The 54842-nt window shown below is 69.3% G+C and carries 63 protein-coding genes (1 of these 63 running past the window's edge); 7 read left to right on the forward strand and 56 right to left on the reverse strand.

The annotated features are described in order from the left end of the window. Positions 1-80: 80 nt before the first annotated feature. Genes QOL99_RS00005 through QOL99_RS00020 form a run of 4 tightly spaced genes read right to left on the reverse strand, consistent with a single transcriptional unit; the run spans position 81 to position 3707 of the window. Positions 81-392, reverse strand: coding sequence for a DUF3006 domain-containing protein (locus QOL99_RS00005; protein WP_104990833.1), 312 nt, complete (start codon positions 390-392; stop codon positions 81-83). Positions 393-414: 22 nt separating this feature from the next. Beyond that, the gene (locus tag QOL99_RS00010; RefSeq protein ID WP_285520571.1) at positions 415-651 is read right to left on the reverse strand and encodes a hypothetical protein; all 237 of its coding nucleotides are present in this window, start codon (positions 649-651) and stop codon (positions 415-417) included. Positions 652-708: 57 nt separating this feature from the next. Continuing rightward, positions 709-3486, reverse strand: a complete 2778-nt coding sequence (locus QOL99_RS00015) for a class I SAM-dependent DNA methyltransferase (RefSeq protein ID WP_285520572.1) — start codon at positions 3484-3486, stop codon at positions 709-711. Beyond that, complete coding sequence (locus QOL99_RS00020) at positions 3483-3707, reverse strand: XRE family transcriptional regulator (protein WP_285520573.1); 225 nt, start codon at positions 3705-3707, stop codon at positions 3483-3485. Before QOL99_RS00020 ends, QOL99_RS00015 begins: the two co-directional genes overlap by 4 nt. A gap of 113 nt (positions 3708-3820) precedes the next feature. On the opposite strand from QOL99_RS00020, the gene QOL99_RS00025 reads away from it, so the two are divergent. Genes QOL99_RS00025 through QOL99_RS00045 form a run of 5 tightly spaced genes read left to right on the forward strand, consistent with a single transcriptional unit; the run spans position 3821 to position 6363 of the window. Further along, the gene (locus QOL99_RS00025; protein WP_285520574.1) at positions 3821-4297 is read left to right on the forward strand and encodes a hypothetical protein; all 477 of its coding nucleotides are present in this window, start codon (positions 3821-3823) and stop codon (positions 4295-4297) included. Next, complete coding sequence (locus QOL99_RS00030) at positions 4294-4629, forward strand: hypothetical protein (protein WP_285520575.1); 336 nt, start codon at positions 4294-4296, stop codon at positions 4627-4629. The genes QOL99_RS00025 and QOL99_RS00030 overlap by 4 nt, the downstream gene beginning before the upstream one ends. Then, positions 4626-5102 (forward strand): BTB/POZ domain-containing protein, encoded by a 477-nt coding sequence (locus QOL99_RS00035; protein WP_285520576.1) that lies wholly within the window; start codon positions 4626-4628, stop codon positions 5100-5102. The genes QOL99_RS00030 and QOL99_RS00035 overlap by 4 nt, the downstream gene beginning before the upstream one ends. After that, the gene (locus tag QOL99_RS00040) at positions 5102-5470 is read left to right on the forward strand and encodes a hypothetical protein (RefSeq protein WP_285520577.1); all 369 of its coding nucleotides are present in this window, start codon (positions 5102-5104) and stop codon (positions 5468-5470) included. The genes QOL99_RS00035 and QOL99_RS00040 overlap by 1 nt, the downstream gene beginning before the upstream one ends. Then, positions 5467-6363: a DUF3560 domain-containing protein gene (locus QOL99_RS00045; RefSeq protein ID WP_285520578.1), complete on the forward strand. Its 897-nt coding sequence runs from the start codon at positions 5467-5469 to the stop codon at positions 6361-6363. Before QOL99_RS00040 ends, QOL99_RS00045 begins: the two co-directional genes overlap by 4 nt. Positions 6364-6417: 54 nt before the next feature. Here the strand turns inward: QOL99_RS00045 and QOL99_RS00050 are convergent, their stop codons facing one another. The 3 genes from QOL99_RS00050 to QOL99_RS00060 all read right to left on the reverse strand — a co-directional run bounded on the left by QOL99_RS00050 (position 6418) and on the right by QOL99_RS00060 (position 8756). After that, on the reverse strand, positions 6418-7122 hold the full coding sequence (locus tag QOL99_RS00050; RefSeq protein ID WP_285520579.1) for a hypothetical protein: 705 nt from the start codon (positions 7120-7122) through the stop codon (positions 6418-6420). Positions 7123-7562: 440 nt separating this feature from the next. Next, complete coding sequence (locus tag QOL99_RS00055) at positions 7563-8105, reverse strand: hypothetical protein (RefSeq protein ID WP_285520580.1); 543 nt, start codon at positions 8103-8105, stop codon at positions 7563-7565. A gap of 117 nt (positions 8106-8222) precedes the next feature. Further along, positions 8223-8756 carry a hypothetical protein gene (locus tag QOL99_RS00060; protein WP_285520581.1) on the reverse strand — a complete coding sequence of 178 codons (534 nt, stop codon included), beginning with the start codon at positions 8754-8756 and terminating at the stop codon, positions 8223-8225. A 109-nt stretch (positions 8757-8865) separates the two neighbouring features. Between QOL99_RS00060 and QOL99_RS00065 the strand changes: the two genes are divergently transcribed. Next, complete coding sequence (locus QOL99_RS00065) at positions 8866-9075, forward strand: helix-turn-helix domain-containing protein (protein ID WP_285520582.1); 210 nt, start codon at positions 8866-8868, stop codon at positions 9073-9075. Between the two features lie 42 nt (positions 9076-9117). Here the strand turns inward: QOL99_RS00065 and QOL99_RS00070 are convergent, their stop codons facing one another. The 7 genes from QOL99_RS00070 to QOL99_RS00100 all read right to left on the reverse strand — a co-directional run bounded on the left by QOL99_RS00070 (position 9118) and on the right by QOL99_RS00100 (position 12410). Next, on the reverse strand, positions 9118-9498 hold the full coding sequence (locus QOL99_RS00070) for a hypothetical protein (protein WP_285520583.1): 381 nt from the start codon (positions 9496-9498) through the stop codon (positions 9118-9120). 29 nt (positions 9499-9527) lie between these two features. Continuing rightward, on the reverse strand, positions 9528-10085 hold the full coding sequence (locus QOL99_RS00075) for a hypothetical protein (protein ID WP_285520584.1): 558 nt from the start codon (positions 10083-10085) through the stop codon (positions 9528-9530). A gap of 2 nt (positions 10086-10087) precedes the next feature. Further along, a complete protein-coding gene (locus QOL99_RS00080; RefSeq protein WP_285520585.1) occupies positions 10088-10885 on the reverse strand; it encodes a M15 family metallopeptidase in 798 nt (265 codons plus the stop codon). Further along, entirely contained in the window at positions 10872-11228 is a 357-nt protein-coding gene (locus QOL99_RS00085; RefSeq protein ID WP_285520586.1) for a hypothetical protein, read from the reverse strand. The genes QOL99_RS00080 and QOL99_RS00085 overlap by 14 nt, the downstream gene beginning before the upstream one ends. After that, on the reverse strand, positions 11215-11610 hold the full coding sequence (locus QOL99_RS00090) for a hypothetical protein (RefSeq protein WP_285520587.1): 396 nt from the start codon (positions 11608-11610) through the stop codon (positions 11215-11217). The genes QOL99_RS00085 and QOL99_RS00090 overlap by 14 nt, the downstream gene beginning before the upstream one ends. Then, complete coding sequence (locus QOL99_RS00095) at positions 11598-12002, reverse strand: hypothetical protein (protein WP_285520588.1); 405 nt, start codon at positions 12000-12002, stop codon at positions 11598-11600. The genes QOL99_RS00090 and QOL99_RS00095 overlap by 13 nt, the downstream gene beginning before the upstream one ends. 63 nt (positions 12003-12065) lie before the next feature. Continuing rightward, the gene (locus QOL99_RS00100; protein WP_285520589.1) at positions 12066-12410 is read right to left on the reverse strand and encodes a hypothetical protein; all 345 of its coding nucleotides are present in this window, start codon (positions 12408-12410) and stop codon (positions 12066-12068) included. An 834-nt stretch (positions 12411-13244) separates the two neighbouring features. Between QOL99_RS00100 and QOL99_RS00105 the strand changes: the two genes are divergently transcribed. Beyond that, entirely contained in the window at positions 13245-14444 is a 1200-nt protein-coding gene (locus QOL99_RS00105; protein ID WP_285520590.1) for an O-antigen ligase family protein, read from the forward strand. Here the strand turns inward: QOL99_RS00105 and QOL99_RS00110 are convergent. The 42 genes from QOL99_RS00110 to QOL99_RS00315 all read right to left on the reverse strand — a co-directional run. Beyond that, a complete protein-coding gene (locus QOL99_RS00110; protein ID WP_285520591.1) occupies positions 14401-17010 on the reverse strand; it encodes a hypothetical protein in 2610 nt (869 codons plus the stop codon). The two genes, QOL99_RS00105 and QOL99_RS00110, sit on opposite strands and share 44 nt — an antisense overlap. Then, on the reverse strand, positions 17007-17432 hold the full coding sequence (locus QOL99_RS00115) for a hypothetical protein (protein WP_285520592.1): 426 nt from the start codon (positions 17430-17432) through the stop codon (positions 17007-17009). Before QOL99_RS00115 ends, QOL99_RS00110 begins: the two co-directional genes overlap by 4 nt. Further along, a complete protein-coding gene (locus QOL99_RS00120; RefSeq protein ID WP_285520593.1) occupies positions 17429-17644 on the reverse strand; it encodes a hypothetical protein in 216 nt (71 codons plus the stop codon). The genes QOL99_RS00115 and QOL99_RS00120 overlap by 4 nt, the downstream gene beginning before the upstream one ends. Positions 17645-17652: 8 nt before the next feature. Beyond that, positions 17653-19881 (reverse strand): hypothetical protein, encoded by a 2229-nt coding sequence (locus tag QOL99_RS00125; protein WP_285520594.1) that lies wholly within the window; start codon positions 19879-19881, stop codon positions 17653-17655. Continuing rightward, positions 19881-20654, reverse strand: coding sequence for a hypothetical protein (locus QOL99_RS00130; RefSeq protein ID WP_285520595.1), 774 nt, complete (start codon positions 20652-20654; stop codon positions 19881-19883). Before QOL99_RS00130 ends, QOL99_RS00125 begins: the two co-directional genes overlap by 1 nt. Further along, entirely contained in the window at positions 20651-22408 is a 1758-nt protein-coding gene (locus tag QOL99_RS00135; protein ID WP_285520596.1) for a hypothetical protein, read from the reverse strand. The genes QOL99_RS00130 and QOL99_RS00135 overlap by 4 nt, the downstream gene beginning before the upstream one ends. Before the next feature lie 20 nt (positions 22409-22428). Continuing rightward, positions 22429-29850 carry a phage tail tape measure protein gene (locus QOL99_RS00140; protein WP_285520597.1) on the reverse strand — a complete coding sequence of 2474 codons (7422 nt, stop codon included), beginning with the start codon at positions 29848-29850 and terminating at the stop codon, positions 22429-22431. A 75-nt stretch (positions 29851-29925) separates the two neighbouring features. Next, positions 29926-30345 (reverse strand): hypothetical protein, encoded by a 420-nt coding sequence (locus QOL99_RS00145; protein WP_285520598.1) that lies wholly within the window; start codon positions 30343-30345, stop codon positions 29926-29928. Positions 30346-30367: 22 nt separating this feature from the next. Next, on the reverse strand, positions 30368-30868 hold the full coding sequence (locus QOL99_RS00150) for a hypothetical protein (protein ID WP_285520599.1): 501 nt from the start codon (positions 30866-30868) through the stop codon (positions 30368-30370). A 53-nt stretch (positions 30869-30921) separates the two neighbouring features. Next, positions 30922-31155, reverse strand: coding sequence for a hypothetical protein (locus QOL99_RS00155; RefSeq protein ID WP_285520600.1), 234 nt, complete (start codon positions 31153-31155; stop codon positions 30922-30924). Positions 31156-31160: 5 nt separating this feature from the next. Then, positions 31161-31667, reverse strand: coding sequence for a hypothetical protein (locus QOL99_RS00160; RefSeq protein WP_285520601.1), 507 nt, complete (start codon positions 31665-31667; stop codon positions 31161-31163). 114 nt (positions 31668-31781) lie between these two features. Continuing rightward, on the reverse strand, positions 31782-32789 hold the full coding sequence (locus QOL99_RS00165; protein WP_285520602.1) for a hypothetical protein: 1008 nt from the start codon (positions 32787-32789) through the stop codon (positions 31782-31784). After that, positions 32786-33079: a hypothetical protein gene (locus QOL99_RS00170; RefSeq protein WP_285520603.1), complete on the reverse strand. Its 294-nt coding sequence runs from the start codon at positions 33077-33079 to the stop codon at positions 32786-32788. The genes QOL99_RS00165 and QOL99_RS00170 overlap by 4 nt, the downstream gene beginning before the upstream one ends. Continuing rightward, entirely contained in the window at positions 33076-33579 is a 504-nt protein-coding gene (locus QOL99_RS00175; RefSeq protein WP_285520604.1) for a hypothetical protein, read from the reverse strand. Before QOL99_RS00175 ends, QOL99_RS00170 begins: the two co-directional genes overlap by 4 nt. After that, entirely contained in the window at positions 33576-34061 is a 486-nt protein-coding gene (locus QOL99_RS00180) for a hypothetical protein (RefSeq protein ID WP_285520605.1), read from the reverse strand. Before QOL99_RS00180 ends, QOL99_RS00175 begins: the two co-directional genes overlap by 4 nt. Beyond that, on the reverse strand, positions 34058-34759 hold the full coding sequence (locus QOL99_RS00185; protein WP_285520606.1) for a hypothetical protein: 702 nt from the start codon (positions 34757-34759) through the stop codon (positions 34058-34060). Before QOL99_RS00185 ends, QOL99_RS00180 begins: the two co-directional genes overlap by 4 nt. Next, a complete protein-coding gene (locus tag QOL99_RS00190) occupies positions 34756-35139 on the reverse strand; it encodes a hypothetical protein (RefSeq protein WP_285520607.1) in 384 nt (127 codons plus the stop codon). Before QOL99_RS00190 ends, QOL99_RS00185 begins: the two co-directional genes overlap by 4 nt. Before the next feature lie 4 nt (positions 35140-35143). Continuing rightward, a complete protein-coding gene (locus QOL99_RS00195) occupies positions 35144-35845 on the reverse strand; it encodes a hypothetical protein (RefSeq protein ID WP_285520608.1) in 702 nt (233 codons plus the stop codon). Between the two features lie 65 nt (positions 35846-35910). After that, positions 35911-37131: a phage major capsid protein gene (locus QOL99_RS00200; protein ID WP_285520609.1), complete on the reverse strand. Its 1221-nt coding sequence runs from the start codon at positions 37129-37131 to the stop codon at positions 35911-35913. Positions 37132-37178: 47 nt separating this feature from the next. Next, positions 37179-37547 carry a hypothetical protein gene (locus QOL99_RS00205; RefSeq protein WP_158679887.1) on the reverse strand — a complete coding sequence of 123 codons (369 nt, stop codon included), beginning with the start codon at positions 37545-37547 and terminating at the stop codon, positions 37179-37181. Positions 37548-37619: 72 nt separating this feature from the next. Next, on the reverse strand, positions 37620-38951 hold the full coding sequence (locus tag QOL99_RS00210; RefSeq protein ID WP_285520610.1) for a hypothetical protein: 1332 nt from the start codon (positions 38949-38951) through the stop codon (positions 37620-37622). Between the two features lie 11 nt (positions 38952-38962). Beyond that, positions 38963-39124, reverse strand: a complete 162-nt coding sequence (locus QOL99_RS00215; protein WP_158679888.1) for a hypothetical protein — start codon at positions 39122-39124, stop codon at positions 38963-38965. A gap of 138 nt (positions 39125-39262) precedes the next feature. Next, entirely contained in the window at positions 39263-40753 is a 1491-nt protein-coding gene (locus QOL99_RS00220) for a hypothetical protein (RefSeq protein WP_285520611.1), read from the reverse strand. A gap of 10 nt (positions 40754-40763) precedes the next feature. Then, entirely contained in the window at positions 40764-42635 is a 1872-nt protein-coding gene (locus QOL99_RS00225) for a hypothetical protein (RefSeq protein WP_285520612.1), read from the reverse strand. Next, complete coding sequence (locus QOL99_RS00230) at positions 42619-43188, reverse strand: hypothetical protein (RefSeq protein WP_285520613.1); 570 nt, start codon at positions 43186-43188, stop codon at positions 42619-42621. The genes QOL99_RS00225 and QOL99_RS00230 overlap by 17 nt, the downstream gene beginning before the upstream one ends. A gap of 242 nt (positions 43189-43430) precedes the next feature. Beyond that, the gene (locus tag QOL99_RS00235; protein WP_285520614.1) at positions 43431-43949 is read right to left on the reverse strand and encodes a ParB N-terminal domain-containing protein; all 519 of its coding nucleotides are present in this window, start codon (positions 43947-43949) and stop codon (positions 43431-43433) included. Continuing rightward, on the reverse strand, positions 43946-45262 hold the full coding sequence (locus QOL99_RS00240; protein ID WP_285520615.1) for a DUF3440 domain-containing protein: 1317 nt from the start codon (positions 45260-45262) through the stop codon (positions 43946-43948). Before QOL99_RS00240 ends, QOL99_RS00235 begins: the two co-directional genes overlap by 4 nt. After that, positions 45259-46038 (reverse strand): adenine nucleotide alpha hydrolase family protein, encoded by a 780-nt coding sequence (locus QOL99_RS00245; protein WP_285520616.1) that lies wholly within the window; start codon positions 46036-46038, stop codon positions 45259-45261. The genes QOL99_RS00240 and QOL99_RS00245 overlap by 4 nt, the downstream gene beginning before the upstream one ends. Continuing rightward, positions 46035-46775 (reverse strand): hypothetical protein, encoded by a 741-nt coding sequence (locus QOL99_RS00250; RefSeq protein ID WP_285520617.1) that lies wholly within the window; start codon positions 46773-46775, stop codon positions 46035-46037. Before QOL99_RS00250 ends, QOL99_RS00245 begins: the two co-directional genes overlap by 4 nt. Continuing rightward, the gene (locus QOL99_RS00255) at positions 46772-47578 is read right to left on the reverse strand and encodes a ParB N-terminal domain-containing protein (RefSeq protein ID WP_285520618.1); all 807 of its coding nucleotides are present in this window, start codon (positions 47576-47578) and stop codon (positions 46772-46774) included. The genes QOL99_RS00250 and QOL99_RS00255 overlap by 4 nt, the downstream gene beginning before the upstream one ends. Positions 47579-47830: 252 nt before the next feature. Further along, positions 47831-48451 carry an SMP-30/gluconolactonase/LRE family protein gene (locus QOL99_RS00260; RefSeq protein WP_285520619.1) on the reverse strand — a complete coding sequence of 207 codons (621 nt, stop codon included), beginning with the start codon at positions 48449-48451 and terminating at the stop codon, positions 47831-47833. A gap of 333 nt (positions 48452-48784) precedes the next feature. Beyond that, entirely contained in the window at positions 48785-50266 is a 1482-nt protein-coding gene (locus QOL99_RS00265; RefSeq protein WP_285520620.1) for a hypothetical protein, read from the reverse strand. Beyond that, complete coding sequence (locus tag QOL99_RS00270) at positions 50263-50670, reverse strand: hypothetical protein (protein WP_285520621.1); 408 nt, start codon at positions 50668-50670, stop codon at positions 50263-50265. The genes QOL99_RS00265 and QOL99_RS00270 overlap by 4 nt, the downstream gene beginning before the upstream one ends. Further along, entirely contained in the window at positions 50667-51158 is a 492-nt protein-coding gene (locus tag QOL99_RS00275; RefSeq protein ID WP_285520622.1) for a VRR-NUC domain-containing protein, read from the reverse strand. Before QOL99_RS00275 ends, QOL99_RS00270 begins: the two co-directional genes overlap by 4 nt. Next, on the reverse strand, positions 51098-51490 hold the full coding sequence (locus tag QOL99_RS00280) for a hypothetical protein (RefSeq protein ID WP_285520623.1): 393 nt from the start codon (positions 51488-51490) through the stop codon (positions 51098-51100). The genes QOL99_RS00275 and QOL99_RS00280 overlap by 61 nt, the downstream gene beginning before the upstream one ends. Then, positions 51487-52254: a hypothetical protein gene (locus tag QOL99_RS00285; RefSeq protein WP_285520624.1), complete on the reverse strand. Its 768-nt coding sequence runs from the start codon at positions 52252-52254 to the stop codon at positions 51487-51489. Before QOL99_RS00285 ends, QOL99_RS00280 begins: the two co-directional genes overlap by 4 nt. Next, positions 52251-52583: a hypothetical protein gene (locus QOL99_RS00290; protein WP_285520625.1), complete on the reverse strand. Its 333-nt coding sequence runs from the start codon at positions 52581-52583 to the stop codon at positions 52251-52253. Before QOL99_RS00290 ends, QOL99_RS00285 begins: the two co-directional genes overlap by 4 nt. Before the next feature lie 16 nt (positions 52584-52599). Continuing rightward, a complete protein-coding gene (locus tag QOL99_RS00295; protein WP_104990888.1) occupies positions 52600-53253 on the reverse strand; it encodes a 3'-5' exonuclease in 654 nt (217 codons plus the stop codon). 2 nt (positions 53254-53255) lie between these two features. After that, entirely contained in the window at positions 53256-53717 is a 462-nt protein-coding gene (locus QOL99_RS00300) for an ASCH domain-containing protein (RefSeq protein WP_285520626.1), read from the reverse strand. Next, positions 53714-54136 (reverse strand): hypothetical protein, encoded by a 423-nt coding sequence (locus QOL99_RS00305; RefSeq protein WP_285520627.1) that lies wholly within the window; start codon positions 54134-54136, stop codon positions 53714-53716. The genes QOL99_RS00300 and QOL99_RS00305 overlap by 4 nt, the downstream gene beginning before the upstream one ends. Beyond that, the gene (locus QOL99_RS00310; protein ID WP_285520628.1) at positions 54133-54636 is read right to left on the reverse strand and encodes a hypothetical protein; all 504 of its coding nucleotides are present in this window, start codon (positions 54634-54636) and stop codon (positions 54133-54135) included. The genes QOL99_RS00305 and QOL99_RS00310 overlap by 4 nt, the downstream gene beginning before the upstream one ends. After that, positions 54636-54842 carry the 3' portion of a hypothetical protein gene (locus QOL99_RS00315; RefSeq protein WP_285520629.1) on the reverse strand. It continues 108 nt past the right edge of the window, so 207 of the gene's 315 nt are visible here — the last part of the coding sequence; its start codon lies off the right edge, out of view — the gene reads right to left on this strand; it ends in the stop codon at positions 54636-54638. Before QOL99_RS00315 ends, QOL99_RS00310 begins: the two co-directional genes overlap by 1 nt.

The raw sequence follows: 54842 nt of genomic DNA on the forward strand, positions 1-54842 counted from the left end.
GCGGATGGTCAGGACGCCGGAAGGCGCGGCCTGGGCCGCCGCCATCCCCAGGGAGAGAGCCGCCAGGGTCAGCAGCCGCCTCACAGGTCGATCTCCCCGGTGGGGGCGGCCCTGTTCATGGCGTCGAGCTGAGACTGTGCGGCCGTCCGGCGCCGGGTCGTTGCCGCGTGGTCAATCTCGATCTCGAGGTCGCCATGCTCGACGTGCAGGCGGACCACGTCCCCCTCCCGCACACCACGCGGCAGGCTGGCGAGGTCCCAGTCCGCAGTCGTGCCGTCAGGCAGTTCAATGCGGGCAACGTTGCCCTCGATGCCGTCCACGGTGATCTGGGTCGGCCCGGCGAGGGTGGGTGGGGTGTCGTCCCGGTCGTGGGAGGAGTGATCTCGGTTCATGCTGCAAAGTAGCGCGATCGGCTCAGGGATACAGCTCAAATCCGCTGGCTTGGAGTGCCTGCTCCAGCGCCCGCTTGGCCAGTTGCAGCTCGGCCGAGCTGCTTGCCTCGAAGTACACCTTGATGGGCCGCCCCGGGCGAGAGCGTGCAACATCCCAGGTCACTCCTGACAGCGCGTCCTGCGACCCGATCTGCTGAAGGGCCGCTTTGACCGCCTTCTCAGGGATGCCCGCGTGGAGAGCCATATCGTCTTTGATCACGCAGCAACTTAGCGCAGTCTGAGCCCCTTCAAGCAGGCGCTCGCCACGGTCCGGACATCACTCGGATGAGACCGGCGCCGTGGCGGCAGATGCTCGCTCCTGGTTCAGCGCCAGTAGTCGGGCCAGGACCTCGTCATCACTCAGGGGCCATGTCCAGCCGTAAGCAGCGGCGACAGCCTGGTCAAGACGTTGATGAGCTTTCAGGAGGGCGTGGGCGGGGTGAGTGGCATCCGGATGCGCCCGCAGCGCCACCACGGCGTTGTAGAGCCCCGTAAGCGTCGCCTTGGGGTCCTGCGCCAGCAGATGGTCCCGGAGCTGCACGACGTAACGCGCGGCCTTCTCCACCTCGGCTTTCACCTCGTCCGTGGCATGGGGGAAGGGGAAGGTCTCGAAGCAGGTGGACGGGGTGTACCGCAGGTCATTGCCCACCCCCATGAAAGTTCCCATTGTCTGAGCCCATGCCCGGTGGAAGCTGGAAGCCAGCACGCCGAGGGTAAAGTCGTCGTCGCGGGCAACGACCACGACTTGGCTGTCTGGCAAGGTGCCTTCGGGCAGCCACACCGGCAGCAGGTGCTTGGCGACGCGGGGGATGCCGATGAAGCGGCGTAGACCCGCCGTCGCAGCCCGCATCTCGGGACGGGAGCGCTGGTGCAACCACCACCTCTCCCTCGAAGCGCGGTCACTGTTTTTCTCCCGCTCGGGCTTCACCTGCTCGACCACGTACTCGAAGGGCGCGACGTACTGGGCGGCTTCCTCCTTGGTCATCTGGCCGAAGTCCACAATCCAGCGCCCGCTGGGACGGCGGGTGAGGTCCATTCCGTTCACCCAGGGCTTGACCACGTCGGCGTTGCTGACCCCGTCGGGGTTGGGCAGGGTGAGCCACTGCCGGGCGACTTCGCCGGGAATGTCGAAGTCCCCGCCCTTCTGGGTGCCGATAAAGCTCAGCCCCGCGTTCTCCGGGAGGGGCACGGCGGCGCTCACGTCCACGCGAGCGCTGAGGTCGGCGTTGATGGTGGGAACGACCTCGCCGTTCAGCCGCTTGACCGACTCGGCGCCGTCATCGAAGGCGAAGAGGCTCACCCGCACCGCAGCTCCATCCTGCGCCCAGGGCTCGTCGGGCCAGGCCACGAAGATGTCTCCGGTCGCCTTGACGCGCTCCAGCACCACCCGGTTCTTGCCCCCCCGGATGCTGTTGGTGGTGACGAACCCGGCCCGCTTCGTGACCCCGGCCTCCACCATCGCCCGAGCCTTTTCCGGCCAGTAGCAGACGAGGTCGCTCTGCCCCGGCAGGCGGTCGCCGTACACGCGGCGCAGGGTGTCGGTGTACCCGCGCCCCAATCCCCCGACCATCTTCTTGTCGCCCAGGAAGGGGGGATTGCCGATGATGAACTCGGCTTCGGGCCACTCGGCTTCGCTGCCGTCCTCGTTGAGCAGGGCGTCCCGGTGCTGGATGGTGTCGAGCCGCTGGAGCACGGGCGTCTCCCACTCCCCGCCGTGCGCGGCTTTCCACTGGAAATGGGCAATCCAGACCGACACGCTTGCCAGCTCATGCGCAAACGGCTCGACCTCAATGCCCAGGAGCTGCCGGGGGTGCACCTTCGGCGGCATCGCGAACGGCCCCGCGCCCAACTCGAAAGCCAGCGAGCGCACCTCGTGCTCCAGGTCGAGGAGCTGCCCCAGCGTCACCACCAGAAAGTTGCCGCTGCCGCAGGCCGGGTCGAGCACCGTCACCCGCGCGAGGCGGTCGTGAAAGCCGCGCACCACCTCCAGCGCCGCAGCCTTCCCGCCCCGCTTGCTGCTGAGCGCATCCGCCTGCGCCTTCACCTCGGTCCACTCCCGGCGCAGGGGCACCATCACCACCGGCTCCACGACGCGCAGAATGTCGCCCACGCCCGTGTAGTGCGCGCCGCGCTTGCTGCGCGTGGCCGCGTCCAGGCTGTTCTCGAACAGCGTGCCGAAAATGGCGGGCTCGACCTCGGCCCAGTCCAGGGTCGCGGCGACCAGCAGCGCGTCGGCATCCTCCCGCGTGATGCCCAAGGCGGCAGAGTCGTCGAACAACCCACCGTTGAAATGCCGGATGTCGGTGCCCCAGAACTCGCCGCCGCCCTGCATGGCGCTGAACAGCTCCTGGAAGTAGCCCTGGGACCGGTCTGGGTACTCGCGGGCACGCTTCAGCAGACGGGTCAGCAGGCCGCGCTCCAGCAGGCCGACGTCCTCGGCAAACATCGCAAAGACGACGCGCATCAGGAAGTGGGCGGCCTGGGTCTGGGGCATGCCACGGGCCGCGAGCGCCTGCGCCACCTCACCCACGCGGGCGGTGGCGTCCTGGGTGACGCGCTCGCGGAGCTGCCGGGGGTCGAGTTTGCCGGGATCACGGAAGCAGGCGCGTAGCGCGGTGAGGGCAGTCAGGTCACCGCCGACCGGCGCGTCGCGCTCGAGGTCGTCGAGGGTGAGGCGGATGACCCTGGGGCTGCTGCCGGTGAAGTTGGTGTGGATCTCGGTGGTGCTCAGGTCGCTGACCAGCAGCAGGGGCGGGTTGCCCAGCTCTCGGGCGTACAGCAGGGCCTGCTGCAGGGCCTTCCCCAGGCTCTTGCCCTTGGCCTTGTACTCGACGACGAAGTGGCCGCGCTTGAACACGTCGGCGTACCCGGTCTCGCCGGTGCCCGCCTTCTTGACGTGCTTCTCGAAGGCGTAGTCGTCGCCAGTCAGGTCGCTCGTGGGAGTTGGCTCGCCGAGCAGAGCGCAGAGGTCACGCCAGTGCTCCTGGTAGGCCGCGCGTTCGCTCAGTCGGGGAGCCAGCTCACGCCATTTGGTGGCGAACTCCTGTGGAGTCACTGCCGCTCCTTGGGTTGAACGATCAGTTCCAAATCGAGTGCGTCCAAGACGTCGAGGAGGCTCTGCGGGATCAGCCCGCGCTTTCGCGTCAGCACTGCGGTCACCGAAGGGGGCTTGATCCCCAGTTTTTGGGCCAGGGCGGCGTGAGTGAATCCCTTGGCCTGACGCGCCGATTCCAGCGCGTTCTTCAAACCCTGTTCGGTCGGCGACAGCAGCTCCATCGGACCAGTGTAGTAGACAATCCGACTATTGACAATAGTAGACATATCGCCTACTATACAGACACCAAAGCGGGAGGGCCTAGGAAACCAAGACCCGCTTTGGAATCCACCGTTTGAAGAGGATCGCCATGCAGGATACCAGCCCCATCAGCGTCACCCGCACCTGGAAGCTCGACCTCTACGCCGACTACGGCGACGGCTCCAGCGCCCGCGTCTTCGTCGCTACCCGCACCGTCACCCTCAGCGGGGGCCGCGACGAGCAGGGCCACGCTCTTCCCATCGTCGCCACGGTGGATGGCGCTGAAGTCCCCACCGAAGAAGCGGTCCAACTCCTGACCTGGGCCAAGCGCGACGGCCGCGCCACTCTGCTGAGCGACGAGCGCTCCATCCCCACCATCGGCAAGGCTCAGGGCTGTGAGCTTCACCGCGAACTGGGCCGCCTGGGCTACCGGAACCACTACAGCGTGGCCGGGGAGGCCCTGGAGCGCCCCGTCGCCAGCCTCGCCACTCTGACCGCGCAGGAAGCCGGGGTCGTCCGCAGCTACGCCTACGGCCAGCTCGGGCTGACCACCGGGAGCGTGGCCGCATGACCCGCCTCACCCCCGAGTTGCTGGAGGCCGCCACCGCCGAACTGGTCAGGGCCACCCGCGAGTACACCCGCAGCGCCCAGATGGAGGCCGATGTGCGCTTCGAGCTGGAGTTCGCCGAGGCCCACACGGTGACGGACGGTGTCGAGGGCCGCAACGAGGCCGAGCGCAAGGCCAGCCTCCGCCTCTCCCTGGCCGAGGAGTACAGCGCCCTCAAGGCGGCGCAGGATGGCCTGCGGGACGCCCGGCGCGACCTCGACGTGGCCCAGGCGATGCTCAACACCCTGCGCTATCAGCTCCGCCTGATGGAAGTCCTGCGGGAGGTGGCCCTGTGATCCCCTCCTTCCGGCTGGGCCGCTCCCAGCGGCACGCGGCGGCGGCTGCCCTCGCCGCCATCCTGCGCCGGGAGGGGGACGAGGCCTCTCCCCTACCCGGCACCCTCCAGCGCCGTCTGGGGGAGGTCCGCGACATGCAGGCCCTCCTGGCTGGCAGCGGCGAGGCGCTCGAAGTCCACCGCGCCCTGCTCGCCGGATGCTGCGCGTATATGGCCGTGCACCTGGACCGCGACGAGCTGAACGACCTCGCCCAGGAACTACGCCGGGAGTACCGCGTGAGCCGGGGCGATGCCTCGGTTCGCCTGCACGCGCCCAGCCCCGCCTCCGCCGCCGTGAAGGCCGCGCCCCTTCTGGGCGTCGAGGCCGAGACGGCGGTGCAGGTGAGCAACGTCCACTGGGAGGTGTTCGTCACCCGCGAGGGCGTCGGCACCTTCGGGTATCAGGACACCCTGATCGTCGAGGCGGTGGCCTGATGCGGCGCCCCGATCTGGAGGCCGCGCGGGCGGAAGCCCTCGCCGCCCTGGGCCGGGGTGCCGAGCGCACCCTGGAGAGGCTGGAGGCAGTTGGGTTGGCCGTCGTGCGGTTGGCCGACCTGCCCGCCTCCGACGCGGGCCGCCGCACCCTCACCGACGTCGAGATCATCATCCCCGAGGACTGGCGGGAGCCGTTCGCCCTGATCGTGGAGGCCGGGAGCGATGTCCTCGAACTCCATGCCCTGATCGCCGCCGTGCCTGCCGTCCGCGAGGCCGTCCAGCTCGGCCGCATCATGGGCCACCGCGTGGACGTGGAGATCGACGAGGCTGAGGGCCTGGTCATGCGGGCCTGGACGGTGGAGCTGTGAACGGCGAGCGCGAGACGCTGGGCACGGCCGTTTACAACCTCGACGACGACACCTTGCGCTGGAGCCCCGGCGCCCGCCTGGACGCCGACGAGTACGCCCGGACCCGCGCGGCTGGGTTCAAGTGGTGGCGCAGCTCGGAGGCGTGGGTGGCGAGGTGGACGACCCGCCGCGAGGACTTCCTGCTGGAGTTTGTGGAGGAGATCGGGCACGAGGCCGACCCCGACGACCCGGATGCCAGAATCACCCGCTTCGCGGGCCGCGCCGCCGCTGCCGAGGGACGGTCTGACGAACGGGCGCGGGCCGCCATGCAGGGCCTGCCCCCGATGGGCGAGCCGATCAAGGTCGGGCACCACTCCGAGGGGCGGCATCGCCGGGCCATTGAGCGCAGTGATCAGAACATGCGTAGGGCGGTCGAGGAGGGCCGCAAGGCGGAGTACTGGCGCGGCAGGGCGGCGGGCGCGGAGCGCCGGGCCAGGCAGAAGAGCGACCCCGGCGTGATCCGGCGCCGGATCGAGAAGCTGGAAGCGGAGCGGCGCGTGATACAGCGGTCGCTCGCAGATCTGGAGGCGCGTCCACCCACTCCGGAGACGCAGGCCTCGTGGGACCGCAGCGTGACCCACTGGCGGCGCTGGGCCGAGCACCTGGACCTGCGGCTGGAGTTCGAGCGGGCACGGCTAGCCAGCCTGAACCCGGAGCCGTTCGCGCCGGTCACGGCATACAAGAAGGGGGATGTGGTGGACACCAAGCGCTACGGGCGCTGCGAGGTGGTGCGCGTGGGGCCGAAGAACGTCAAGGTCCGGCAGATCACGGGGCCGACGAAGGGCTGGGAGTGGGCGGTGCCGCCGCACGAGCTGCGGCCCGTGCCTCCGGAGGAGCCGTCTACCAGCGGTTGACACCCCAAGAGAAAGACCCCGAGTCCGCGGACTCGGGGCCTTCTGCTGTGGCCTTCAGACGGCCTGCGCGACCCACTGCGCCTTGCTCTTGAACCGGGCGCCGCTGACCTTCTCGCGGTAGGCCTCGGCCTCTTGGCCGGTGAGCAGCTCCAGCTGCACCGCCTCGCCGTCGAGCACGAGTTGGCCGGGGTCGCGCCCCACCCGCACCACGATCCAGAATTGCTTCCCGTCGGCGTCCTGGGCGAGCGAGGCGAGCCAGCCCCCGCCCAGGCGCTTCCCGGCCTCGGCCGCTTCCTGCTTGTTGCGGTAGGTGGTGGCCGGGGTCCACGACAGGTGCACCAGGGGGTTGTCGCCCTCGGGGCTGGTGGCCGCCGCCACGGCGCTCAGATCGCCGCCGCAGGGCGGCCCCCACTGGATAACGGCCTTGCCGGACTTCGCGGCCTGGACGGGCGCGGTGGGGGCGGGCTCCTCGACGGCGGGCTCGGCCTCGACTTCCTCGACGACCGCTTCTTCCTCGACCGGCTGGCTGCGCAGCTCGTCGGCGAGTGCCAGGGCCTCGGCGCGTTCCTCGGCTTCGAGACGGGCCAGCTCCTCGGCCTGCGCGATGAAGCCCTTGATCTGGCCGGGCGTCACGCGCTGGCGCTCGCCTGCCGTCACAAGGAAGAAGTCCTTGCTGGTGCGCTCGACCGTGATGCCGTGCTCGGCGGCCTGGGCGATGAGGAGGTCTTTGGCTTCGGCGGTCATGGGGTTCTTCTTCATGGCCTAAGTATGCCAGATGTGGCAGAGTAAGTCAAGCACCCGAAAACGAAAAACACTGTCTGGGACGGTGGGGATCGGTTCAACCCTTCGGTTTGTGGGCGGCAGCGCCCGTGGGCATTCGGCCGGGATGGGGCGCTTCAGGTCGGATAAGCCAAGTTCCCAAAGACTGCCAAGCAGGAAGATGTCCAGCGGCGGCCCACGCCTTGGCTGTGCGGTCGGGAACGTCGTGCAGTTTCGCCCACTCGCTGACGAGAATGGCGGGCCTCTGATCGTTGGGCATGGGGGCTCCTGGGACGCCTGCGGTGGTTCTGGGCGTCCCGCCAAGTCTGCCAGATGGGGCTGAGTTAGTCAAAAGGCGCGTCTTGATTGCGGGGGGGGTGGTGAACAAAAAAAGCCCCCTCCGCCCCAGCCGCGAGGGCCAGGGGGAGGGGGCAATCAGATCAGAGGGGTTGGGCGACTCGACGATTCACCACCGCCCGGTACAGCGTCTCCAGCAGCTCGATGATCCGGCCTTTCACCCGCCCCGCGAACGGCCTCAGGTAAGCGGGCAGCAGCGGCATCACGTAGCGGTCCCACAGCACGCCGTACACCAGCAGCACCAGTGCCCGGGCGTTCGTACTCTCGATGACCGGCAGCGCATGGACGGCCGCCGACACGATGGTCATGACGGTGACGCCGAGCGCTGCCGCCTCGGGGAGCGTGATGCGCCGGTCCCCGTAGGCCGCCCGCGCCTGGGCCACGCCCGCCAGGATCGGCACCAGCAGGGTGTCCAGCAGGCTGGCGAGCTGCTCGTCGGTTGCAGGGGTAGGGGCCGGAGCAGGCGCGGTGGGGAGGGACTGGTGGGTACGGATGCGGGGCTGGACGGGCGGCGCAAGGACGATCTGAGTCCGGGTGCGCTGGCGCTCGACGAGGATGGCGTCACGCAGGCGGGCGCGTTCGCGGGCGGCGGCAGTGGCGGCAGTGATGCGGGGGTCTACGGACATGGGGCACCTCCAGGGTGCGGGAAGGCGAGCCCCCCGCCGTGGGGCAGGGGGCTGGGGCTTACGTCAGGTGTGTCGCAGGGGGTGGCCGATTACTCTCCCGATTCCGGCACGTATCAGTCAGTGCTTGAAGGGGGCGTCGGGCTGCTTCGTGTCCCACAGGCTGAGCGCCCAGCCCTCTGGCGTCGGCGTGCCCTCGTGCTCTTGGGCGAGCTTGAGTGCTTGAGCGCGATCTGCGCTGGCCGCGTCAAAGTCGGGGAACGGCCCAACGTGCGTGTCGGGGCTGGGCATGGCGTAGTTGAAGTACCAGGGGAGCGCGTGCCAGCGGCACCAATACCAACCGGGGCGTGAGGCGGCGACCGCCTCGATATGGATGCCCTCAAAGTGCCGTCTGGCGGCTTCCTCCTGCGCCCGGTCAAGCTCCATGTCGGCGCGGTACACAGCGTCCGAGCACTCGTGGCAGACAGGGGTGCCCTCGCAGGAGGTAGTCGCTGGTTTTCCGCAGAGGTCGCACATGCGAGCCTCGCGGGCCAACTTCTCCCGGCGCGAGTCCTCTGCGGCCTCCGCCATATCGCGTGCGGTCAATTCCCGCACCTCATCCCAGTCCACGCGGTCTTGGAGGCGAGTAGAGGCCTTGTGCTCACGGTCGGTCATAGGTTCCTCCTTTCCAGCATCGTATACCCTTTCGGCCTATGTATCAACCTTTTTGGCCTATACTCGCTTCATGGCCCGTAGACCAGAACGGATGACGTACCCTGTCGGGGTGAATGATGAGATACGCGCTCGCATCCGCGCCGAGATTGCGAAGCAAGGCGTGAGTCAGGCGGAGGCGGCGCGGCAGATGGGGCTAGAACCACAGGAACTCAACCGGGCACTCCAGGGGCGCGGGAAGATCGCCCCAGTGTGGCAAACGATTCTCGACCACTTCGGACTGGAACTGACCGTGCGAGAGAAGCCCGGCCAGAGCGAGTAGCCCTGGCCGATACCTGTCCCGCTACCGGCACGTATCGGGGAGCTACTTGGGCGGAATGATGCTCAGGTCTATGGGCTTGTTCCAGTCGCGGGTGAGCAGCGTCACGCCCACCCGTCCATGTGGCTTCTGTGCCCAGCCTCCCGCGTGAATCAGGCCCTCGTGCTGGCACAGCATTTCCACCAGTTCCTCCGGGCTGCACGCCTCCTCAGTCCACGCCACGGCGATGAGGTCCAGATCACGGTGCAGGCTGCCATGCACGGCCAGCGCGTACCCATGCAGATATGCCCGCTGAATCAGCGGCGCGAGCGGTGGGCTGGGAGGCGTCACCTCGTCAATCCCTCCCTCCCGATCAGAGCGGTGAATGAGGGTGGCGAGGCGCAGGTGGGCATGGCCGATGACCTTCTGCGGTTTGGATTCCGTCATGTGTCTCCTGTGGCCGATTCTGTGTGGCGTCAGCGCACCGGGCCGTCCGTGCCTAGTTGGGTCACGTCGGCCGGGGTCATCGGGCGCAGGTCGTCCATCGGGAAGTCGGGCGGGGGCTCGAAGGGGAAGTCCAGCGGCTGGGCGGTCGTGGGCACCTCCACCGTCACCTGCGGGGGCGGGGTCGTGACGACCACCGGGGCAGGCTGCATCCGCCCCAGGGCCTCGAACAGCGCGGCGAGGGTGGCCTCCTGCGAGGTGGCCTGGGCCTGCACTCCGGCCGTCTGCCTGCGGGTCTTGTACGCGACGTACCCGGACGCGATCACCGCCAGCACCACGCCCAGCGTCATCCCCGCGAACGGGGGCGCGAGGGTCACCCCCGCCGTGGTCGCCAGTCCGCCCAGCAGCAGGGCACCGAGTCCCGCGCCCAGGGCGAGGCTCAGGGCCACCACCGCGAGGTCGCGGGGCACCTTGCCCAGCCGGGCCAGGACCGTCTTCACGAACTCGGTGATGTAGACATGCGCGACCACGTAGGCCGCCAGAAAGAGCAAGCCGGGCACGCCCAGCGCCTGAATCACTTGCAGCTCCACGGTCAGACCTCCCTTTCCGCGAGGCGGCTCTCGGGCACCCGGTAAATCTTGGGCCGCCCGTCTGCCTGCACCAGCAGCCGCCCGTCCGCGCTGACCGGGATGCTGACCACCTCGCCGGGCCGCACGCTGCCGTCCCCGTTCCGCACGGCGGCCCAGATGTAGACCGGGCCTGCGGGCGTGGGGGGAGGGGGTGGGGCAGGCGGGGTGATGGGGACCGGCCCCGCGTCCCGCCACGCGGCCTGCCGCACGCCGGGCAGCGGGTCGGTCCACTGAAAATGCATCCCGTCACTCACATCCCAGCGCCCGCCCCACTCCCAGCCGCAGCGCTCGAACACCTCGACGACCTCGCGGTCGATGCCCATGCGCTCGTGCGGGATGCCGTACCCGTTCCAGGCGGCCTCGACGTCAATGGCGGCGCCGTACGCGTGCACGGACACCGGCCTGCGGGGGTCGTGCAGCATGTGGCGGGGGGCGAACGCGCCGGAGTAGGTGCGCAGGCGGGTGTGCAGGTTCCGGGCGACCAGCTCGGCCCAGGTGGCCCGGAACACGGGCGCGACCAGGCGGTGCAGGCGGATGGTCCGGACCTGCTGGTCCCCGAACGGGGGGAACCCCGGCAGCTCGGCGGTGGGAATCTCCACCAGGTTCTGCCGGGTCCACATGGGGCCGGGGGTGAACCACCCGCGCTGGGTGGGATGGGGCGTGGAATCCAGCAGCGGGTTGCCGTAGGCGGCGATCAGCTCGGCCTGGGTCGCGCCGCCGGGTCGCTGCTTGATGGCGGCGGCGAAGTCAAAGTTGCTCATCAGCACTGTCTCCCAGCCGGTCCAGCAGGTCGCTGGCGCGGCGTTTGATCTGCTCCCAGTCGAAGACCCCGGAGCGAATGTCCCGCAGAAAATCCAGCACGACCTTGTGGTCGAGCCGCAGCGTCTTCATCTCGGACTCGACGCGGGCCAGGCGGTTGTCGGTCGCCTGCTGCTGCTCGCGCAACTCCTTGAGCTGCCCGTCCAGCCGGTCGCGGTCGGCTACCACCCGCAGGTAGGTGGTGTCCTTGCTTTTGCCCAGCAGGGTCCAGGCCCCAATCACCACGCCGCCGATGCCCGAGATGGAGCCGAGAATCTGCCCCACGGTCAGCTCAGGCCCGGCCACGCTCCACCTCCCGCAGGTAGTCGGCGCGGGCGCGGAGGTCGATGGCGGTCCAGACGCAGTGGACGGCAGCGAAGAGGCAGACGAGCGTGAAGGCGTTCCAGCCCAGCGTGAGGTAGGACGCCGCGCCGATGGTCACGTACAGCAGCGAGGCGGTCATCATCCCGAACTGCGCCACGCGGGGGCGGCGGGCGAGCAGCAGCCCCAGCCCGACCGCGAGAAAGATCGCAGGCCACACCCACCCCGGAAGCTGGAAGCCGCCCCAGATTTCGAGCACCCACAGGGTCGGTTTGGCGACCGGGGCGGTGAGGTGCAGGGCGAGGCCGACCATGATCTGCCCGGTCTGCACCTGGGTGCGGTAGCGCCGTTCCATCAGCGGACCCACGGCGCCCCCTGAATCGGGACGCCCACCCAGACGTTCGGGGCCGCCCGGTCCCGCACGTAGGCCGGGGAGAGGACCCAGTAGGTCACCCGGCGGGGATACCCGCCCCCCAGCCGGAAGTACCCGATGGGGGGCAGGACGCCGCCGTGCTTGGTGATGATCCGCGCCAGCCGCCCGGCATTGCGCGGGCAGGCGTCCGGCAGGCGAATCTCGATCAGGTACTGCTTGAGCCAGGATTTATAGCCGGTCCAGCGGGCCTCCACCGCGCACTCGGGTGGGGAGTAGGCGGGGATGGGGGGTGTGGTCGCCAGGGCGAGAGTGTTCGCCCGTGCGGGGGGCGCGAGCGTGCAGAGGGCCGCCCCCAGGAGCAGGGCGGCGCGGAGGGGGTAACGCATGGGACTCCGATCTCCCGGCAGAAAACGCCCGCCCAGGGCGGGAGCCGGGGCGGGGAGCAGGGTCTAGTGGCGGTAGAAGGGCAGCCAGATGCCCTGATCGTCCTTGGCCTCCAGCACAGAGCCGGTGAGGGGCGTGACGCGAATGGACACCTGCCCGGTCATCGTGCTCAGGATTTGTCCGTGTTTGCCACCGAGGTCCGGGCCGTAGGTGGAGTCGGGGCGTGCATGGCGAACATGGGCATCCCCCTGGCCGGGGCGGATGCGGACGATGACCGTGCCGTCTGCCTGCGGCTCAGCCACGGCGTAGGGATGGGGGCCGGGTTGAGCCGCGCCGGGCGTGCGGGGAGCAGCGGGGGGCGTGGGCTGGGTATGCCAGCCGAGGAGTCGGGCGAGCCAATCGGGAATCATGGTGAGCCTCCGGGGGCACCGGCTAGGAGCGTGGCCCACAGCCGCCGAGGGAGCGGTGGGCCAACAGAGAACCCCCGCATGGGGCGGGGGCTGAATCGCTTAGGCGTGTCGCTGCTGACCGATTTTTAGCCTGATAGCGGCACGTATCGGGGAGCGATACGGGGATTCCCGTTTCGGGGGTCTATCGGGATTCCGATGGACGGGGGGCATGAAAAACCGCCCCGGCGAGGGGGGCGGCTGACCGTAGTAGCCCAACGCAGGCACCACAGCCCGGTGTTGCTCGGAACGTTCTCAGGCGTCCACCTAAAGGCTACCCGATGCTGTGTGGGGTCGTGCTATCTCAGACAGGTGCGTGCTCTGTGGGTCGGTATTGGCTCGGCTGTTCTCGTGGCTGTCGTCGTAGCGTTGACGTTGGTATTCCCGACTGCGCTGACGACTCGGACCAAACTGAACGTGACCGTACCGGCTACACACACAGAGAGGTGTGGGCAGGTCAGTCTTCTGCCAGAGCGCCGGGTACCGCCGCGTGAGATCACGCCTGGGACGTGGCAGTTGGCCCGGACCAGTGCTCTTGTCGTGAGATCGTGCGATGCTGGCACGCTTACTTTCAAAAGTTGGTCGGCGGCCCCACAGGCGCCGTCTCCTCCTGTCCTAGAGGTGCAGCAAAATGGACGGGTGCTGGCCTCTTACCCGGTAACCTCCGAACCAGTGACCTACCGCGTAGAGGTTGCTCGGGGCGATGTGGACCTGATCTTCGTCAATGGCAGTGCTTTCCAACGCCCCAGCGGGCGCGTCCTCCGAGTCAGCAGCATTCAGACCCCGTAGCATGGCCGCATGACGTGGACCATTCCGCACCCTCGGGTCTATATGCGAGCTGTGGGGTGGCGCGAGTTCGCCCTGGCCGCCTTTCTATTCGCCGGGGTCTTCAAGTCGGCCCTGTCCCTACCGTTTGATCTGACAGTCGCGCTCGCGGGAGTTGTCGGGGTTGCTACCGCTTGGCGCGTCGTTCAAACACAGCGCCTGCCGTCCGCCGCGATCTGGATGCTCGGCCTGTGGGTGGTCATGATGCTCGGCCTCTTTCAGGTCGGCCCCGGCTATGGACTGGAAAAAGCGGCCCGGTTTTACACCTTGACCCTCCTAGGGGCTGTGGCTACGCCTGTGCTGCTGCATGACCGAAATGCTGTTCTCCGGTTCGGATATGCCCTGCTGTTCGTCGGCGGGTTGACTGCGTTTAACGCCTTGCAGAGCTATCAGTCTCTTGGTGCCTTCGACCGCCTAGAGGCGTTCGACGCCAACACGATTGCGCTGGGGCGAACCGTGGGGAGCAGTCTACTGGTCGCCCTGCTGCTCTGGCTGGGGGGGCATCTACGTGGCGCGGCCACGCTGCTCCTGGCTGCGCCTATGACCTTCGTGCTGGTGTCCAGTGGATCACGCGGCCCGTTGATTGCAGTTGCGCTTGCCATCACCCCGTCTCTTCTCATGAGCCTGCGACGTGCACGAGGCGCGGGACGGGTGGGACTGTTTGGTCTCATGCTCCTGGCAGGCGGGTTGACTGCCCTCCCCTTTGTCCCCGCGCAAAGCTTGGCCCGCCTCCAGACTTTTTTCTCGGGCGACCTGGACCGGTCAAGCGCCACACGGGCTGAAGCCATTACCTACACCCTGCCCGAGATTGTTCGAAACCCTCTTGGAGTGGGGTTTGGGCGCTTTGAGGAGGTTGTGCCTCTCACCATCACCACAACCCCGATCATCTACCCCCATAACTTGCTGCTGGAGATTGGCTTGGAGGCAGGCTGGTTGGCTCTTGCCGCCCTGGTTGGGCTGCTGTGCTTGGGCTTGTCCCGGGTGTTTAAGGCCAGTCGGACCAGTATCGCGGGCGTCCTTGCTCTGGGGCTGTTGCTGTTTGGGCTGGTGAATGCCCTGGTCTCCGGCGATGTGAACGACAACCGCCTGTTCTGGGCGGGGCTGGCCCTCGCCCTCACGGCGCGGCAGATCACGAACGGATCACCCGCGCCGTCCACGTCCCGGTATGGCTGATGACGGCGGCGGTGCCGTTGTAGAGCCGCACCTGAACCGTGTTCGCCGCGCTGACCCGCACCGTGTAGCGCAGATCGGCACTCAGGTCAGCAGGCGGCGAGAGGATGGGAATGTCACCCGCCACGGCACCCGTGACCGTGATGCTGAACGCCACCACACCATTGGCAGGCACGCTTAGGGGCGCCTGCGTGGACGTTCCGGCCAGGGTTGGGTAGGCCGTTCCTGCCCCCGTCGCCTGCCGGAGACTGCGCCGATCTGCCCAGGTGGGTGTGCCCGTGACACTGACGCTCGCCAGCCGCCCACGCAGGCGCCCCTCGGGCGCGTAGACCGTGCCCACGTTGTTGAGCGTGAGGGCGAAACGCGCTCCAGCATCCGTTTCGTCGATTTCCGTATCCGGGGCCAGGCACACCTCCCCTACCTCCAGCAGAAACGCGCCCGTCTGGTACGTGCTGCTCATCGCGCCCTGCGCCGTCGAGTTGCCGCTGCTGCGCTGCCGCAGGTTCAGCCGGGCAGCGTTGGACACCAGCAGGGGCAGTGCCGGGTTGTCTCTCGCCTCCAGGTCCACTGTGAGTTCTCCCCAGGGCACAGCGGCGACTGCGGCGAGGTGCAGGGCACCGAGGAGGCTGGCCCCCGGTACGTTCTCAACCCGGACGCGCCACACCGCCCGCTTCGGTGTGGCCTCCAGCAACGGCAACCCACCCGCAGGAGGCACAGCCCGATCCGTTACCAGGCGCTCACCCTGGAGCACCAGCCCGTCCACCTCGATGTTCTCGATGCGGTTGTAGTAGATACGGCTGCGCTGCCCGCCAGGATTGCCGATGCGGGTCAGGGTGTTGTTCCGCAGAACCAACCGCTTGAGAGAGACGTTGATGGTCAGCGCGTGCTCGTTGGTCGCGCTTCCCCCTTCAAACACGGTTTCCACGTTCTCAATCAGCAGGCGCTCATAGCGCACGTCCGGGGTGGCGGTGGACGTGCCGTCATACGCCCAGGCGCGGGCGAAGTTCAGCGCAGGCGTGACCGCGCTCCCGGTGCGGCGATGAATCCGGCTGTTGCGAACCTCGAAGGTGGCCCCGGCTGGGGCCTCGCTCAGCCCAGACACGGCCCCAGCAATGCCCGCTGTGATGTCGCAGTCGCTCACCCGCGAGTGCAAGGCGTTCAGGCTCAGGCCACCCGTCACGGTTGCGCCCCGAACGCTGGCCCAGTACGCATTCGCGTGGGCGTCAATGGCCGGGCCGTAGTGCCCACCCTGGAAGCTGCCGCCCTGCACGCGGTAGATGGTCGGCCAGAATCCCCCAGCCGTCAGGGCGTGCCACCCGGCGCTGATGTTCGCTCCAAGAATGTCCACGTCGCTGAGGTCTTGCACGCTCAGGCCGTAACTGCCGCCGCTGAGCGCTGGGTTGCGCCCGTCGTGCGCGACCAGGCCCACCACGGCCCCTGCGCTGTTCAGCAAGCCCGCCGCCTGCTGCCGGAAGCCCCGCAGTGTGACGTTATCCAGCAGCGTGGGCGCCTCGGCATAGTTGAACGTCACCCCATTGCGTTTGTTGAGGTCGGTGGGGTCATGAAGGAGCGTGACGCGCTCCATACCGCCCGTGACAACCTCGCGCCCGCGCCGCACCACGCGGGCCGGGAACTCTGCCGAGTAGTCGAACAGCAGGCCCGCGTCAACGATCACCGTGTTCGTGTCCGCGACGTGCAGCACGCGGCGCCGTTCGCCGGTGCGGTAGTACGGGACGCCGCCCGCGAGAGGTTGGCGGGCGTTGCTGTGTTCCTGGCTGCCGAAAATCAGCAGGGCGTCCCCGGCGCTGCACCCGTGGCCGGGGAGGGTGAGAGAGACGCTCCCCCTGGCGGCGATGAACGTCTCAGTGAGCGTCTGCACCTCGTTGGTGTGATCCCAGGTCAGCACCCCGCCCGCGAGCGCCCCGGTGGTTTGCAGGGTGACGTTCCGCAAGGTGACGCGGCGCATGTCCAGGGCGGCAGGGACGGCGAGGGTGGCGGTGCTGCCTGCCCCGTCCAGCGGCTTCCCAGTCGCCCTTGCATCGGCCACGCGCTGCTGCATGTCCCCGTAGGCGTCGGTGCTGCTCAGCCCCGCGAGAGGGATGCTGGAGTTGCTCAGCCAACCCAGCCGGGAGACGCTCGCCCCCACCTTCCGCACGATCTCCCCGGAGAGGGCGAGGCCGCGCTGCCCCTCGGTGAGCAGGGGGTCCAGTTCAGCGCGGGTGGCGGCCACCTGTTGCACGGCCCCCACGGCGGAGAGGTTGCTGATGATGGTCTGGTTCTGCTGCCGATCCTGCGCGGTATCGGCCAGCAGTTGCGGCACCGGAGCCAGCGCCTCGCCGACCCGCTGCTCTGCCAACGCCGCCGCCGCCTCCATCGCCGCGATCTGCCCCGCCGTCGCCTCTGCCGCCGTCAGCAGGGTCTGCCGCTCAGCCTCGGTCACACCAGGGTCCCCCTGCCGCCCCTGCCGCCCACTCACGCCCACCAGCACGGACGTCACCCGGTCCAGCTTCCGAGGACCATCCGGCGTCAGGACGCCCACCGTATTCCGCAGCTTCTGCCCTGCGCTCATGTCGTCACCTCGCGCCGCAGGGTGTACGTCCCATACAGCGGTTTCTGCACGTACTCGTCCGGCGTGCCGAGGTTTTCGACCGCCTCCACGTCATAGACCCCCGACAGGGCCTTCATGGCCTGCGTGACGGTGTTGGGCAGCCACCCCACCACCGTGGGCAGCTCCCCATACACGCCCCAGTCCCGAGTCTCTACCCTCCAGCGCTCAGGGGGGATTTCCGCCTCTGCCTCTTTCGCGTCGTGGTTAGCCTTCAGCTTGGCCCGGAACTGTACCCCGGTCAGGTCGGCGGGGATGCCGGTGCCGGGGACCAGCGCCATTCCGGTGTCGGTGACCTCCAACTCCGGGTCCACGTCAAACGGGACGAAAATGATCTCCTCGTCGTCACCCTGCACGAAGGCCTGCTTGACCTCGACGCCCTTCACAGTCCCACCTGCACGGTGCCGCCCGTCTCCGGGTCGGTGTACTCAATCTGTGCGCCGCTGCCGGGCTGCACCCGCAGGCGCAGGGGGGCCTCCGGGGTCACGGTGGTGGTGTGGCCGATGGTGCCGTTGGCGAGACGCACCCGCACGGGCACGGGATCGCTGCCCAGCGGCACGATCACGGCGCGTCCCGCCTGCCTGGTGATCTGAATCATGTTGCTCCTCACTGCCCTTCGAAGCGGGCAAACTCCACGCGGTGCCCGTGCACCAGCACCGCGTTCCCGCTCACCACGGCGCGGCCGATGTACATGCGGTTGTCCACGTGCTCGTAAAACGGGATGGTCTGCGTGTACGGTGGCGGGCACACGTACCACCGGTTTTTGTCGTTCTCCTGGGTCAGGTAGTACAGGTTGCGCCGGGCATCCATCACCAGCCCCGCCACCGTTTCGCCCGGCCTGAGGACATCCGGGAACACCAGGGCGTCGATGCTGAATTGCCCCGTGATGCCCGCCCAGCCCACCATCAGCACGTGAATCCCCACCCGGTCCGACTCCATATACAGACCTGCTGGGACGCGCACCCCGCCGCTGGTCACGTCCTCCGGAAGAATCGCGCCGATGGCGATCGGGTAGTGGTCCGAGTGCCCCGTCTCCCCCTCCAGGCCGTACAGCGTGTCCCTCACCCAGGCGTCCCGCTGCCCGTCGGGGCGCAGGCCCTCCACCGGGAGGTAGCTCACGCCCACGTCGGGGCCATACCCAGCGTCCCCGAACGTCCACCACAGCGCCGCCGTGCCCATCACCTTCCCGCTGTGGGCGTGCCTCGCGTCGAACTCCCCCGAGACCTTCCACACCATCGTATCGAGGTTCAGGCTGAGCACCCGGCATTTGCTGCCCTGCCTCCCCCCGGCGCGGGTGAGTTCATTGGGCATGTGGCTGTATTCCCCGAGGTAGACCCGGTTGCCGAAGATGGCGAGGGCCAACGGCCGCGCCACGGCGTTTGGATGCCGCAGGGCGTCCCCCACCGGGCAGGAAATGTTTTGCCACGTCGCGTTCGCCGTGAGGTCCGAAGTCCGCCACAGGTCGAAATTGGCCATCAGGACGTACAGCCTTCCCGCGTGCACCAGCATGTCCGACGGCGAGGTCACCTGATTGGCGACCGGCGGCGGCAGCAGCATCAGGTTCTCCCAGGTGATGCCGGAATCCGTGCTGCGGCAGATCCGTCCGGCGTTGGTGCGCCAGCCATAGGGTTGCTGCGACACCGGGTCCTCCCCGTACACCCACACCTCTTTAAATCCCTGCCCGATCTGCTCATGCTTGACCGGCACGGTCATCTTTGGCGTGCGCTTGCCGTACAGCGTCAGCGCGGGCGGGGCTTTCCCCAGCGCGGCCCTGCTCAGGTCCACGCTCTCCGGGCTGAGCGGCACCCCTCGCCCCGCCGTCCCATTCTGGTACCCGATGGGCACGGCGGGCGCGAGCGGAGCCACCGTCCCGTCATCCAGGATGGTGGTGGTGCCCGCCTCGGTCGTGCCCCACAGCCCGAACCCGTTCAGGGCCGCGCTGTGTTTGTAGATGCGGTACCCGGTAGCCCCGGCCACGGCGTCCCACGAGAGCTGCACCTGGTAGGGCGTGCCCCAGGTGACCTCACGCTGCACCCACGTGGTTTCCTGTCCTGCCCCATTCACCGCAGCCAGGTAGTACTCCTGAATGGAATCGGCGGGCATGGTCCCGACGTCGATGGTGTGGGTGAAATTGGTGGGGCTGGTCAGGACCCCGGATTCGAGCAGGGGGAGCGCGAGGCCCTCCAGGTTGCCGGTCAGTCCGAACTGCGCGGTGGGCGAGGTGGACGCGATCATGGCGTAGTACTCGCCTCCGGCCACCGCGACCGGGCGCAGGGCCAGGGTGACCGCACCCGCCGTGACGATCTCGCGCCGCTCGGTGGTGGTCACGCGCTGCCCCGCCGCGTTGTAGACGCTGACCTCCATGAACTGGGCCGGGTGCGCCGTGGTGACCGTCAGGGCCACCCCCGTGAGTGTCATGCCACTCGTCAGGGTGACGGGTGCAAACCGGTACTCGCGGACCACGCCGTCACTGGCGCGGCGGCCCGTGCTGATGGCATCCACCCCGGCCTGAGGGGGCCCCGCCAGCAGCAGGGCCTCCAGTGCCACGATGCGGGCTTCCAGGGCGGCGATCTCGGCCCCGTCGGGCCAGGGGGTCAACGTGTAGTTGTCCAGCGTGCCTGGCGTGCCATAGGGGGGCTGCCCATCCACCCGGTAGGTGGTCCATGTGGCTCGGTCGGTGATGATTGACCCGATGACGTTGGTGTGCCGGACCTCTTGGTCGTTCAGGTTGCTCTCGCGGGCGCGGTCCAGGTACTCGGGAATGTCCTCCTTCGCGGGGACGGTGGGCATCACCCGGTCCTTGAGCTTGGTGCCTGGTGGAATGTTCAGTGCCATCAGTAGTACCCCGTGTCAGGCGGCGGAGGCGGTGGAGGCGGCGCGGCCTGCGTGTAGGTCAGGCTGAGCGTGGTGTTGGCCGTCAGGGTCAGCGTTCGGTCGGGGGGCGGTGTCCAGCCGTTCACCGCACCCCCTGAGACGCGGTAGGTATGCCCCCCAGTCAGGCCGGGAATGGACGAGGTACCGCCGATCTGCGCCCCGAACACCTGCTGCCCTGTGGTCAGGTTGGTCACGGTCACCGGCGCGAGCGCTGGCCCAGTGAGCGTCAGGGTCAGCGTGAACGTCGTCGCGGCAGGCGGAGGTGGTGGAGCGGGTGGCGCGACCGGGTTGGTTCCCGACGCCCCGTTGTGCAGCGGCGTGCCGTTCGCGCGGTACCAGCGCAGCTCCGTCACCTGGCAGACGATGGGGGCAGGCACCACCGTCTGCCCCCGCAGCGGTTCCCCGCCCGCGAGCGTGGCCCCACCGACCTTCAGGTACCGCTCGCCCCGCCAGATCTGGTCCGCATGCGCGAGCTGCCGCTTGACCCGCCAGTACAGGGCATCGAGCTCGGTGTCGCTGCGCCCGTACAGATACCCCGTCGCCGTGTACGCGTAACTCGTCGGAAGCCGGTCCCCGGTATGGCGGACCACGACGCTGTCCACCGCGCGGCCCCCCTCCACCGGAGCGGCCTGCAGGTCAAAGGGCGCGTCATAGTCCAGCAGTTCGGCGTCCAGCCACTCGGATTCGCCCGGCAGCAGGCCTGCCGGGGCAATGTGGATGCGGATCAGGCTCACCAGGCGCTCCCCTCCTTCGCGGTCTTGAGTTGCTGCTCAGCGGCCGTGAGCTGACGGGTCTGCCGCGCGGCCGTCTGGATGGTCGTGTGGTAGCTGCTGTGGGTCCGCACCCGCCGCAGCTCCGTCACGACCTGGCTCAGTTGCAGGCCGTCCGGGCGGGGCAGCCCTGTGATGACCGCGGGCGCGATCAGCCGCCCGGCCACCTCCCCCTGGAAGGTCGGATCGCTGTAGGTCGGCGCGTCCCAGCCGTCCGGAAGGTTCTCCGGGGGTAAGGCCTCGGCCAGCGCATCTGTGATGGCCCCCGGCCGTCCCACCTCCAGGTGCACCCGCCCGCCGCGCACCAGGGTCACGTAGGCGGGCAGGGACGCGTCCCGCCCTGGACGGCGTCGGTAGACCTGCTGGGCCGCCGGGAAGTCCACCCACACCTCCAGGAGGTAGTGGTAGGTGCCGCCCCCGATGCTCTCGTACGCCTCAGCGATCAGGTCCTGGGGCGGCGAGAGGCGCAGTTGCAGCTCCGCACCCTGCAGGGGCCGCTCGCCCTGGGAGAGGTGTGAGAGTGCGTCCTCCCACCGCCCGTCCGGGGTCTGACTGAGCCAGTCCCGCAGGGACAGCACGGCGCCCGTGTCTGCCGCCGTGGGAGCGGCCAGCTCGTAGTCCTCGTGGGCCGGTGGGGTGAGCGCTTCCTTCCCGCCAGTCACGTAGGCCCGGAAAGGGAACAGCAGGTTCTTCAGCGACCAGCGGGCGGCCAGGGCGTGCCGACTGGTCGCGCTCTCCCGCACGATCTGGCTGAGCGGCACGCTGATGCGGACCTTCACCCGCACGCTGGAGCGGGGTGCCGGAGCGTCCCCCCTCACCGTGGCGGCGGCGGGCAGGGTCAGGTAGACCGTCTTCTCGGGGCGTGGCCCCGTGAAATTGGCCTGCCCGTAGGTCGCTTCGATGCCCTCATCCGCCTGATCGGCACTGCGGCTGATCAGTTGCACGAAGTTCAGCCGGACCACGAACTCGACGTCGGGGAGGATGAGGTTGTCGGTCCCCGCCGCCGCCAGCACCCGTGGCGTGAGGACAGTGGGGCGGAGCCGGGTCTGCACCAGGGTGGCCCAGCGCTCGCCCGGGTTGCCCACGGCCTCGGTCACGTAGGCCTGACGCTCGTAGCCGCTGCTCTGGAGGCGCTGGACCTGCTCGGCCCCCAGGTTGACGGGGGCGCCTCCCGAGGGCCGCCCGATGACCCGCTGCCCGTCCGGGCGCACGCCCCAGCCGCCGTCCGGGAAAGGTGCCAGCAGCCGGGCGTGGTGCGCCTCGACGGTCTCCCCGCGTTTGGGCTCGCCCAGCTCGAGGCCGTGGGCACTGATGGTGTCGTTCACCCAGCCGCCCACGGCGGTGTAGGTTCCCGCGAGGCCTTTGGCGTCGAGGTCCCCCAGGCCCAGGACGGGGAGGGTGTAGCTGCCGCCCAGCTCGCTGCGGCCGCCGCGCAGGATGCCCGCGGTGCCGATGAAGTCGGGTTTCTGGCCCGTGTCGGGTTGCTCCCAGATCAGGAGCAGGCGGGAGTCGGGAGGCCAGCCGGGGTCGTGGTCGAGTCCCAGCTCGCCGTAGCGGCACTCGTGGATGGGGCCGTGAGTGAAGGCCCAGGCCCCGTTGAGGGGTCCTGGGTTGGCGGGGGTCCAGACGGTCTCCAGGCTGAAGTTGCCGCCTGGGTCGATTCGGTAGACGTGAATGACCCAGGGCTCGCGCCCTGGGTGATAGCTGCCGGTGAGCATGGCTCACCTCCTTTCATTGTTCAGAACACGGTGCGCGGAGGCGTGGGGGTGGCTCCTGCCACGCTCAGTCGCTCAGCGGCCTGGAAGATGATTCCTGCGGCCTGAGCCTGGATGCCCGCCGCCTCCCGCTGGAGCTGAGCCGCCGCCAGGTGAATCTGCCCGGCCTGGTCGTACAGGGCGAGCCGGTCGGTCAGCCGGGTGATGCTCGCCGAGAGCACCCCCCAGTCGGGCGGCGCGGCCTGCGCCCCGCCGATGACGACCGTGCTGCCGCCGCTGCCGCCGCCCACGCCGCCATCCAGCTGGCGGCGCAGTTCGGCTTTCTTGGCCTCGTCCTGCTCCCGCTCGTACTGGTACCAGAGCTCCCGGCGCTGCCGGTCGTTCGCGGGGTCAGGGGCTCCCCCCGCCGCCTCATCCTTCTGGCTGCCGTAGCCGGGGAGGGTGGGGGCGATGTTGGCGATGGGCTCCATCGCGAGCCCCGCGTTGCGCTTGATGCGCTCGATGATGGCGGGGATGTCGCTGTAGCGCTGCTCCTGAATCGCCCTGGTCAGCTCGGCGAGGTCCTGGGCGACCGCCCCCTCCTTCAGGGCCGCGTCCACCATCGTTTTCAGGATGAGTTGCCCGACCTCCTGGTCGAAGGACTTGCTCCAGTCCTGCGCCCAGCTGGCCATATCGCCCTTCAGGAAGGCGTTGGTCATGCTGTTCTGGAACGCGCCGCTGATGCCCGCGCCCAGGGTGGCGAAGATGGTCTGGAGTTCGGCCAGGAGCTTGGCGCTCTCGGTCTTCATGACCTCGGGGGCGCTGCCGGTGAGCCCCCACCACAGCCGCTTGAAGAACCCGGCGTTCGCCTGCTTCTCGCGGTTGGCAGCGTCCTGCTCCAGGGCCTTCTGCCAGGGAGACGTGAAGCCCCCGGTGGAGAGCCCCAGGGCGTCTTTCTGAAGCTTGGCCACCTCCAGCATCTCGGCCTTCCAGGCCCGGAACTTCGGCGAGAGGTTGAGCAGGGCGTTGCCGATCCCGTCGATGGCGCCGACGACCCCGGTGATCGCCTGAATCCAGCCGCCCACGTCGGCAGGATTGACCATCACCTTCGCGATGCCCACCGCCGCCGTCTGGGCGCTCTCGAAGCCCTTGGCGAACTCCTGCATGGAGTAGCCCAGCACGTCGTTGCCCATCACGTCGGCGATCTGGCCGATGCCCTGCACGATGAGCTTGGCGTCGTTCAGGAAGGAGTGCCCGAGGTTGAGGCCCTTCAGGATCTTGCTCTTGCCGATGACCTTCTCGATCTGCGCGGCGTAGGCCGGGTACTGAACCTGGAGGTCGCGCAGGCTGGCGATCTCCGCGTCGTACTGGGCCTGGAACTCCCGCCGGTCCAGCGTCACGAGGCCCACCAGCTGCTGCTGCCCGTTGCGGATGCCGTTCAGGGCCTGCGCCCGCTCGGCCGTGGCGAGGGCCGCGCCGCCCAGCTCGCGGACCTCGGCGGCCCACGCCCGGTACCCGGCAGCAATGTCGTGTCGGCCCGCCGCTTCTGCCGCCTGCGCCAGACGCTCCAGCCGGGGCAGAGCGGTCAGCGCCTCAGCCCCGAACTCCTGTATACCGATGGCCCCCTGCCGCAGCCGGGTGGTCAGGCCGATCAGATCCTGGAGGGTGTCGGCCGCCTGCTGCTCGGCGGTATCAAGGTCGAGGGGTTCGCCGTTGATCTGCTCGATGGCCTCCTTCAGCCACTGGAGTTGCTGGGTGGTGAGCTGCCCCTTCTCGCGGGCCTCCTCCAGCCCGGCAATCAGACTGGGGAGGGCGGCCTCGTCCTCGGCCAGGTCCCGCAGGTCTCCCCCGACCCCCAGCCGCTCCATGAACTCGCCGTAGCGGTTGGCGGGGTTGGTCGCGGTGCGGGCGCCCCGGCTGACGGCGTCCTCCACCGTGTCCTCGGTGAGGGTGCCCAGCAGATCGAGGTACTCCTGCGCCCCTTTCACCCCGTCCTCCAGGCCCTTGCGGGTGGCGGCGGGGAGGGACTCGGCAACCCCGGACGCGAGGAACGTCCCCACGTCCTCCATCAGCCCGCGCAGGGCGGCAGGGTCGGTCTCGGCCTCCAGGCGGCTTTGCAGGTCTCCGGCCTGGATGATGGCGTCCAGCCCACCCCGCCCGGTCCCGCCCGTGCCGTAGCCCTCGCTGCCCGGGGTGTACCCGGTGGCCGTGGGGTAGGCCTGCTGGAGTTCGGAGCGCAGCTCGGCCAGGTAACCCTGGAGCCGGGCACGCAACCCCTTGGACAGGGTCTCGTCCGCCAGCTTCGTGGTCACCTGATCGATCTTGTCCGAGAGGTTGCCCTCCAGTCCGACCACGAAGGAATTGAACTCGGTGTTCAGTTCCAGCGCCTCGCCCAGCCCGTTGAGCTTGTCGATCACGGACTGAATGGCGCTGGCCACATCCTCTCCGTTCTCCAGGCGGGTGTAGAGGTCGTCGAGCGTTTCGTACAGGGCGCCGATGGCCCCCTCGGTGTCCCCCAGGGCTTCGAGCTCGTCGGCCGACTTCATGCCCTCGGACACGACCCGCTCGATCGCCTCGGCCTCCAGCGTCCACACGGCGGTGCGGTCGGCGATGGCCTGTTTGACCTGTTGCACCACGTCGGCAGCAACCTTGCCCTCGGCGGCGAGTTCCTCCAGCACGCGGACGTACTGTTCGGTGGCCTCGGTGCCCAGCGGGATCTGCTCGAGAGCATCCTCCAGGGTGACGGTGTAGCCCTGCCCCGCGCGGGCCGCCCGGTCGTGGCTGTCGGCGAGGTTGCCGTAGGCCCCGGAGGCGATCATCGCGTCAATGCCCTGCTGGTACAGGGCCTCAGCGCTGGCCCGCGCCCCCACGAGGTAGGCGTTGCCGGTCAGGCCCGCCCGGGCGATGGCCGCGTCGATCTCGTCGATCTTCTCCCGGAAGGCGTCCAGGGTGCCCTGATCCACCGAGTCGGCAGCGATCTTGCCCCGGATGCCGTCGGCCAGCTCGGAGTAGGCGTCCCGCAGCTCGCGGACCTTGTCGGTCTGCTTCCTGAGGGCCGCCGTGGTCCGCTCAGCTGCCTGGTCGTCGGCTTCGTTGTAGGCCCGCTGGCGCTCGCGCTCCAGCAGCCCCAGGTCCACCGCGAACTGAGGGTCTTTCGGGCGCCCGGCGTACTGGTTCTCCAGATCCCGCTTGGAATCGGCGAACCGGGCATCCGCGACCGCCCGTCGGGCCAGCCGGATTTTCTCGGCGTAGAGCTCTTCGAGCCGCAGCTCCTCCGCGAGGTTGCCCTCGACCCCCTTGAGGTCCAGACCCCGGAGACGCTCGATCTCCCCCAGGGCCAGCTCCGCGCCCTTGATGTCGGCCTGCCGGGCGGCCTCGGCCCCCTGAGCGAGGCGCTGGGCCAGCACCTTGTTGCGGGCCTCCTCCTTCTGGCGTGCTTCTTCAGCCTCGCGCTCGCGGGTCTGGCGCCCCTTTTCTTCCTCCTGCCGCACCGCTTTCTCGGCGGCCGCCACGGCCGCGACGCGGGTTTCCCGCAGCCTGGTCAGCCCTGCCTGGTACTCGGCTTCGTTGGCGTCGAGGGCCGCTTGATTCCCCACGTCCCCCCGGTCGGCCTTGACCTTCTTCGTCAGCAGGATCGCGGCTTCCCGGTCGAACTGGGCCTGGGAATATTTCCGGGTCAGCTCCAGTTGTTTCTGGGCATTGCCTTCGGCGCGGGCGATTTCCCCGTCCTCCAGGGTCTTGAGTCGGTCCGCCGAGGCGCGGGCTTCCCGCTCCTTCCCGGCGGCGACCTCGGCGGCGAACTTCTTCTCCTCCTCGACGCGGCTGCGCCCGGCCTGCTGGATGGCCTCGCGCTGCTCGCGCTGGGCGGTCTGGTTGGCGTCCTTCTCCTGCTGCCGGTTCTCGGCCTTGCGGCGGGCGACCTCGGCATCGACCTCTTCGGTCGTGAGGACCTTGGCATCTTCGCTCTGGCGGTAAGCCTCGGCCTCCGCGTCCTTCCCCTTCTTGATGGCGGCGTTCAGCGCGTAGTGGGCGCGGAGAATCGCGGGGGAAGTCCGCGCGATGATCGCTTCCTTCTGCTTGGCGGTCAGGCCCTCCTGGGCCAGTTCTTCTTTCTGGGTCCGCTCCAGGGTGGCCAGGGCCCGCTTGTAGCTCTCCTCCTTGCCCTTCTGAACCCCCTGCGCGATGGTCTGGAGGGCACGGGCACGGGCCTGCTCGCGGCGGGTGCGCTCGTCCCCGGCCTGGTCTTCCTCGCGGGCGAGCTTGTCGCGCTGCTGCCGGGCCTTTCCAGCCGCGTCCCCGGCGAGGTCGAGGAGGGCACGGGCACGGTCGGTCTCGCCGTTCTTTTTGCGCTCTGCCTCCGCGGCCGTCCTCGCGGCCCGGCTGATGTTGTCCAGGCTCTTGACGTACTGGGCCGCGTTGTCGCTGAGCTTGAACTGGGAATCGGCGGTCGAGAGGCGGTCCTTCAGCCCGTCGAATTCCTTGCCGAACTGGCTGGCGGTGCGGGTCGATTTCCCGAGTTCGCCGCGCACCAGCTCCACGGCGGCGGCAGCGCGGGGACCGCTGTCCTCGAAGGCTTTCAGGGCCTCGCGGGCCGCGTTCCAGCCCCCGATATCCTTGGCCTTTTTGGTCGCCTCGATCCGGTCGAGGATGCGCTTGGCCTCGGCGAGCAGGGCCTCATCGGTCTTCGCGGTGCGCGGGGCATTGGAGACGCCGGGGCTGGCCGTAGATGTCCCTGCCCGCCCCGCGTAGGGGGAGGTGGGGGCCCGATAGACCGTGGCGCTCCGGGCGTCCGAACCGATGTCGCGCACCCGGGTGATCCCGTCCGTGACCCCGTCGCTCTGGGTGCCCGGATTGTCGATCACCCGGACCACCCCGTTCTGATTGCCCGCGATCACGCCCGCGTGCATGCCGCTCCCGCGCGGGCTGTAGACGTTGCCGTTGCCGGTCTTGAAAATCACGAGGTCGCCGGGGCGGGCTTCGCTCAGGCTGACCTGCTCGTATCCGCTGGCCTTCGCGTTCTTCTCCAGGGTCGGAACCCAGGCGTTTTCCTTGGCGGTCCCGACGATCTTGCCGCCCAGGACGTTCATGATCTCGTAGGCCACGATGGCGCAGTCGGACGCCACGCGCGGGTCCCGCTTGAACACGTCCGCCAGCCCGCTGATGAAGTCCAGCGTCCATTTGCCCGCCGCCTCCTGGCCCGCCCGCACCTGCCCCGGCATGAGCGGCCCCTGCCCGGCCAGGACGTTGGGGCCGCTGGCCGTCTGGCCTGACGTGGGCAGCCCCAGCGACTTCGCCAGCCGGTCGGAAGCCTCGGCATTGCGGGCCAGGGCGTCCACCAGCATCTGCTGGTACTTCGGCATGTTGGCGGCGATCTCGCGCTGCTGCCCCAGGATGGCCCAGGGGGTCACCTGCTGTTTCAGCGCACCCGCCTTGATCAGCTCGGCCTGGAGTTCAGCGGGCTTGAACCTCTCGACGATGTTCTCCCAGCGCTGGACCCAGTTGTCCACCTCCAGCGCGAGGCCGTCCTTGATGCCCTGCCCGGCCCCGAAGAAGAACTTCAGGATCTTGGTCGTCGCGTCGTCGCCCGCCTCGATCTTGAGGGTGGCCTTGATCTCGCCGGGCGATTTCACGTTGTTCAGCTCGCGCACGAGCTCGGCGATCTTGTCGACGAGCGGCGTCGCCACCTCGTTCAGGAACTTCGTGAAGGTGGGCAGGATGCCGCTCGCGTAGGCGATCTGGAGCTTCTCGGTGGCCCGCAGCCACTCCAGGGTCGCGCCCCGGGCATTGTCCATCTTCTCGGCGGCGCTGCGGGTCGCCTCTCCGGTCTGGTTGAGCAGTCGGGTGCGCTCGCGCAGGCCGTCGGCCCCCTTGTCGATCAGGAGGTTGATCATGCGGACTGCGTCGGAGCCGAACACGGTTTCCAGCGTCATGGCCCGCTGCTCGTCGCTCATCCCGGCGGTGGCGTCCGCCAGCTTGCCGATCACGGCCTCCATCCCGATGAACTGGCCCTGGGCATCGAACGCGCTGAACTTCAGCTTGTCCATCACCCGCGAGGCCGCCTCGGAGTTGGGCGTCAGGGCCATAAACATGGATTTGAGGCTGGTGCCCGCGTCCGATGCGCTGAGCATGGCGTCGGTCCCGATGGAGAGCAGGGAGACGTACTCCCGAAAATCCAGCCCGAACGTCTTCGCCACGGCGCCGCCCGCCGCGATCCCGTCCTTCAGGTTGTCCATCCGGAGGGTCGTGTTGTTGACCGCCGCGGAGATGGTGTCGGCCACGCTGGGGAGCTGGGCCGCCTCCAGTTTGAATGCATTCATCGCCCCGGCGCTGACCTGAGCCGCCTGCGCCAGGTCGCCCGTGGTGGCCCGCGCGAGGGTCATGCTGGCGATCAGGGCGCCGTCCAGCACCTGCGCGGCGCTCACGCCGCTGGACCCCAGTTCCTCGATCCCGGCAGCCGCCTGGGTCGCGCTGAACCCCAGCCCCTTGCCCATATTGAGGGCCGCGTCGTTCAGCCGGGCGAACTCCTCGGCATTGGCGCCCACGCTGACCTTCGCGGCGTCCATGATGGCCTCGAAGTTCATCGCGGTGCGCCCGGCGTTGACCGTCGCGGTCGCCAGGACGCCCACCCCGACGGCGGCCCCGGCGGTCGCGGCTCCCAGGAAGCCAGATGCCGCCGCCGCCCCGTTCACGGCCGTGGTCAGCGCGGTGGCCTGGGCGGCGGCGGCTCCCAGACTGGGGCTCATGGCCGCCGCCCCGTTCTGGAGTCCGGTGAGCAGGCGGGGCATGTTGGCCTGGAGGGCGTTGCTCACATTGCCCGATAAGCCCAGCGGGTTGACCCCACCCGCGAGGGTGTTGCGCTCACGGGCCAGCCGCTGCTGCATCTGGGCGAGCTGGGTGAGTTCTTTCGTGGTGAGGTCGGTCCGCCTACCGAGGGCGGCCATCCCCTCTTCCAGTTCCTTCACGGCCTGGCGATAGACCTGGGCCGCGCGGGCCTTGGCCTGCATGTCGGCTCCCACCCCGGCCTGCTTGTCGTACTCGGCGCGGGCACGGGCATGGGCCAGACGCACCTGGTCGATCAGGTTCTGGCGCTCGCGCATGGCGGCGCGGACCGTTTGCTGGGCGTCACGCTCGGCCTGGGCTCCCATTCGGGCCGTGAGGGTCGCCTGTGCCCCCTGAGCCCGCAGGGAGGCCGTGAGCGCGTCAGAGGCGGCCTTCTGCGAGCGGGCCTCAGCGGCCTGCTGCCGGGCGGCGGCCACGGCCGCGTCGGACTGCGCCTTCATGACGCGGGCGTTCTCGCGGGCACTCGCCGCGACCCCCTTGAGCAAGTCGGTGCCCTGGGACTCCTTCTTCAGGTCGCGCATCAGGGTCCGGATGTTGCCGAGCTGATCGGCCATCAGCTTGAGGTTTTCCTCGCCGCTGGTTTTCCCGACGAGGTGGAGTTCGAGCTTGCGGCTGTCTTGCGTCATGGGCACCTCCCCACCGGGGGGACATGAAAAACCGCCCCGGTGGGGGCGGCAGCAGGGGTGAAGCGGGGCGCGGGGTCAGGTGAAGAGGACCACTCCCAGGGCTGCGAGAAACAGAATGGCCACCACCAGGATCAGCCGCTGAGTCAGCTGCCCCTGACGCCGGGCTTCCTCGGCAACCTCAGCCTGAGGCTCGTATAGTCGGTCATAGGCCGCGTTGTAATGGATGAAGCTCCCAATGAGCCCCACCAGCCACGCGATCCAGGGAGAGGCGATGAAAGCCAGGGCCACGGCTCCCAGCAGCCAGGCGATACCCGGCCCCATCTGGCGGATGAACATCAGGCCGCCACCACTGATCAGCAGGTTGAGCAGGGCGCCTGCCAGGTAGTTAGGTCGCTCCCGTACGCGCCGCTCAGCCTCCAATTCGGTCCGGACCTTGAAGCGTTCGGCCTCCTCGGCGCGGATGCGGGCGCGGGTCGCTTCGTCGAGGTCGGTCATGGACTCAGGTTACCCGGGGGACTCAGGGCAGGGGCGCCAGCGTGGGCGCGAGCCGCAGGTGGGCGTCCAGCGTGGCGCTCAGCCCGTATTCGCCCAGCGGGATGGGGAGGGCCAGGGGTGCCGACCGGGGCACCCGGACCGTCACGTCGAACTCCACGTTTCGCACGTCCACGTCCAGGCAACTGGCCAGGGCGGCCACGGGCACTTCCCCGGGCTTGGTGCCCTTGACGCCGCGGACCACCACGGGACGCGGCGAGGCGGTGAATTTCCGGAGGCGGTAGACGAGCTGATCCCCGTCCACCCCGAGGTTGTACATCTTGAAACAGAACACCGTGTTGCTGTCGTTCGGCTTCTGCCCCAGGGTCAGGAAGGCGTCGGTGATGGGGGCGTTTTTCCGCAGCACCACGCCGTAGGTGTAGTTGGCGTCCCGGCCGACGAAGGCGCCTTCCCCGTCCGGCGTCAGCGGAACGGCAAGGGCGGTCGGGACCAGGGCGAGGAGGCCGGTCAGCAGCAGGCGTCGCATGGGCCGCAGCATAGGCGTCCGTCCCGCAGGGCGTGGCCGCATGTGAGTGCCCGCTACCCGATCTTGTGCCCGCCCCCCCGCCGCCGCGCCCTCTCCTCGTCCTCGGCCCGCTTCTGATTCGCGGCCTTCTGATCGTCCAGCGAGTCCTCAAAGATGTTCTTCCGGACCTCGTAGGCAGCCTTGTCCAGGAACAGCGCCCGCAGCATCCCCTGCGTGGCCACGTCCGAGTGCATGATCTCCAGCACGGACCCGTAGCCCGCCTCAGCCATCTGCGCGTAGAGGCGCAACTGCCTCAGCTGGCGCTCGGCGCTTTTCCCTCTGTCCGCACCCCGCCGAAATTCACGATGGCGGTGTACAGGGGCCGCTCCATCTTGCCCAGAGCGCCCTGCACGTCGGCATACCGGGGGTCGACCATCCCGGCGATCAGCACGCTGACCCTCCCGCCGCGCCGAGCGAGGTAGGTACGCTCCAGTTCTCCCTCCCGGCTGAGTTCGGGCGGCTGGTAGCTGGGTTTGCCCTGCCGGTCCTTCGGACGGGCGGCGTCGAACTTCTTGCGGTCCTCCTGGGCGGCGCGGAGCTTCTCCTCCGCGTGCACCTCCAGGTCATGAGCGGCGAAGGCCAGCAACAGCCCGTCCTGCTCCACCTGCTCGGGGTCGATGCGCCCGATCACGAAGGGGAACCAGGCGTCGGGGTCGGGGGCGTCCGGCGCTGGGGGCGTGTCCCGGCTCTCCCCGGTGTCGGCGTTGATGTAGACGGTTCTCTGGTTGCGGGCGCGGAGGCGCTCGGCGATGTCTGTCATGGATTCCTGCCTGTTGGATGGCCGACGACGGCCCGCGAGGCGTCGTCGATGAGCACCCCGCCTGCCCCTGGATCAGCGGGCAGCAGGCGGGGTGTCGCGGGCTCAGGGTCAGGTTCAGGCGGCGTAGTCGCCTTCGAGTTCCACCGTGAACGGCTTGGCGGCCGAGTTGGGGATCACGGCCCGCAGGGTGACCGCCGTGGTGACCGGGCCGTCGCTGATGGGGGCATCGGCCTCCACGTACTGGGCGGTCGGCATGTTCACCGTGATGCGCACGCCCCCGGCTGCTGGGTTGCCCTGGATCAGGTCAAAGCGCAGCGGCACCAGCGTGCTGGCGTCGCGCAGCTGGAGCAGCTCGGGACGCCCTCCCGTGAAGGAGGTGGCCACCTCGATGTTGACCTTGCCGGTGCCGGGGCGGAAGCTCTTGGTGGAGTTCCCGCTGCGGGCGCCGGGGTCGATAGGCCGGTTGAAGGTCAGGGTGACGCCACCCTCGACCGCCTCCTCCACCCCGTTCACATCCAGGCGGAAGGCCCCGCGCTCGAAAGCCCCCTCGAAGTCGGGCACGGCCACGGCGGGCACCGTGAAGCCCGCCTCGTTGGCGTAGTGGACCTCGTAGTCCCCCGCGTGGAAGCTGAGCACGGCGGTGACCAGGCCGGTGTCCTCGGGCACCGTGGCGACCACCAGGTAGAACTGGCCGTTGGTGATCTTCACGTACCCGATGGTGGGCACGTACCAGTAGCCGGAGAACGCCTGGGCGGGGTAGTGCGCGGCCCACTGGCGGTTGCTCAGCGGGGTGATGGTGCGCACGCCCGCCGCCTCGGCGCCGTCGCCGTACATCATCCGCAGCACGGCGGCCAGGGTGGGGGCGTCGAGTTCGACCGTGACCGTGCGGCTGTTGTAGCTGCCGGTGGCCGACTGTCCGGCGGGCTCGAAGACCGTGCCGTTGAAGAAGCGGGGCATGATCGTGTCCTGGTCGGGCAGGTAGCCGGTGCCGGTCGTCTCGCGCATGACCAGGGTGGGCTCGACGAACACGCCGGGCTCGGCCTGGGGGGCGATGGCGAAGAAGCCGCTGTTGTGGTCAGGGCTGACGGCCTGCCAGGGGGTGAACGCGGGGGGGAGCGTCATTCGGTGCCTCCGTCAGGCGTGGGGGTGGAGGTGTCGGTCGCGGGGGCGTCGGCCGACCCGCCGTCCTCCTGGGGCTGCTGGGCGTTGTACTTCGCGGCGGTGGTGCGCCGGAAGGTCCCGTGCGCCTCGATGCGCCCGGCCTGCTCGGCGGTGTCGACCCGCAGGATCTGGCCGGGCGTCACGCGGGCGATGGGCTCGCCGTCGGCCCCGAACAGGCTGCCCGTCTGGGTGCCCTCGTACTCGTAGTAGGCCGGGAGGGTGTACTCCGGGGCCTTCTTGCCTTTGGTCATGGGGACTCCTTCAGCTCGACTCTCAGGTCGAGCACGAGGTCGAAGTTGGTGGTGAGGGTCAGCACGGCGGGCTTCTGGAGTTCGGCGGGGGCGTCGTTGATGAACAGGTCCGAGGCCAGGTCGCCCATCCCGGCGAACGTCACGCCGGGGGTGGGGTAGGACGCGAACACCTGCCCGGCACGCTCCAGCACCGCGCCGATCAGGGCCGCCTCGTCCACCCCGTCGCCGGGGTTGTCGCCCAGCGGGAAATGGAGGCTGACGTAGCCCTGCAGCACTCGCCTGATCAGGTGCCCGGCCACCTTGGGCTGAGCCCCTGGCGGCACAACCGCGCTGACCGCGAACTCGCTCGCCCCCGGAACGATCTGCGCGGCGAGGAGAGGACGGGGGGCCATGTCCAGCAGGCCGGGGCGGGTGCCGTCGCGCCCCAGGGTGACCTTGAGGGCGTGGTAGAGCACCCGCAGGGCCGGGCGGGGGTCGGCCACGGTGAGGGTTGTGGTCACAGGTCTCCCAGGTCCAGCCACAGGCTGGCGAGGGCCTCACGCCCGGAGTCCCGCACCGGGTGCCGGGCACGGATGCGGACCCGCCGGGCCATCACCCAGCGGCCGGTGGGCTGGCTGGTGTCGGTGGGGGTGTAGAGCCGGAAACGCAGGAAGGGGATGTAGCGCAGGATGCGCCCGCCCTTGCCGCGCACGGGGGTGCCCCTCTTCGGCAGGATCTCCGCGCCGTCCTCGAGGGAGAACACCCCGGGGCCGGTGACGCTGAGGGCCGCGCCGGTCGGGGTCAGGCGGCTGCGGACGCTGCGGCGGGTGCGCCCGGTGCGGGAGGTGACGTAGCGGCTCATGGGGCCGCCGGAGTACTTCTCGCGCAGGCGGTGGGCCGCGTTGTCCTTCCACTCTGTCGCCAGCTCGCGCTGCACGACCTTGAGGGAAGGGGGCTTCAGGGCACTGGCCCAGGCCTGGGCGTCGTAGTCAGCGGAGATCATGGACGCTCCTTCCACCACGAGTCGTCCCCGGTGGTTGGTGTAGGCGCCGGATCAGGCGCAGAGACGTCCTCAGCAGGCGGCTGGGTCTGCGGAGCCCCACTCCCCTGCCAGCTCAGCCCCACCACGTCCCCGAGGCTGTCGCGCTGCACGGGCGGCACCACCAGGTACCGGTCGCCGTCCGCCGTGGTGATCTCCTCCCCGGGGTGCAGGTGCACGCCAGGGGGGAGGTGGCCACGGTGGCTGTTGTTGGCGCTGGCCTGGAGGTCGTTCCCCCCGCTCACGCTGAGAGCCGGGGCGTCCAGGGCGGTGATGCGCAGGCGGAAGCCCTGGGTGCCGATGGTGGCCACCTGGGGATAGGCCCGCTCGTCCACCAGGCGGCAGACGCCCACCCGCTGTCCGGTCCAGGCGCTCTCGTCGCCCCAGAGGCCGAAGACCAGCGATCCGCCCTGGTAGGGGGCGTGCGTGCCGGGCTCGGGCTCGGGGTCACCCGGATACAGCCGCAGCAGACGCAGGCTGGCCGGAATGGGGTCGGTCTGGAGGCGGGTGAAGCCCTTGCCACCCTCTTGATTGGGGTCCCCCAGCGAAAAACGGCGGGTGAGCCCATCGGACCAGGTGGCCCGCTCGGTGTACAGCAGCGGCGCGTTGGCCCGCAGGGTCCGCTGGGCCAACGCGCGGTACCGATCGGCCGGACCCGTCATCCGACCCCCCAGGGCTCGAAGATCGGCGCGGGGTTGGCGGTGACTGGTCCATTCGCGGCCGGAGCAACAAGACCCGCCTGCGCCTGCGCGGCCCCCTGCTGCTCGCGCAACAGCGCCACGCGGCCCAGGATGTCCTGCTCGACTGTGATCTGCCCCTCCGACCGGAACTTGTCCGCCTGCCCGAGCAGGTAGGCGATCCAGGCCCCCAGCGCGAGGGACGCGACATGGGCCTGCCGCTGAGACTCGGTGGCGTCGGTGCGCTCCCCGGCCACCTCCTCCCAGAGGACGAGGCGGCGGTCGAACACGCCCTCACTCATCCCCAGCGCCTCGGCCGTCAGGGAGTGCTCCGCCTCCAGGCGTTCAGCAGGCGTGAGCGGCATGGCCCTACTCCGTCAGCGCCTTGAGCGCAGCGTCGGCCAGGGTGTCGCTGATGCCCTTGACGGCGATCAGGCGTTCGCGGGCGTCGGCTGGAATCAGCTTGCCGTCCGCAAGGGCCTGCTGGGCCGCATCGCGCTCGGCTTCGGCCGCCTGCGCCCGACCCTCGGCCTCGGCAGCCTGGGCGGTCACTTGCTCCAGGGAGGTGCGCAGGCTGTCGCGCTCGCTGGTCAGGGTGGTGACCTGGGGTTCGAGTTCCTGCACCCGCGCCTGAGCCGTCTGCGCCTCGCGGGTCTGCTCCTGCACCTGGCTGGTGAGCGTGCCGACCTCCTGGCTGAGGGTTTCCCCCCGGCGCCGGGCCTCATCGCGCTCGCCCGTCAGGGTCTGCACCCGGGTCTCCAACTCGGCCACGCGGCCCGCCTGTTCCGGGCCGCCGCCCGCCTCCGCGAGATGGGCTTCGAGCTGCTGAATCCGGGCATTTGCCGCCGCGAGCTGCTGCACGGCGTCATCCGCATCCGCCTGCGCCTGCGCCGCTTCCGGGTTGGTCTGCGCCTTGTACGCTGCCGCCGACATCAGGAACTGCTTGGCCTTCAATTTGTCCACCACGGCGTCGTCGAGCGTGCTGGTATCGAAGCCCTCGCCAAGGGTGCGGTGCCACACCAAGCCGTCGAAGTACGGCTTGGCCAGCACCAGATTCTGTGTTTTGGTCATGGAAAACCTCCCGGACCGGGGCTAACTCCCCGGTCCGTGGTGTCAGGGGGAGTAGAGGCGGAAGCTCAGGTGCCTTGAGCGATCACCACGGCGCTGCGCTCCGCCACGGTCGCGGCGTGCACATCGCCCACCTTCACGGCGAAGGTGTGGTTCTCGAAGGATCCGTGGTTGAGCTCCACCGTGTCGGGCACGCGGGTGTAGGTGCGCGGCCCGGCCTGGAACCCCTCGAGATAACTGATCTCCAGCGGGCGGGCGTTCCGGTCCAGCGCCACCCAGTCCCGGTCGCTGAGGTCCGCGTACCCAGCGGCCGGGTCGTTGTACCGGGGGTTGCCCTCCGGCCCGTCGTTGAAGATCTCCGCCATCAGCGGCTCGTTGTGCGGCGTGCCCGCGCGGTAGACCGGGTTGATGTTGGGCTCCAGCCCTCCCTGGGTGCTGCCCGCCAGCGCCTGGCTGTTCAGGCTGACGTAAGCCAGCGAGTCCCAGGCCGGGGGCAGATACAGGTCAGTCATCGTACGGGCCACGAAGCGCCCGTCGATCCGCTGGCTGGCCAGGAAGCTCTTGACTGCCTGGATGTTCTGGATGGTCGGTCCCTGCTCGCCATTGAGCAGCGGCAGGCGCGGCGCCATGCGGGCGACCGCGTCGATGACGCTCCACGCGCGGGTGCGCGCCGCCGCCTCGCCCAGTTCCTCCATCGCCTCGGCGAACTCGCCGATCTCGTCGTTGGTGTACATCTCCCAGGTGTAGGCGATGGCCAGCTCGTAGTTCACCGCGCTGTAGAACTCGCCCTGGCCGATGAAGCCGGTGTACTGGACGTTCGTCGCCTCGGGGCGCCGGGCCAGGAAGCGGTGCAGCAGGTTGGTGGCCCCCCGCGCCTTGATGGGCTTGAAGTTGTTCACCGTGCGGGTGCGGGCCACCTTCAGCAGCTCGCTCTCGAAGGGGGCGTAGCCGGGACGGCGGGCCGCGTCGCGGGTGTAGGCCAGCGCCAGCAGGAAGTCACTGGTGGTCAGCGTCTCGGTCTGCCGGTGCGCCCAGCGGATGCCGGTGAGGTCTTCGAGCACGCCGTCCTGCGCCGCCAGAGCCATGTCCCAGCCCTCGCGGTTGGAGATGCGCAGGTCCTGGCTGCGCTGGAGGTTCTCGTCGAGCAGGGCACCGTAGTAGCCCTTGTAAAACGCCTGGATGCCTGTTTCCAGGATGGTCATCATGGTGAGGCGGTCGACAACCTGCTCGGGGATGTAACCGCGCAGGGCGGCCTCGCGGTACCCCATGCGGAGTTTCTGTACGGTCATGCGGCTCCTTGCTGGTGCTCAGGGAAAAGAGGACGGAGGGCCGAAGGTCAGGCGTTGGCGCGGACGGCGAGCAGACCGTTCACTTTCCAGCCGACGAACACGCCGGTGTTCACGTCGCTGTAGGTACCGTCGGGCTGCTGGTAGACCTTGGCCCCCTGCGCGAGGGCGGCAGGCAGATCGACGCGCAGGGTGACGGCGATGCCGGGGAGGAAGACGCTGGCCTGCCCGGCGACCAGGCCCTGGGGGGTCACCCTGGCGGGGTTGTTCAGGTCGTCGGCGGTGACGCGGGCGGTGACGGCCACGCCCAGCAGGCCAGCGTTGCCGATGGCGACCGGGTGGCCTTCACGGGTATTCGCAGGCACCGCGAGCGGGAGGGTGATGCCGTCCATCGGGCTGCCGTGTGCACGGGTCTTCATGGGTGGGACCTCTCGGGGGAAAGAAGAAGGCCCCTGGCGAAGCGCTCAGGGGCCGGGGAAGCGGGGCGAGGCTCAGCGCAGGCCGAGGCTGCCGCGCACGTTGGCGACGGGGTTGTGGCCCTCCACCTGTCGGGCGGGGGCACTGTTGTTGCCGATGGGGAGGGACACGCCTCCGGCCCGCTGCGCGGCGCTCTCGTGCGGGCGCCCGCGTGGGGGAGTGGCCGCCGCGCCCATCAGCACCCGGCGCTCCTCGATCATCTGGCCGACGAGCTGCCTGGCCTCGTCCTCGCTGCCCGCCGCGACGCTGACCTGGATGACCTGCTCGCGGAACCGGGCGTCGAGGTCGAGATCGCCCACCTTCGGCGCCCGGGGGAGTTGCGCGGCCTCCAGCGCCGTGATGGCGATGTTGGTGCGTTTCTCGGTGAACGCCTGGCGCTCGCTGGCCTCCAGGCGGGCATTCAGGGCCAGTACGTTGCGCTCCAGCGTGCTCTCCGCGTGGGTGCTCGCAGGCGCGGGGCTGGGCGCGGGCTGGGGCGCCGGGGCGGGCGAGGGGGCCGGGTTCTGGGCGGGTTGAGGCGCGGGCGTGGGCCCCGGGCTGGGAGCCTGGGTCACATCCTCGGCGATGGCGACCATCGTCGCGGCGTACTCGGTCTGGTGCTGGGCCTTGATCTGCTCCAGCGTGAGGCCGGGGAAGCGGTCCAGCAGGGCCTTGAGTTTGGGGTTCATGCTGCCCTCCTTGGGGCGGTGGGTTTCCTTCTGCCGGGCGGTGCCGGAGAGGTCAGAGGGGTCGGACACCGCGTCGATGGTGAGCAGCCGGAAATCCGGCTGAATCACCGCGATGATCTGCTCAGGGTCAGGGAAGTCGGCGAGGCCGGGGATTTCCTTCGCGGGCAGGTACTGGGCGCTGCCGGTCCCGTTGCTGCTGATGCCGACGGCGACCTTGCGCTTGAGCAGCGCCCGCATGGTCTGCCCGGCGGCGTGGTCGTCCACCAGCACGCCGGTCGCCCGCACGGTGTCCCCGTCGAGCCACAGCCGCTCGTAGAGCACCCAGATGTTCTCCAGGCGGCCCTTGAGCGGGTCCCAGCGGTCCCAGGTGTCCTCGGGGTGCTCCAGCAGGCCCCACAGCCGCCCCGCCGCAAGGTCATCCTGGGCCGCGTCGATGGCGGCCTGCCAGACCTCGCGGGGATAGAGCCGCAGGTTGCGGTTCACGCGCCCGGCGGTGGCAACCGTCACGTCCACCAGAGTCACGGTCTCGCCGTCTCGCTTCTCCTCGCGCAGGGTGGCGTTCCCCCGGTCGGGGGCGAGGCGCTCGCTGAGGGCGAACACGCCGGTGGGGGCCGCGCTCTCGCGGAGGCGGCCGGAGACGAGGGCGGTGCAGGGCGAACGGTTGAGGTGTTCGGGCATACGGGCTCCTTTCAGCCCCGCAGCGGGGGCGGGGGCTGCAAGCGGGCGAGGGCAGCTTCGGCCTGCTGGGGCGTGATCTCACCGCGCTCCAGTTGCTGACGGAGGCGCTGGCGCTCCCGCTCACGTTCACGGGAAGTGAGGGTGGCGTGCTGAGGGGACGGGGTGGGGTTCAAGGGAAACCTCCGGGGAACAGCAGCAGCCAGCCCCAGAGCCCCACGCAAGCGGCCAGGGCGACGCCGATGAACGCCATCAGCCAGGGTGGCCCCTCGCCGGGGTTGTCCTCCTGGGGGGGGCGCGGCGGGGGCGGGGGTTTAGGGGGACGGGGGGCGACTCGGCCCATCGGGTTCACCTCCTGGGGTGGGGGGAGCGGCCTGGGCCTGCCCGAAGCTGCGCCCGGTCGCCGCCATCAACTCGGTCTCGGTCGGAACGTCCGCGCCCAGGCGACCGGCGGCCGACTGATCACTCAGCCAGCCCCGGTCGGCCATCGTGGTCACCACCCGCAGCAGCGTGTCCAGTGACTCGTCGTCGAGGCGCGGGAGGTTCCAGGGGAACTCCAGCAGGTCGGCCGTGACGGTCCGGTATCCGGTGCTGCGGCTCAGGCCGTCCCGGCTGACCTTGCTGTAGGGCACGCGGTACTTGCGGTTCGGCCCGTAGCGACGGATCAGCTCGGTGCGCAGGGTCCGGTCGAGGTAGGAGCGCAGGGTCGCCTGCCGCCGCAGGCCCAGCGTCACGGCGGGGGTGCCCATCTCGCTGGCGGTCGCGCGGTTGACGCTGCCGCCCTCCCCCAGCCAGTGCTCTGGCAGCCCGCCCAGGCAGAGGCCGACCAGCCGCAGGAACACCCGCATGTCCTCCTTGGCGTCCGAAGCGCCGCTGGCCGGGCGGGGGAACTCCAGCTTCTCGGTGACCCCGTCGTAGCGGTTGCCCGCCTTGTCGGTGTACCCCGGCTTGGTGATCAGGGGCACCACGGCACCCTTGGCCGGGACGTGGCGGAACGCCCCCGCTTTCGCCCGCCAACGGGCCTCGCCGCCGTCGGGCTCCTCCGGGTTGAGCATCGCCGTGTAGACGCCCACGATGCGCTGCTGAATCTCGTGGATGTTCAGGCGGTGGTTCGCCATGGCGATGTACGCCATCGCCGAGTCCACCGCACCGCTGACCAGGGGGTAGCCGCGCGGGTCGTTCCACAGGGCGTCCGAGGCCGTCCAGACGAACTCCCCCCGGCGCCAGGTGCGCTCGCGCAGGCCCTGGCGCAGGTGCAGGGCGCTCACCATGTCGGCCGCCACTGTCCCCAGCGAGGTGTCCCCCTCCACCCGTACCCCGGCCTCCAGGTCGAGGAACGCGATGCGGGCGGGGGCGTCGGCCCCGGGATCGTCGGCACCGGTCGGCCAGACCGTGGCCTGCTCACCGTCAGTGAAGAACTCTGGGAGCCAGCGTTCGGAGATCAGGGTGCCGAGGTTGTTCGCCTGCCAGAACTCCTCCAGAGCGGTGCGGGCGGCGCGGTCGTACACGTCGCCGTAGGAGAAGGTGTCGCCGATCAGGAAGCTCATGGCGATCTGCATGGCCCCCCAGAACAGGGGGTTGAGGTAGTACATGCTGCGGCACTTGAGCCGCTCGGCGTCGCGGTTGATGCCGTAGCGGCCGGGGCGCAGGCTGGGGCGACCCAGGCCGTCGGCGTAGGTCCACCCGCCCCGCAGGCCGGGGTCCAGCGGAGTCGCACCGTAGGCGTCGGCGATGCTGGGGTTGGCAGGCAGCGAGGCCCCCCGCAACTGGGCGGGGGGCGGGGCGTGCTCCTGCTGACTGCTCACGGGCTGGCCGTCAGGGCCAAGAATATAGGTCGTCGTACCCACCTCCTTCCTGTGCGGACCTGACGGTCAGGACCGCCGCTGCGTGCGCAGCCGGATCATGTCTGACCCTGCCCCCGAACAACCTCTCCGGCGCGAGGGCGAGCACGGCCCCGTCCCCGTCATCGGGGGACTGGCCCTTGGTGCGTTTCTTGAAGTCGTTCTTCTTCTCCAGCTTGCGGACATCCCGGTCCCCCTTGGTGACGTAGCCGTACTTGCGTTCGGTGAGATCGCGCTTGAGCAGCAGCGGCGGATGCTCGATGCGAATGGCGCTGAGCACCTCGTCGGCCATCGCGTACATCTCGGTCACGAGGTCCGCGTACTGGTCCGGGTCGGTGGGGCTGCTGCCGAAGGCGACCTCATGCACCACGAACCCGTCCGGGAACAGGGCGGCCACGTCCACCAGCTTGCGAATGCCGTCCACGATGCCGCCGCCGTACCCGGCGTCCACGCGGACGCTGGCGGCCGTTGCGCCCTGCGCCGCGTACTTCCGCAGCGCCTTGGCCGCCGCCTGCACGTAGCGGTCGGTGCGGCTCATCTCGTCGAGTTCCTGCGCTCCCTGGATCGCTTCCTCGAACCGCAGAACACGCTCGAACAGGCCGTAGAGCGTCCCGGCATCGTCTCCGAAGCGGGAGCAGTCGACGCCGAGTTGCACGCGGCGCACCGGACGGCGCAGGGGTTGCTGGGTGGCCAGCGCCACCATGACGGCGGCGCCCACTTCCGCCACGCTCTCGCGCCGCACGTCGCGGGTCAGGCAGGCGTCGAAGCGGCCCGCGCTGATGAAGGTGTCTCCGCCGCCGCCGCTGGGCGGGATGCCCAAAGCGCCGTACAGGAAGCCCCGCTTGGGGGCGAAGATCGTCCCCGGTGGGTGGAAGCCGCCGCCCGCCCTCGGCACCGGCCAGGGCACCGCGAAGGTGTGCCGCGTCTCGTCCATCTCGGGCACCACCTCGCACCCGAAGGTGCGCTGGTCCTCGATCATTTCGTTGAAGGTGCTGCGGGTCGTCCCGCCGGGCACCTCCGTGGTGCCGTTCACGACGTTGGGGAAGTCCAGCAGCGAGAGCCGGTACACCAGGGCCAGCGGGTGCATCTTCATCTCTTGGAACGTGGAGGAGGAGGTCTTGGGGTTGGCGTACAGCAGCCAGATGCGGACCGTGTTGCCGGTGAACTGGCGCTTCACCGCGTCGTACATGAATTCCGCTATGCCCTCGGCTTCCTCGAAGACCCACAGGTGGAAGTCGTTGTGCTGGCCTTGCACGCGCTCCGTGCCGGTCCCGCCCGCGTCGTTCGTCACGAAGCCCATGGCAAAGTGGTCGGCTGAGGTCTCCGCGCGCATGTCCTTGGGCATCAGGCCGGGCATGACGTTGCGCCGCCGGGCCTTCGCGTTGGCGACGTGCATGCGGATGTTCTTCCAGAGGGTGTCGCGCACCTGGTCGTTGGTGTTCGCCGTGCTCTGCACAACCGACGCGCCCCACACCCGGTAGAACCAGATGATCGCCGGGGCGCCCAGCCCGTACGTCTTCCCCAGGCCGTGCGCCGCCTCGATCACGAACACGTAGGGGACGTTCTGCTCGCCCGCGAGCTGCCGCCGCACGCTGTCCTGAATGTCCTCCAGAATTTCGTACTGCCCGGGCTTCCCGTTCATGCCCCGCCAGGGCTTCATGCCCAGCACCCGCTCGCAGAAGCCGATCAGATCGGTGCTGTAGCGCTCCGTCCACTTGCTCTGCTCGTCGCGCACCGGCCCCTGGGTGGGAAGCTTGCCGCTTTCGCGCAGGCGTTTGCGGGCGATGGCCTGCATCACCGCGCCCCGGGTCATCCAACTGGGCGGGCGGCTAGAACTCCGCGTCATCGTCCTCGTCGGGCGGGATCATGGCGGCCAGGCGCCACAGCTCCTCTTCGGGCAGCTTGTCGAGGTCGTCGGGCGACTTGATGCGGCCGAAGTTGATGTTCAGCTCCTCCATGCCCAGGGCCTTGCGCTCCAGCTCGGTGCCAATCTTGATGGTCCGGGCCATGTCGAGCACGTCCATCTTCTCCGGGTCCTGATGGGCCATCGCCCGCACACCCAGGGTGACCAGGGCCTTGCCGACCTTGGCCTGCCGCATCCGCACCTCGGTCTTCATGTCGAGGTCGAGGGCACGCAGCCTGCCGTCAACCTGCCGTCTTACCTCCAGCCGGAGATCCACCCAATCTTCTGCGCTGGCACGCTTCTCGATCTGCCGCTTGTCGGGGTAGCCCGGTTTGGCGGCAAGGCTCGCGTAGGTGACGGTGTCATCTCCGCGGATGTACTCGCGGCGGATGGCACTCCAGTCGTGCTTGACGCGCTTGTCCTCGGCGCTTCGCGCCCCGCCGCTGCCACTGTTCTTCGGGGTCGTCTTGGGGTTGGCGGGGGCATGTTTTGTCATGTAGATTCACCTCCTATGGGAAGATCAGGTATGCAAAGACTTCTGGGGCAGCGGCAGGTAGGTAGCAGCGTTGTGCAGGTCTGGGGGGTAAGCCGCACCGAAAGCTTCATCGGTGGCGCAAGCGAAACCGTTGAGGATTACGTCCTTGTGATCAACGGACACCCCCGTCATGACCTTGGTGCGATTGGGGCAAGCCCGGAGGCTCTGTTAGACATCGGTGCCGACGCGGTGCAGGGTGGCTATTAGACCTTTGGCGACCACCCCCTGCTGAACTCGGTCTTCCCCTGTGTTCCTCGCTCGGTCATCCCGCCCCTGTCGTAGAGGCGGGTGACTTCTTCTTTCTCCATGCCGCAGCGCTGCATCACCTGCTCGGGCGTCATGCCCTCCTCGTCGATCAGGCGGCGCACGATCTCCGCCATCTTCAGGACCCCGTGCTCGCCCCTGGCCCGGTTGTGGCGGATGGTGCTGAGCATCTGGTCTCCTACAGCGGGCGGCAGCAGCCGGACCACGGGCACGTACCCGCCGGTCATCGCGTAGATGCGCGGGTCGCCGCTGCACGTCCAGCGGTGAAAGCCGTCCACGATCTCGCCGTCTGGGCGGGCCACCAAGGGCTGCGTCCAGCCGTCCTCGACGATGCTGGTCTTCAGCAGCTCCATCTCGGGCTTGGCCGCGTAGTTCGGGTTGTAGTTGTTCGCGTAGAGGTCGTCGCGGTGCACCCACTCGATCACCGAGAGGGGCTGGGCGTCACGTCCGTGCTTCATGGCGTGTCTCCTTGGAGGGCGGCCAGTTCCTCGAGGTAGGGCGCGAGGTCGGCGCGGTACTTCTCGTGCATGCGCTGTACCTGCTCGGGCGGACGCCTGCCGATGTTGGGCTGGCGGCGGTCCTTGAAGTTCCCGCGCATGGCGATCTTGATGAAGAAGCTCCACGAGTACCCCGTCAGTGGGTGGTCGGCGGTCGGAGCCAGCAGGTCCGCGGTCTTGCGGTAGTGCATCCGGAGGTGGCTGCGAATCGCCTTGCTGACCTGGGCGGCTTCCTTCGGCGGGAAGTTGGCCTGCACGAGGTCGCGCAGCCAAGCCTCGTAGGTGATGCCCGGCGGCTTTTCCGGCACCTCGCCGAACGCGTACAGCTCGGTTCTGGAGTAGCGCTTGGCGGTGGCCGCGCCGGGCACCCGGTAGACCATCCGGTCCCACAGCTCGGGCTCGCACTGGTGGTACTGGTCTAGGCGCTGCATGGGCTCCTCGCCGAAGGGCGGCGCGAGGCGCTGGCGGGGCGGGCTGAACCCCAGCTTGTCCATCAGGTCGTAGACCCGGCAGTAATCCCAGCCGAACCGCTTGGGCGCGAGCCATACGTCTTCGGTGCGCCAGTCGTAGATCGGGTAGGCCTTCCAGACGTTGCCCGCGTGCTGGAGGTTGTTCGCTCCTCCGTAACCCCCGGTGTCCTTGACGATGTAGTTGTCCACTGCGCGGCGGCTCACGGCGGCCCGGCGGATCAGGCTCTCGTCGGCGCGGATGCCCAGCAGCTGCACCACGTTGCCCAGGGTGGGCGGGAACAGCAGGCCGCTCACCTCGGGGACGGACAGGCGATTGGCCGGGTCGTGGTAGTCGTAGCCGGGGATCTCGGTGATCGCCTCGGGCGGGAGGTCACGGATCCAGAGGTGGCGGTCCTCGGGTGCCCAGGGGGACCACACAGGCGACTCACTGGAGCAGGCATTTCGGTGCTTGACCGGCACGCACATCCAGCGCAGCGCCACGTCCGGGTCGGCGGCCACGCGGCGCACGTAGTCCACGTTCTCGGAGTAGATGCACTCCTCGTCCCAGAAGACGACGTCGAGCGGCGTGCGGCCCAGCTCGCGGGCCACCTCCAGGGCGAGGTTCAGCACGATGGTGGAGTCCTTGCCGCCGCTGAAGCTCACGCTCACGTGGTCGAAGCGCTCAAAGAGGACGTGCAGGCGCTCACGGGCGAGGGTCAGCACGTCCTGCTCCACCGTCTGCGGCTTTAGGCGGCTCTGCTTGGGGTTGTGCTGGTAGGGGCGACCCAGCGCGGGGTGCGGGGGCGCGTACTCCGGGCCGGTCACGTCAGGCCCCGCGCGTCCATGAACTGCCGCGCCGACGGGAGCACCGCCGCGGCCTCGCGCACGATCTCCGGGTCGGTCTCCCAAGTCTGCGCGAAGCCGTCGTCCACGTCCCGCGCGTAGGGGCGCTGCGGCCAGGGGCCGGTGCCTGTCACCCACCCGTCGCGCATGGCGTAGAAGGGGGGCAGGGCCAGGCCCTCGCGCCTGATCAGCTGCAAGACTGCCTCGTGGGGCCAGTCGCGCAGGGGGCTGTGGCGCAGGGTGCCGCCCCGGTTGGCGTAGAGGCCGTCCTTGCCGCAGAAGTTCCCCTCGGCCTTGCGGCGGCCCAGGATCAGCACGTCCAGGCCCTTGCCCCGGAAGTAGAGGTCCTGGGCCGTGTGCTGCACGAGGCGGTACCACTTCGCGTTGGTGGCCGCGTCCTGAGGAAAGAGCATGGCGGGGTGGTCGCGCAGCCACAGCAGGCCCTGGCCGGTGTTCACCGTGCGGACCCAGCCGGGCTGGTGCTGGGCGAGCCAGGCCAGGAACGACGGGTACTCGAGTTGGGTCAGGGCCAGCACGCCGTCGAGCACTCCGGCCCGCTCGGCGACCACCTGCAGGGCGAGGCTGTCCTTGCCGCCGCTCCAGGCGATGGCCGCCCGCTTGCCCGCTGTGACTTCGCAGACCTCGCGCACGGCCTCGTCGAGGAGGCGGTCGAGGTCCGCGTCGGGGAACAGGTCGGGGCGGTTCCAGGCGGCGTCCCAGGCCTCCTGGGTGGTGTTCTGCCTGCGGCCGAGGGTCACTGCTCGGCCTCCCGCATGTCGCAACTGCTGGCGTCGGGGCGGTCGTCGGTCAGGAAGATGGTCTGCGCCATCATCTTGAACCCGCTCATGCGCTCGCGGAACGTCTCGATGCTCTCCTCGGGGTGTACGGAGTCGATCACCGCGTTCGGCCCGATGGCGTTGAACTGGTGCGAGACGCCGCGCGGGATCTGCATGTCCACGAAGGAGCAGGGCGGCACCAGCAGGTTGTAGCGGGTGCGCTGCACGCCCTCCGGCAGGTCGGGCATGTCGTCCTCGAACTGGAAGGGCACGAAGGGCGTCACGCCCGGCACGTTCGTCACGATGAACGGCGAGAGGCTGCCCACCCGGATCACCGTGTCCGGACCGGTCATCATCCGCACGAAGCGCAGGCCGGTGTGCAGGTGCATCCGCGAGCAGATGCCGCGCTCTTCCACGTTGTAGAAGTCCATCAGGTAGCGGCTGGCGAAGTAGCCGTCGAAAGGCTTTTCCAGCATGTACACGTCGCCTTCCTCGAACTCCTGGGCGCGGGTGATGCCGTCCTCGTCGGGGGTGCGGGCTGCGCGGCTGCCGTGGGCGGCCCGCACGATGCGGGCAAAGGCCCACACCATCTGCCCGGCCAGCTCGTCGCTGAGCTGCATGACGGGCGTGACGACGTTCTGCGCGGGGTCCACGAAGGTAGCCACATCGTGGATCTCGTTTTCGTCGTCGGGGTGGTGCTTCATCGGCTCGGGATTCACGCGGCCACCTCGCTGAGGTAGGCGCGGATGATCGCCATGAACGCCTCGGGCGCGGTCGCCACGCCGAACTGCTCGCGGGCACGCTTCACGGCCCGCTGGGCGAGGTCGCGGTCCGGCGCGGGCACCACGTACACGACTTGCACGTACTCGGGGTTTCCTGGCCCTACAGGGGCGGCCGGTGGGGCAGGCTCGGCGGGGGCCGCGTCCCCTCCCGCCGCCGGGGTGGGGGTGGCCTGCGCCTGCGGCGCCGCTGCTGCCGCTACGCCGATCAGGTCGTTCAGGAACTCGCTGGGGGCCTCGGGGAGCGCGGGGGCGCTGGCCGCCTGGGCGTCCGTCTCTTTCACGAACGCTTCGAGGTCGAATCCGGCCACGGCGCGGAGATCATCGTCGAGGCCGCCCAGCATCCCGGCGAGCAGCTCGTCGTTCCAGCCGCCGAGTTCGCCCGTACGGTTGTGGGCCACGAGGTAGGCGGCGGCCTCGTCCTCGCTGCCGAAGCTGCCGCCGCGCGTGACGGGGACCAGCCACATGCCGTCCTCGCGGACCTGCACGAACTGCGGCGCGGGCTGACCGGCGGCGTGGGCACGCTCCAGCACGGAGAGGCGGCCGTGCCCGGCGATCAGGCGGCCCGTGGCCTCGTCGATGGCGAGGGGGTCGCGGAAGCCGAAGCGGCTGATGCTGGCGGCGATCGCGCCGTCGGCGTGCTCCTTCGGGTTGCCCGGCCAGCGGGCGAGCTGGTCGAGCGGCAGGTACTCGATCCGCAGGGCGGCATCGGCAGGGGCGGCGGGGGTCTTACGTGGGGCCATACAAGCTCCAGCCCGACTGTCTACCGTGGTGGACACGGCAGGCTCCCATCGGGGCGACGCACAAGGATTTGCCCATGGGGCAGCGGCGTCTTGAGGTGGTCGTGGGGCAGGGGATTCCTGCGGCCCGGTGGTGGTGACTCCCGGAGTTGAACCGGGGCAGCGCATGCCGCTGAGGCGAACGCGCTGTGGCCCTGTCACCACGGCATGAAAAAACCCCGCCACAGGCGGGGAAGGAAGCGGGGCGAGGGGGTGTCAGGGCAGACTGGCGAAACGCAGGCCTGTGGCGCGCACCAGCGTCCCTTGGCCGGTACTTGGGTTCACAGTGATGATCTGCCCAGCATTGGTCCGGCCGTAAAGCGTGCCATACAGGTAATCGAGGCCGTAGACATCCGCATAGCCCGTGGACCCCACCACCTGCACCGTCTGCGTCGCCAAGACGATACGGACGAGAGCGTCCGCAGATGAACTGGTGCGAACAGTCGCGTAGAGGCTGCCGTCCGGCGCGAACGCGAGGTCACCGCTGGACCGATAGCCCATGTTCATGACCTTGGTGGCCTGGCCCGTCGACGTATTGACGTTGTAGAGGTTGCCGTCCAGCGCAGCCGCGTACAGTTGCCCCTGTCGGTCGACCGTCAGAGCGTTGATATTCCCCACGCCGTAGGAACCGACAGCGCTGATGGTCTTGGCATTCAGATCAATGCGCAGGAGACGTGAGAATGTCGAGGCATACATGACGTCGCCTACCTGCGCGGCGTCCGTGATCTCGTCAACGTAGGTCAGTTCCATGGTCTTCTGGTCGCTCGCCGCACCCTTGAGAACGATGGAGTAGAGCGAAGAATCCGTGACTGCATAAGTGCGAACCACATCAGGCACGGGGCCAGGGTCAACCGGGCGAACGCTTCCGCCCCCACCACCACACGCGGCGAGGGTGAGGGCGGCTAAAACCAGTGGACCAAGCAGTCGAGAGTTCATACCGTCTGTGGTACCTCATAAACCTCGGACACAAGAGCAAAAATGAGGCATGCCCCCCCCAGCTCCCCCCAGAGTCTGAGGCTGGGACAATAGGAGCAAGAGCGGCTCAGCGCTTCATGGCGGGACCTCCAGGGGTGGGGTGGGCCGCACCGGGGTAAGACCAACGCGAAGCGCCCCCACCGCAGAGGCAGGGGCGCGTGGCATTCGGGTAGACGTGGTGCAGCTTGAACGAAATTAGGCTGTTTCTGGGGAAACTCTGTCAAGCCCTCCCGTCGGGGTGGGCGGGTGGTACCCCGGCTGCGGATGATTGGGCGGAATCTCCCCCGCTGGGATGTCCTTGAGGGGGTGCTCGACCAGCAGCGCCCGGCGCACGCATTCCAGCGCCCGGACGAGGCCAGGAAAGCGGCTCACGCTCTCGCGCAGTTCCAAGTGGCCGTCGTGGTCGCGGTAGATCAGGTGCTCGTCGTCGTCCTGCCGCCGCCCCTGCTTCTTACCCCCGGCGCGGTCGCTCAGGTCCTCGGCCCAGCGACACAGGTCCGCCCAGCCCCCCGGCCCTACCCGCGTCCCGGTCAGGGCCTCCAGTTCGGCGGCGTTCGCCACCACGAGGCTGTGGCCGTCCTCGCCGTAGACGATGGTGAGCCGGGTGTAGTACTGGGTCATGCCGCCGTCCTCGTCCACCACGCGGACGCTCAGCACGTCGCCGTGGAAGTAGCGACCCGTAAAGTGCTTGACCCGCGCCCGCTCCAGCTCGCGGCCTACGGTGACGTATTGAAGACGCTGCTCCTGCACCTGGAGGGCCAGCGTGAGCGCATGGTCGTCGCGCCCCGCGATCAGCATCTGGCAGGCCTCCTGGGCCAGGGCATACGAGCGGGTCAGCGCGTCCGCCAGTTCCCCGTGCAGCCGATGTCCCTTTCCGCTCCCACCCGACTTCACGGCCATCGGCCCCAGCTCACTCTCCCCTACCCCGATGATCTGGCGCAACACCCCGTGAATCTTGGCCTGCTCGCGCTCCCCCTCGGAGAGGTCACGCACTTCCTTGTCCGAAAGGAAGTACCGGCGGTGGATGCACCTGGCGATGTTGTTAATCATCGCCCGCTGCTCCTGGGTCAGGCGGCCCACCTCGGCCTCCTGGGTGGGGACGGGAAGGTGGGTCGCTGTCACCGGCCCGCGCCCACCCCGCCCCGCCTGACGCGCCGCCGCAGCCACCGCCTCCGCGCCCGCCGCTTCGAGGAGCACGCGGGCGATGTCCGCCTTGATCGCCTTCTCGCTCCCCCCCGGCGCGATCATGCCCGCGAGCTGCCGCATCCGCTCCTCGGCATCCCAGCGCAGGGGTTCGGCACCGGGTTGCCCCTCCTCCTGGGCGGCGCTCGCCAGCATCTTGATGATCCGCTTCCATACGGGCCGGGAACGCGCGTCGGCCAGGTACGGCGGGGTTTCCGGCTGGGCCGGGGTGCGGCCGACATGGCGAACGGGGACCGTCTGCTCCGCGCCGTCGGGAAAGCGCAGGCGGACGCTGGGCGCCTGCACGCCGCTCCGGGGGCCGCGCACGATGACCGCCCGGCTCCCCGCGCGGGGATGGGGGCGGGTGGGGCGGTAGTAGACCGGATCGCCGAGCTTCAGGCTCAGCAGGCCCGACGGCAGGGCTTTCCTCGGCTTGCGGGCGGCGCGGCGCTCGGTCAACCGCTCCTCCTCGATCAGGCGGTCTTTCCAGTTCATCGTGTGGCCTTTCTCTGTTCCAACAGGACGACCAGGCGGTCACGCTGGCGGTTGCGGGCGGCGATCTCCCCCAGCGAGGGGCCGCGCCGGGGCGCATAGGCCGGGCCGTAGCGCTGGCGGTAGGACTCCAAGGCGATCTCGCCGTAGCCGGTCAGCACGTACCCCGGGCCGTCCGGTCCCCAGGTCACCCACTGGACGCGCCCATCTTCCGCGAGGCGGCGCAGCAGGGCGCGGTGGTGATCGGTCAGGGGAGCGTGCTCGTCTTGGGTCCACAGGCCCGCGTCCTTCACGGCGAGCGCGGGGGGCTTCGGGATGCCGCTGAACACGGCGAGGAGACGGTAGAGGTGGGGCAGGCCAGATGGAACGGGGCGGATCTCCTGGGGGCGCTCAGCGGTGTGGGTCATGCAGTCCTTTCTTCAGCAAAAGCGAGTAAATCAGGGAGGGTCCAGACGACAGCGACGCGGAGCCCGGCGGCGCACAGCTCTGCGTGCCGCTCCAATTGGGCCGCGCTGGGGACGTTGCCGGGCTGCTTGAGCTCCAGCCAGACGAGAGTGCCGGGCGGACGAAAGGCCAGCAGATCGGGAATGCCTTTGGTGGTCCACACGCTGCCGCCGCGCGCGCTGCCGAGGTACATCTGCCAGACCGTCCAGCCCATGGCCTCCAGCTCGCGGACCGCCGCCGCCTGGAACGCGGCCTCGCTGACGTACCCGTTGCTGGCAGAACGCGGAAGCCCCGCGCCCGGCGCTCTGGCCGGGGCGGGGGCCTGCTCTTCCGGGAACAGGTGGGTGTGACGGCGGCGGTACTCCCGCAGCCAGGCGTCGTCGTAGGGCGTCAGAGCAGCACCTCGAGGTGGTTGGACGGGGTCAGCACCGCGTGGGGCGTGGACTTCCACCACCGCCACCAGGGACGCAGGGTGACAGTGCCGACGCGGACGTGGTGGTGGGTCTTCAGGAGGTGATAAACCTCCATCTCCTCGGCCCGCCGGATGCCCATGCCCCGGTACATCCCGCGCAGCACCAGACCCGTCTCCGGGCAGAAGGGAATGAAGACACGCGAGGCGTAGGCGATCTGTGCGGCGTCCTCGTGGTCTTTCGGCATGAGGTTCTCCACGGGCACGACGGCCCCGGTGCTGTTGATGGCGGCGAGTGCCCGGGCGCGGCCCACGGGGTCCAGCGGGCAGGGCGGATGGTGGGCAGTGGGGTGACCACAGAGGCGGCAGGTCAAGGCTGGTCCTCGCTTCCTTCGGCTTCGTGCTGCTGACGCCACGCCCGGGGGGCGTCCCAGATGGTTTTGGTGGCGGGGCCGGGGCGCATCTCCCCGGTCGCCGGGTCGAGTACCTCCAGCCAGTAGCCGTCTGGGCCGAACTGCAGGGCGCCGCGCAGGCCCATCTCTTGGAATCCCGCGACGTAGGCCATCGGCTTCACGTCGTCGGTGCCCTGGAAATCCTTGCGGTCCTGGGTGCCGCGCTGCACCGCCTTGCTGACGGCTTCCACGCGGCGCTCGGGCGGGATCTCGCTCAGGGGCACCGGCTCCTGGGTGTCGGGGTGCTCGACCTGCATCCCGTCGGCAAGGGTGCGGACGGTGTCGGCCACGCCCTGCACGTCGGCGCTGCTGGGCGTGGCCTTGCCGGTCACGGCGCGGGTCACGGCGAGCACCAGGGCGTAGTCGTCGGGGGCCACCACCCCCAGGGCACGGGCCACCCGCTCGTTGCTGATCTCGATCCCGCGCTCGGCAGCCTCCTCCGCCACCTCTGCGAAGTCGATCAGTTGGTAGAGACGGGCGCGGGAAAGCCCGAAGGTCTCCAGCCCGTAAGCCTCGAAGGTGGGGTGGGTGCTGCGGTAGAGCCGCTCGCCCTGGAGGGTCCGCAGCGCCCGGCCCGCCATGATGCCCGCGCGGACGCCGACGAGAACCTGTTCCTCCAGTTCGGCGCGGCGGGCACGTTCCTCAGGGGTCAGAAGCTGCTGGACCTCGATCTCGGCGGTGGTCACGCCTGTCCCTCTTCGAGGTCGGGTCGGCGCGTCCAGCCGAACCGCTCCAACTCGTCGACCAGCCGGTCACTGCGGCGCAGGCTCTCGCGGAACACGGAGGTCCGGGCCTGAGGGTCGAACTCGCTCGGCTGCCAGGAGGTCGTCGAGAAGGACACCGAGTGGCCGTCGTCGCGGGACCTCACCATATGGACCTCAGCGCTGTTGGGATCGGCCGCGCTGGCTCGGATCTCGCCCGTGTAAACCCGCCGCTCGATGTTGGGCCTGCCGGGCTTGCCCTTGCTGCGGACTTCAAGGTGCAGGGTGGCGTTCCAGGGGGTAGGGGCGTTCACGGGAACTGTGCTTGCCTCAGGCATTGGCCACCTCCTCGTTCAGCCAGGGCAGATCTGCGGGCGTGAGCAGTGCCGTCGCCTGAATCAGCCGCAGGGTGGCCAGCGCGTCGTCGAGCGCCGCGTGGGCCCGGAGGTCATCGGTCTGCACGCCCCGCTGGATGCAGGCGTCGCGCAGCTTGGCCCAGCGCCAGGAGCGGTGATGGTCATTCCACAATCCCGCAAGAGGTGCGTAGGCTTCCATCACGCATTCCGCTGAGCGACAGAAGGTCTGAAAGGGTTTGTACTCGTCGCTGTGCCCCCGGCCGCTGGGGTGGGCGTACCACTGCGGCATCGCGGCGTCGAGCGTGTCGCTCAGGCGAGGCACGTCGAAAGCCTTGTTGTAGATCACGATGCGGTGGGCGCTCAGGATGTCGCGGAGGCGCGGCCAGAACGCGGCGATAGATGGGCAGTCCTGCACGTCGGGGTCGGTGATGCCGTGGACCGCCTGCGCGCCGGGTTCAATCGGGCAGCTCGGGCGGATGCGCTCATTGAAGAGTGTCCGGCCCCAGGCGTCTACAATGCCCAGCTCGATCACCTCCCCGTGAAAGCCGGTGGTCTCGGTGTCGAGAACGGCGAGGCGGGGGTCGGTAGCCCAGTCGAGAAACAGGTCGAGGTGGGGACTGTTCGTCATGGTCAGGCGCTCCGGAGGTGGGAGAGGGCTTCGAGTTGCGTGTTCACGTCGGCCAGCACGTCACCAGTCAGTGCCCAGAAGCCCAGGCTCCCGGACACCGCGACCGGATTGGGCAGCACGCGCACGTTGTCCAGCACCAGGGCGAGGCTGCCGAAGTACCAGCGCTCCTGCCCGGGCGGGCACGGGTCACCGGGCAGCAGCAGGCCGGTCACGGTGACCACGCTGGTGACGGCCTTGCTGGGCACGTCCTGGCGGCGGTAGAGCACGCCGGTCAGTCGCTCGATGTACTCGGCGCCGTCACGGTCGTAGGTGCCGCTGCTGTGAATAGCGAGGTCCTGGCCGACCATGCGCCGGGCCTGCGCGATCAGGTGCGGGTGCCGGGCCCAGCGCGGGCGGTTCTCGGTGCGCTTGCCGTGGCGCTCGATAGCGGTGGGCCAGGGGACGGAGACGGACAGCGCCTTCATGCGCTCAGCCCCTCGCCGTCGCGGTCTTCATCCTTGGGCGGGAACAGGGGCGTGGACGGCTCCACGATCTCCACCGTCAGTTCCACCTCGTAGGTGTCCGGGTCCGCCGGGTCGAAGTACCGCTCGAAGCGGGCGTGCTCGTTGAAGTGGACCTCGACGACCGCCACGACCTTGTAGTCCTTGGTCTTGCTGCCCTTGCTGGTGAGATTCCACGTGCGCCAGTCGCCGCCGCCGAAGATGCGCAGGGTGAAGGTAGCGGCCTCGCGGGTGTCCTTCTTACGCGTGATGCGGTGCGCCCGCTGGAGGTACTTCAGGTCCGCGCCGCTGGGCAGTTCAAGGTGCAGGGTGGTGAAGGGCACGCCTTCCTTGTTCCGCTCGTGCTTGATGGCGTCCACGCTGACTTTCAGGGTCTGTTTCATGCTTGGGCTCCGAAATCGAACAGGCTGGGCATGACGCACTGGCCCGGCGGGATGGAGACGGGCGGCACCGTGGGGACGGCTGCCTCGGGGGCAGGGGTGGATTCCTGCTCAGGAGCGGCCTCCCACTCGCCCGGACGCACGAGGCCTGCACCACGGCGGCTCTCCACGACGGCGGCGCGACTCCCGTCGGCCCAGGTCAGGTAGTGCGTGACGGTGGCCCGCCCCAGCACAGGCGAGAGCACCTCCTGGCCGATCTCCGGCAACGGCCGCTCGGGGGCCAAACTCGGGCCAGCCGCCGCCGCTTCCTGGGGCTCAGGGGCCTGGGGCTCGCCGAGGACGGGGGCACAGCGCAGGGCCGCGAGCTGCTCGGGCGAGTAGCGGGTGACTGTCATCCCCTGGGCTTCCATGCAGCAGCGGAACTCTTCACCGAAGCCCTCGGGCCAGTCGCAGGTCGAGGCGTGCAGGAAGCCGCGAGCGTTGCGGGCCTGGAGGTAATCCATCAGGCCACCTCCCAGACCATCTCTCTGGCCCGCTCGCGCTCCTCGCGCTGGCGTTCGTAGGCGTTGGCCCGCTCCCAGCCCCGGTGCCAGTGCCGAGCGCCGTCCTCGGGCTCCTGGGGGCCGCTGCGCTGGCTCTGGAGGTTCATGCGGGCGTTCCAGCCGTCCCGCCAGCGGCAGGCGTGGAAGCGGGTGCAGCCGAACCCCGC

Source organism: Deinococcus rhizophilus, assembly GCF_030271215.1.
GTDB classification, from domain to species: domain Bacteria; phylum Deinococcota; class Deinococci; order Deinococcales; family Deinococcaceae; genus Deinococcus; species Deinococcus rhizophilus.

What these genes read in the sequence shown, in the direction of transcription:
- QOL99_RS00150 (WP_285520599.1), bottom strand. Translation starts at nt 30,868, where the DNA reads ATGCGACGCCTGCTGCTGACCGGCCTCCTCGCCCTGGTCCCGACCGCC.
- QOL99_RS00200 (WP_285520609.1), bottom strand. Translation starts at nt 37,131, where the DNA reads ATGACCGTACAGAAACTCCGCATGGGGTACCGCGAGGCCGCCCTGCGC.
- QOL99_RS00005 (WP_104990833.1), bottom strand. Translation starts at nt 392, where the DNA reads ATGAACCGAGATCACTCCTCCCACGACCGGGACGACACCCCACCCACC.
- QOL99_RS00070 (WP_285520583.1), bottom strand. Translation starts at nt 9,498, where the DNA reads ATGACGGAATCCAAACCGCAGAAGGTCATCGGCCATGCCCACCTGCGC.
- QOL99_RS00270 (WP_285520621.1), bottom strand. Translation starts at nt 50,670, where the DNA reads ATGACCCACACCGCTGAGCGCCCCCAGGAGATCCGCCCCGTTCCATCT.
- QOL99_RS00235 (WP_285520614.1), bottom strand. Translation starts at nt 43,949, where the DNA reads ATGAAGCACGGACGTGACGCCCAGCCCCTCTCGGTGATCGAGTGGGTG.
- QOL99_RS00120 (WP_285520593.1), bottom strand. Translation starts at nt 17,644, where the DNA reads ATGATTCAGATCACCAGGCAGGCGGGACGCGCCGTGATCGTGCCGCTG.
- QOL99_RS00135 (WP_285520596.1), bottom strand. Translation starts at nt 22,408, where the DNA reads ATGCTCACCGGCAGCTATCACCCAGGGCGCGAGCCCTGGGTCATTCAC.
- QOL99_RS00210 (WP_285520610.1), bottom strand. Translation starts at nt 38,951, where the DNA reads ATGCCCGAACACCTCAACCGTTCGCCCTGCACCGCCCTCGTCTCCGGC.
- QOL99_RS00050 (WP_285520579.1), bottom strand. Translation starts at nt 7,122, where the DNA reads ATGAAGAAGAACCCCATGACCGCCGAAGCCAAAGACCTCCTCATCGCC.
- QOL99_RS00225 (WP_285520612.1), bottom strand. Translation starts at nt 42,635, where the DNA reads ATGACGCGGAGTTCTAGCCGCCCGCCCAGTTGGATGACCCGGGGCGCG.
- QOL99_RS00100 (WP_285520589.1), bottom strand. Translation starts at nt 12,410, where the DNA reads ATGATTCCCGATTGGCTCGCCCGACTCCTCGGCTGGCATACCCAGCCC.
- QOL99_RS00040 (WP_285520577.1), top strand. Translation starts at nt 5,102, where the DNA reads ATGCGGCGCCCCGATCTGGAGGCCGCGCGGGCGGAAGCCCTCGCCGCC.
- QOL99_RS00180 (WP_285520605.1), bottom strand. Translation starts at nt 34,061, where the DNA reads ATGATCTCCGCTGACTACGACGCCCAGGCCTGGGCCAGTGCCCTGAAG.
- QOL99_RS00300 (WP_285520626.1), bottom strand. Translation starts at nt 53,717, where the DNA reads ATGAAGGCGCTGTCCGTCTCCGTCCCCTGGCCCACCGCTATCGAGCGC.
- QOL99_RS00190 (WP_285520607.1), bottom strand. Translation starts at nt 35,139, where the DNA reads ATGCCGCTCACGCCTGCTGAACGCCTGGAGGCGGAGCACTCCCTGACG.
- QOL99_RS00125 (WP_285520594.1), bottom strand. Translation starts at nt 19,881, where the DNA reads ATGGCACTGAACATTCCACCAGGCACCAAGCTCAAGGACCGGGTGATG.
- QOL99_RS00020 (WP_285520573.1), bottom strand. Translation starts at nt 3,707, where the DNA reads ATGGAGCTGCTGTCGCCGACCGAACAGGGTTTGAAGAACGCGCTGGAA.
- QOL99_RS00165 (WP_285520602.1), bottom strand. Translation starts at nt 32,789, where the DNA reads ATGACGCTCCCCCCCGCGTTCACCCCCTGGCAGGCCGTCAGCCCTGAC.
- QOL99_RS00185 (WP_285520606.1), bottom strand. Translation starts at nt 34,759, where the DNA reads ATGACGGGTCCGGCCGATCGGTACCGCGCGTTGGCCCAGCGGACCCTG.
- QOL99_RS00030 (WP_285520575.1), top strand. Translation starts at nt 4,294, where the DNA reads ATGACCCGCCTCACCCCCGAGTTGCTGGAGGCCGCCACCGCCGAACTG.
- QOL99_RS00205 (WP_158679887.1), bottom strand. Translation starts at nt 37,547, where the DNA reads ATGAAGACCCGTGCACACGGCAGCCCGATGGACGGCATCACCCTCCCG.
- QOL99_RS00310 (WP_285520628.1), bottom strand. Translation starts at nt 54,636, where the DNA reads ATGGATTACCTCCAGGCCCGCAACGCTCGCGGCTTCCTGCACGCCTCG.
- QOL99_RS00060 (WP_285520581.1), bottom strand. Translation starts at nt 8,756, where the DNA reads ATGACCGACCGTGAGCACAAGGCCTCTACTCGCCTCCAAGACCGCGTG.
- QOL99_RS00195 (WP_285520608.1), bottom strand. Translation starts at nt 35,845, where the DNA reads ATGACCAAAACACAGAATCTGGTGCTGGCCAAGCCGTACTTCGACGGC.
- QOL99_RS00255 (WP_285520618.1), bottom strand. Translation starts at nt 47,578, where the DNA reads ATGGCCCCACGTAAGACCCCCGCCGCCCCTGCCGATGCCGCCCTGCGG.
- QOL99_RS00055 (WP_285520580.1), bottom strand. Translation starts at nt 8,105, where the DNA reads ATGTCCGTAGACCCCCGCATCACTGCCGCCACTGCCGCCGCCCGCGAA.
- QOL99_RS00265 (WP_285520620.1), bottom strand. Translation starts at nt 50,266, where the DNA reads ATGAACTGGAAAGACCGCCTGATCGAGGAGGAGCGGTTGACCGAGCGC.
- QOL99_RS00110 (WP_285520591.1), bottom strand. Translation starts at nt 17,010, where the DNA reads ATGAGCGCAGGGCAGAAGCTGCGGAATACGGTGGGCGTCCTGACGCCG.
- QOL99_RS00230 (WP_285520613.1), bottom strand. Translation starts at nt 43,188, where the DNA reads ATGACAAAACATGCCCCCGCCAACCCCAAGACGACCCCGAAGAACAGT.
- QOL99_RS00305 (WP_285520627.1), bottom strand. Translation starts at nt 54,136, where the DNA reads ATGAAACAGACCCTGAAAGTCAGCGTGGACGCCATCAAGCACGAGCGG.
- QOL99_RS00170 (WP_285520603.1), bottom strand. Translation starts at nt 33,079, where the DNA reads ATGACCAAAGGCAAGAAGGCCCCGGAGTACACCCTCCCGGCCTACTAC.
- QOL99_RS00105 (WP_285520590.1), top strand. Translation starts at nt 13,245, where the DNA reads ATGACGTGGACCATTCCGCACCCTCGGGTCTATATGCGAGCTGTGGGG.
- QOL99_RS00095 (WP_285520588.1), bottom strand. Translation starts at nt 12,002, where the DNA reads ATGCGTTACCCCCTCCGCGCCGCCCTGCTCCTGGGGGCGGCCCTCTGC.
- QOL99_RS00295 (WP_104990888.1), bottom strand. Translation starts at nt 53,253, where the DNA reads ATGACGAACAGTCCCCACCTCGACCTGTTTCTCGACTGGGCTACCGAC.
- QOL99_RS00080 (WP_285520585.1), bottom strand. Translation starts at nt 10,885, where the DNA reads ATGAGCAACTTTGACTTCGCCGCCGCCATCAAGCAGCGACCCGGCGGC.
- QOL99_RS00160 (WP_285520601.1), bottom strand. Translation starts at nt 31,667, where the DNA reads ATGACAGACATCGCCGAGCGCCTCCGCGCCCGCAACCAGAGAACCGTC.
- QOL99_RS00145 (WP_285520598.1), bottom strand. Translation starts at nt 30,345, where the DNA reads ATGACCGACCTCGACGAAGCGACCCGCGCCCGCATCCGCGCCGAGGAG.
- QOL99_RS00140 (WP_285520597.1), bottom strand. Translation starts at nt 29,850, where the DNA reads ATGACGCAAGACAGCCGCAAGCTCGAACTCCACCTCGTCGGGAAAACC.